The organism is Microbacterium paraoxydans, assembly GCF_018224615.1.
Classification (GTDB): domain Bacteria; phylum Actinomycetota; class Actinomycetes; order Actinomycetales; family Microbacteriaceae; genus Microbacterium; species Microbacterium paraoxydans_B.
The window spans coordinates 791,698-848,392 of sequence record NZ_JAGTUK010000003.1 but is presented as its reverse complement, the minus strand read 5'-3'; the positions used below and the strand labels follow the sequence as shown (position 1 = coordinate 848,392).

General features: G+C 72.0%; 50 protein-coding genes, 1 tRNA gene and 1 pseudogene (2 of these 52 running past the window's edge). 31 read left to right on the top strand and 21 right to left on the bottom strand.

Translation table 11 applies throughout. The features are described from left to right. The 4 genes in view from trmB to KE274_RS14260 are tightly spaced (at most 51 nt apart) and all read left to right on the top strand, a layout consistent with a single transcriptional unit that may run on beyond the window. Positions 1 to 412, top strand: partial view of a tRNA (guanosine(46)-N7)-methyltransferase TrmB gene (gene trmB, locus KE274_RS14275; protein ID WP_211544817.1) — the 3' portion only. Its footprint begins 314 nt before the window's first position; the window shows 412 of its 726 coding nt (coding positions 315–726); its start codon lies beyond the left edge, outside the window; it ends in the stop codon at positions 410 to 412. After that, a complete protein-coding gene (locus KE274_RS14270; RefSeq protein ID WP_211544816.1) occupies positions 409 to 1,296 on the top strand; it encodes a CPBP family intramembrane glutamic endopeptidase in 888 nt (295 codons plus the stop codon). Before trmB ends, KE274_RS14270 begins: the two co-directional genes overlap by 4 nt. Before the next feature lie 40 nt (positions 1,297 to 1,336). Further along, positions 1,337 to 1,729: a DUF1304 domain-containing protein gene (locus KE274_RS14265; RefSeq protein WP_211544815.1), complete on the top strand. Its 393-nt coding sequence runs from the start codon at positions 1,337 to 1,339 to the stop codon at positions 1,727 to 1,729. A gap of 51 nt (positions 1,730 to 1,780) precedes the next feature. Continuing rightward, complete coding sequence (locus KE274_RS14260) at positions 1,781 to 2,857, top strand: DNA polymerase IV (protein ID WP_211544814.1); 1,077 nt, start codon at positions 1,781 to 1,783, stop codon at positions 2,855 to 2,857. A gap of 1 nt (position 2,858) precedes the next feature. Here KE274_RS14260 and KE274_RS14255 read toward each other — a convergent pair whose 3' ends face one another. Both KE274_RS14255 and KE274_RS14250 read right to left on the bottom strand, forming a co-directional pair. Next, a complete protein-coding gene (locus KE274_RS14255; protein WP_211544813.1) occupies positions 2,859 to 3,260 on the bottom strand; it encodes a RidA family protein in 402 nt (133 codons plus the stop codon). Between the two features lie 55 nt (positions 3,261 to 3,315). After that, positions 3,316 to 4,149, bottom strand: a complete 834-nt coding sequence (locus tag KE274_RS14250) for a mechanosensitive ion channel family protein (protein ID WP_211544811.1) — start codon at positions 4,147 to 4,149, stop codon at positions 3,316 to 3,318. Positions 4,150 to 4,468: 319 nt separating this feature from the next. Here KE274_RS14250 and KE274_RS14245 point away from each other — a divergent pair, with 319 nt between their 5' ends. From KE274_RS14245 to KE274_RS14235, 3 genes are all read left to right on the top strand, one after another. Further along, positions 4,469 to 6,142, top strand: a complete 1,674-nt coding sequence (locus tag KE274_RS14245) for a SulP family inorganic anion transporter (protein ID WP_211544809.1) — start codon at positions 4,469 to 4,471, stop codon at positions 6,140 to 6,142. A gap of 117 nt (positions 6,143 to 6,259) precedes the next feature. After that, the gene (locus KE274_RS14240; RefSeq protein ID WP_211544806.1) at positions 6,260 to 7,234 is read left to right on the top strand and encodes an FUSC family protein; all 975 of its coding nucleotides are present in this window, start codon (positions 6,260 to 6,262) and stop codon (positions 7,232 to 7,234) included. 88 nt (positions 7,235 to 7,322) lie between these two features. Then, complete coding sequence (locus KE274_RS14235; protein WP_211544803.1) at positions 7,323 to 9,923, top strand: LuxR C-terminal-related transcriptional regulator; 2,601 nt, start codon at positions 7,323 to 7,325, stop codon at positions 9,921 to 9,923. Between the two features lie 14 nt (positions 9,924 to 9,937). Here the strand turns inward: KE274_RS14235 and KE274_RS14230 are convergent, their stop codons facing one another. From KE274_RS14230 to KE274_RS14215, 4 genes are all read right to left on the bottom strand, one after another. Then, positions 9,938 to 10,654 carry a GAP family protein gene (locus tag KE274_RS14230; RefSeq protein WP_211544802.1) on the bottom strand — a complete coding sequence of 239 codons (717 nt, stop codon included), beginning with the start codon at positions 10,652 to 10,654 and terminating at the stop codon, positions 9,938 to 9,940. Between the two features lie 32 nt (positions 10,655 to 10,686). Continuing rightward, positions 10,687 to 11,358, bottom strand: coding sequence for a GAP family protein (locus KE274_RS14225; RefSeq protein WP_211544801.1), 672 nt, complete (start codon positions 11,356 to 11,358; stop codon positions 10,687 to 10,689). 4 nt (positions 11,359 to 11,362) lie between these two features. Continuing rightward, entirely contained in the window at positions 11,363 to 13,033 is a 1,671-nt protein-coding gene (locus KE274_RS14220; RefSeq protein WP_211544800.1) for a SulP family inorganic anion transporter, read from the bottom strand. A gap of 72 nt (positions 13,034 to 13,105) precedes the next feature. Beyond that, positions 13,106 to 14,266, bottom strand: a complete 1,161-nt coding sequence (locus KE274_RS14215) for an AI-2E family transporter (RefSeq protein ID WP_307872218.1) — start codon at positions 14,264 to 14,266, stop codon at positions 13,106 to 13,108. Positions 14,267 to 14,376: 110 nt separating this feature from the next. Here KE274_RS14215 and KE274_RS14210 point away from each other — a divergent pair, with 110 nt between their 5' ends. Next, complete coding sequence (locus KE274_RS14210; RefSeq protein ID WP_249186329.1) at positions 14,377 to 16,899, top strand: LuxR C-terminal-related transcriptional regulator; 2,523 nt, start codon at positions 14,377 to 14,379, stop codon at positions 16,897 to 16,899. A gap of 39 nt (positions 16,900 to 16,938) precedes the next feature. Here KE274_RS14210 and KE274_RS14205 read toward each other — a convergent pair whose 3' ends face one another. Then, positions 16,939 to 17,325, bottom strand: coding sequence for an SHOCT domain-containing protein (locus KE274_RS14205; RefSeq protein ID WP_211544797.1), 387 nt, complete (start codon positions 17,323 to 17,325; stop codon positions 16,939 to 16,941). A gap of 194 nt (positions 17,326 to 17,519) precedes the next feature. Here KE274_RS14205 and KE274_RS14200 point away from each other — a divergent pair, with 194 nt between their 5' ends. The 5 genes from KE274_RS14200 (at position 17,520) to KE274_RS14180 (ending at position 23,060) form a co-directional block, all read left to right on the top strand. Then, positions 17,520 to 17,954, top strand: a complete 435-nt coding sequence (locus KE274_RS14200) for a DUF6325 family protein (RefSeq protein ID WP_211544793.1) — start codon at positions 17,520 to 17,522, stop codon at positions 17,952 to 17,954. Between the two features lies 1 nt (position 17,955). After that, on the top strand, positions 17,956 to 18,297 hold the full coding sequence (locus KE274_RS14195) for an SHOCT domain-containing protein (RefSeq protein WP_211544792.1): 342 nt from the start codon (positions 17,956 to 17,958) through the stop codon (positions 18,295 to 18,297). Between the two features lie 37 nt (positions 18,298 to 18,334). Further along, complete coding sequence (locus tag KE274_RS14190; RefSeq protein WP_211544790.1) at positions 18,335 to 19,699, top strand: hypothetical protein; 1,365 nt, start codon at positions 18,335 to 18,337, stop codon at positions 19,697 to 19,699. 74 nt (positions 19,700 to 19,773) lie between these two features. Continuing rightward, positions 19,774 to 22,107 carry a sulfatase-like hydrolase/transferase gene (locus KE274_RS14185; protein ID WP_211544787.1) on the top strand — a complete coding sequence of 778 codons (2,334 nt, stop codon included), beginning with the start codon at positions 19,774 to 19,776 and terminating at the stop codon, positions 22,105 to 22,107. A 68-nt stretch (positions 22,108 to 22,175) separates the two neighbouring features. Then, positions 22,176 to 23,060, top strand: a complete 885-nt coding sequence (locus KE274_RS14180; RefSeq protein ID WP_211544993.1) for a formylglycine-generating enzyme family protein — start codon at positions 22,176 to 22,178, stop codon at positions 23,058 to 23,060. 18 nt (positions 23,061 to 23,078) lie between these two features. Here the strand turns inward: KE274_RS14180 and KE274_RS14175 are convergent, their stop codons facing one another. Continuing rightward, on the bottom strand, positions 23,079 to 24,011 hold the full coding sequence (locus KE274_RS14175) for an HAD family hydrolase (protein ID WP_211544785.1): 933 nt from the start codon (positions 24,009 to 24,011) through the stop codon (positions 23,079 to 23,081). 170 nt (positions 24,012 to 24,181) lie between these two features. On the opposite strand from KE274_RS14175, the gene KE274_RS14170 reads away from it, so the two are divergent. The 5 genes from KE274_RS14170 (at position 24,182) to KE274_RS14150 (ending at position 30,544) form a co-directional block, all read left to right on the top strand. Then, positions 24,182 to 24,391, top strand: coding sequence for a heavy-metal-associated domain-containing protein (locus KE274_RS14170; protein ID WP_211544783.1), 210 nt, complete (start codon positions 24,182 to 24,184; stop codon positions 24,389 to 24,391). Beyond that, on the top strand, positions 24,391 to 26,640 hold the full coding sequence (locus KE274_RS14165; RefSeq protein ID WP_211544780.1) for a heavy metal translocating P-type ATPase: 2,250 nt from the start codon (positions 24,391 to 24,393) through the stop codon (positions 26,638 to 26,640). Before KE274_RS14170 ends, KE274_RS14165 begins: the two co-directional genes overlap by 1 nt. A gap of 23 nt (positions 26,641 to 26,663) precedes the next feature. Further along, entirely contained in the window at positions 26,664 to 26,924 is a 261-nt protein-coding gene (locus tag KE274_RS14160; protein ID WP_211544779.1) for a YHS domain-containing protein, read from the top strand. A 67-nt stretch (positions 26,925 to 26,991) separates the two neighbouring features. Beyond that, positions 26,992 to 29,202 carry a heavy metal translocating P-type ATPase gene (locus KE274_RS14155; protein ID WP_211544776.1) on the top strand — a complete coding sequence of 737 codons (2,211 nt, stop codon included), beginning with the start codon at positions 26,992 to 26,994 and terminating at the stop codon, positions 29,200 to 29,202. Positions 29,203 to 29,335: 133 nt separating this feature from the next. Next, positions 29,336 to 30,544 (top strand): hypothetical protein, encoded by a 1,209-nt coding sequence (locus tag KE274_RS14150; RefSeq protein WP_211544774.1) that lies wholly within the window; start codon positions 29,336 to 29,338, stop codon positions 30,542 to 30,544. Between the two features lie 158 nt (positions 30,545 to 30,702). Here KE274_RS14150 and KE274_RS14145 read toward each other — a convergent pair. From KE274_RS14145 to KE274_RS14135, 3 genes and pseudogenes are all read right to left on the bottom strand, one after another. Further along, positions 30,703 to 30,927 (bottom strand): annotated as a pseudogene (locus tag KE274_RS14145) (cytochrome ubiquinol oxidase subunit I); the annotation flags it as partial. A gap of 80 nt (positions 30,928 to 31,007) precedes the next feature. After that, positions 31,008 to 32,315 (bottom strand): Na+/H+ antiporter NhaA, encoded by a 1,308-nt coding sequence (gene nhaA / locus KE274_RS14140; protein WP_211544772.1) that lies wholly within the window; start codon positions 32,313 to 32,315, stop codon positions 31,008 to 31,010. A gap of 60 nt (positions 32,316 to 32,375) precedes the next feature. Next, positions 32,376 to 32,549, bottom strand: a complete 174-nt coding sequence (locus tag KE274_RS14135) for a hypothetical protein (RefSeq protein WP_211544770.1) — start codon at positions 32,547 to 32,549, stop codon at positions 32,376 to 32,378. A gap of 80 nt (positions 32,550 to 32,629) precedes the next feature. Here KE274_RS14135 and KE274_RS14130 point away from each other — a divergent pair, with 80 nt between their 5' ends. Beyond that, a complete protein-coding gene (locus KE274_RS14130) occupies positions 32,630 to 34,702 on the top strand; it encodes a vWA domain-containing protein (RefSeq protein WP_211544768.1) in 2,073 nt (690 codons plus the stop codon). Between the two features lie 74 nt (positions 34,703 to 34,776). Here KE274_RS14130 and KE274_RS14125 read toward each other — a convergent pair. Then, positions 34,777 to 34,852, bottom strand: a tRNA-Arg gene (locus KE274_RS14125). A gap of 16 nt (positions 34,853 to 34,868) precedes the next feature. Further along, positions 34,869 to 35,675, bottom strand: coding sequence for an SGNH/GDSL hydrolase family protein (locus tag KE274_RS14120; RefSeq protein WP_211544766.1), 807 nt, complete (start codon positions 35,673 to 35,675; stop codon positions 34,869 to 34,871). A gap of 93 nt (positions 35,676 to 35,768) precedes the next feature. On the opposite strand from KE274_RS14120, the gene argS reads away from it, so the two are divergent. Next, positions 35,769 to 37,433 carry an arginine--tRNA ligase gene (argS, locus tag KE274_RS14115; RefSeq protein ID WP_211544764.1) on the top strand — a complete coding sequence of 555 codons (1,665 nt, stop codon included), beginning with the start codon at positions 35,769 to 35,771 and terminating at the stop codon, positions 37,431 to 37,433. Positions 37,434 to 37,461: 28 nt separating this feature from the next. Beyond that, positions 37,462 to 38,316, top strand: a complete 855-nt coding sequence (locus KE274_RS14110; RefSeq protein ID WP_211544763.1) for an LmeA family phospholipid-binding protein — start codon at positions 37,462 to 37,464, stop codon at positions 38,314 to 38,316. Positions 38,317 to 38,328: 12 nt separating this feature from the next. Here the strand turns inward: KE274_RS14110 and KE274_RS14105 are convergent, their stop codons facing one another. Genes KE274_RS14105 through KE274_RS14090 form a run of 4 tightly spaced genes read right to left on the bottom strand, consistent with a single transcriptional unit; the run spans position 38,329 to position 41,678 of the window. Next, positions 38,329 to 39,075 carry an alpha/beta fold hydrolase gene (locus tag KE274_RS14105; protein WP_211544761.1) on the bottom strand — a complete coding sequence of 249 codons (747 nt, stop codon included), beginning with the start codon at positions 39,073 to 39,075 and terminating at the stop codon, positions 38,329 to 38,331. Between the two features lies 1 nt (position 39,076). Next, positions 39,077 to 39,658, bottom strand: coding sequence for a TetR/AcrR family transcriptional regulator (locus KE274_RS14100; protein WP_211544759.1), 582 nt, complete (start codon positions 39,656 to 39,658; stop codon positions 39,077 to 39,079). Continuing rightward, complete coding sequence (locus tag KE274_RS14095; RefSeq protein ID WP_211544757.1) at positions 39,651 to 40,538, bottom strand: alpha/beta fold hydrolase; 888 nt, start codon at positions 40,536 to 40,538, stop codon at positions 39,651 to 39,653. The genes KE274_RS14100 and KE274_RS14095 overlap by 8 nt, the downstream gene beginning before the upstream one ends. Before the next feature lie 57 nt (positions 40,539 to 40,595). After that, positions 40,596 to 41,678 carry a YihY/virulence factor BrkB family protein gene (locus KE274_RS14090; protein WP_211544755.1) on the bottom strand — a complete coding sequence of 361 codons (1,083 nt, stop codon included), beginning with the start codon at positions 41,676 to 41,678 and terminating at the stop codon, positions 40,596 to 40,598. Between the two features lie 148 nt (positions 41,679 to 41,826). Between KE274_RS14090 and lysA the strand changes: the two genes are divergently transcribed. The 5 genes from lysA to prfA all read left to right on the top strand — a co-directional run bounded on the left by lysA (position 41,827) and on the right by prfA (position 48,747). After that, a complete protein-coding gene (gene lysA, locus KE274_RS14085) occupies positions 41,827 to 43,245 on the top strand; it encodes a diaminopimelate decarboxylase (protein ID WP_211544753.1) in 1,419 nt (472 codons plus the stop codon). A gap of 22 nt (positions 43,246 to 43,267) precedes the next feature. Then, positions 43,268 to 44,572, top strand: coding sequence for a homoserine dehydrogenase (locus tag KE274_RS14080; RefSeq protein WP_211544750.1), 1,305 nt, complete (start codon positions 43,268 to 43,270; stop codon positions 44,570 to 44,572). Next, the gene (gene thrB, locus KE274_RS14075) at positions 44,569 to 45,537 is read left to right on the top strand and encodes a homoserine kinase (RefSeq protein ID WP_307872217.1); all 969 of its coding nucleotides are present in this window, start codon (positions 44,569 to 44,571) and stop codon (positions 45,535 to 45,537) included. The genes KE274_RS14080 and thrB overlap by 4 nt, the downstream gene beginning before the upstream one ends. 142 nt (positions 45,538 to 45,679) lie before the next feature. Beyond that, the gene (gene rho, locus KE274_RS14070; protein ID WP_249186327.1) at positions 45,680 to 47,659 is read left to right on the top strand and encodes a transcription termination factor Rho; all 1,980 of its coding nucleotides are present in this window, start codon (positions 45,680 to 45,682) and stop codon (positions 47,657 to 47,659) included. Between the two features lie 8 nt (positions 47,660 to 47,667). After that, on the top strand, positions 47,668 to 48,747 hold the full coding sequence (prfA, locus tag KE274_RS14065; RefSeq protein WP_211544748.1) for a peptide chain release factor 1: 1,080 nt from the start codon (positions 47,668 to 47,670) through the stop codon (positions 48,745 to 48,747). Positions 48,748 to 48,763: 16 nt separating this feature from the next. Here prfA and KE274_RS14060 read toward each other — a convergent pair whose 3' ends face one another. Further along, positions 48,764 to 49,417 (bottom strand): response regulator, encoded by a 654-nt coding sequence (locus tag KE274_RS14060; protein ID WP_211544746.1) that lies wholly within the window; start codon positions 49,415 to 49,417, stop codon positions 48,764 to 48,766. Continuing rightward, a complete protein-coding gene (locus KE274_RS14055) occupies positions 49,414 to 51,066 on the bottom strand; it encodes a sensor histidine kinase (protein WP_211544744.1) in 1,653 nt (550 codons plus the stop codon). Before KE274_RS14055 ends, KE274_RS14060 begins: the two co-directional genes overlap by 4 nt. 144 nt (positions 51,067 to 51,210) lie before the next feature. Between KE274_RS14055 and KE274_RS14050 the strand changes: the two genes are divergently transcribed. Next, positions 51,211 to 52,755 (top strand): CitMHS family transporter, encoded by a 1,545-nt coding sequence (locus tag KE274_RS14050; protein WP_211544742.1) that lies wholly within the window; start codon positions 51,211 to 51,213, stop codon positions 52,753 to 52,755. 38 nt (positions 52,756 to 52,793) lie between these two features. Beyond that, complete coding sequence (locus tag KE274_RS14045; RefSeq protein ID WP_211544739.1) at positions 52,794 to 53,228, top strand: phage holin family protein; 435 nt, start codon at positions 52,794 to 52,796, stop codon at positions 53,226 to 53,228. Here the strand turns inward: KE274_RS14045 and epsC are convergent. Beyond that, positions 53,216 to 53,785, bottom strand: a complete 570-nt coding sequence (gene epsC, locus KE274_RS14040) for a serine O-acetyltransferase EpsC (RefSeq protein ID WP_211544737.1) — start codon at positions 53,783 to 53,785, stop codon at positions 53,216 to 53,218. The genes KE274_RS14045 and epsC overlap by 13 nt on opposite strands. An 8-nt stretch (positions 53,786 to 53,793) precedes the next feature. After that, the gene (cysK, locus tag KE274_RS14035; RefSeq protein ID WP_211544735.1) at positions 53,794 to 54,732 is read right to left on the bottom strand and encodes a cysteine synthase A; all 939 of its coding nucleotides are present in this window, start codon (positions 54,730 to 54,732) and stop codon (positions 53,794 to 53,796) included. 100 nt (positions 54,733 to 54,832) lie between these two features. On the opposite strand from cysK, the gene prmC reads away from it, so the two are divergent. The 3 genes in view from prmC to KE274_RS14020 are tightly spaced (at most 52 nt apart) and all read left to right on the top strand, a layout consistent with a single transcriptional unit that may run on beyond the window. Next, a complete protein-coding gene (gene prmC / locus KE274_RS14030; protein WP_211544733.1) occupies positions 54,833 to 55,693 on the top strand; it encodes a peptide chain release factor N(5)-glutamine methyltransferase in 861 nt (286 codons plus the stop codon). Positions 55,694 to 55,745: 52 nt separating this feature from the next. Further along, positions 55,746 to 56,477 (top strand): L-threonylcarbamoyladenylate synthase, encoded by a 732-nt coding sequence (locus KE274_RS14025; protein WP_211544731.1) that lies wholly within the window; start codon positions 55,746 to 55,748, stop codon positions 56,475 to 56,477. Further along, positions 56,474 to 56,695 carry the 5' end (the start) of an MraY family glycosyltransferase gene (locus KE274_RS14020; protein ID WP_211544723.1) on the top strand. It continues 951 nt past the right edge of the window, so the window shows 222 of its 1,173 coding nt (coding positions 1–222); it begins with the start codon at positions 56,474 to 56,476; its stop codon lies beyond the right edge, outside the window. Before KE274_RS14025 ends, KE274_RS14020 begins: the two co-directional genes overlap by 4 nt.

Below are 56,695 nucleotides of genomic sequence, written 5' to 3'. Positions count from 1 at the left end.
GCTCGACGCCGATCGCGAGGGCGCGCGCAACCTCCGCGTGGTCGAGGCGAACGCGCCAGAAGTGCTGTCGTCGTACCTGCCCGAGGCGGCTGCGCGCGAAGTGTGGATCTTCTTCCCCGACCCGTGGCACAAGAAGCGGCACACCAAGCGGCGTCTGGTCCGCCCCGGTTTCGGGGCGACCGCGGCCAGGGCGCTCCGCGACGGCGGTCTGCTGCGGCTCGCGACCGACTGGGAGGACTACGCGCTCCAGATGCGCGAGGTGCTCGACGACGACCCGCACTTCGAGCGCGCGTTCGACGGCGAGTGGGCGGACCGCTTCGACGGGCGGGTGATGACGGCGTTCGAGCGCAAGGGCATCGCGAAGGGGCGCGACATCCGCGACCTCGTGTACCGGCGGCGGGCGCGCACGTGACCTCCGCTCCGGTCGCTCCCTCCGTCCGCGCGGGCAGCGTGGTGGCGGCCGTGCTCGTGTGCGCCGCAGCCCCCGCGTTCTTCGTGCTCGAGGTGCCGTGGCTCGGGTGGCTGCTGCTCGCGCTCGGTGTCGCGGCGGCGTGGCTCGTCGAGCGCACACGGGTGCCGAGCCGCGTGATGGCTGGTGCAGCGGGCGCGGAACACGAGAAGGAGGACGGCGCGCGGACGCCGTCCCTCACGCGTGACCTGTCGCTCATCGCGCTCGGCATGCTGATCGTGAGCGTGATCCCGCTCGCCGCGGAGCTCGACAACCTCGCGATGCTGCGGTTCACGCTGGCCCTGGGCGGCGCGGTCGCCGTGCCCTACCTGATCTCCCGCTTCGTCTATCGCGACCGCGCGATCTCGTTCCCGTGGCGCACCGGACGACGCTGGGGCCGGCTGCAGTGGGGGTGGCTGGTCGCCGTGCTCGTGCTGGGCTGGCTGATCCTGCCGTACTACTTCATCACCAGCGGCGTGTACCAGAACTGGCCCGTGGTCGACACGCCCGACCTGATCGCCCGCCTCTTCGTGGGCGTCGGTGCCGTCGGCATCTGGGACGAGCTGTTCTTCATCTGCACGGTCTTCGCGCTGCTGCGCCGGCACTTCCCCGACGCGCTCGCGAACGTGCTGCAGTCGATCGTGTTCGTGTCGTTCCTGTGGGAGCTCGGGTACCGCGAGTGGGGACCGCTGCTGACCATCCCGTTCGCGCTGCTGCAGGGCTTCATCTTCCTCCGCACGCACTCGCTCGCCTACGTGGTGACCGTCCACCTGCTGTTCGACGCCGTCGTGTTCGCGGTGCTGGTGCACGCGCACAACCCCGGGCTGCTGCCGGTCTTCCTCGTGTGAGCGGCTTGCCCCGCGATGGCGGGGGACGGGACAATCGGGTGTGCTCATCGTCGGACTCGTCCTCGCCGCCGCCGCCGCGGCCTTCCACGTCTTCATCTTCGCCCTCGAGTCGCTGCGGTGGACCGAGCCGGAGACCCGCAAGATCTTCGGGGTCGCCAGCGAGGCCGATGCGGTGACCATGAAGCAGCTCGCGTTCAATCAGGGCTTCTACAACCTGTTCCTGGCCCTCACGACCCTGCTGGGCGTCGGGCTCGTGATCGTCGGTGCGGCGACGGTCGGCGTGACGCTCGTGTTCGCGGGCACCGGGATGATGCTCGCTGCCGCCCTCGTGCTGGTGCTCTCCGACCGATCGAAGCTGCGCGCCGCCGCGATGCAGGGCACCCTGCCGCTGCTCGCCGTGCTGGCGACCGCGATCGGGCTCGCCCTGGCGTGAGGCGCCGCCCACAGGGGTGACTTTCGCGCGCGCAGCCGTCACACTCGGTGCATGGCGGAGTGGGTGCTGCACGTGGACATGGACCAGTTCATCGCCGCGGTCGAGGTGCGGCGTCGCCCCGAGCTGGCCGGTCGCCCGGTGATCGTGGGCGGGCGCGGCGATCCCACCGAGCGCGCCGTGGTCTCCACCGCGTCGTACGAGGCCCGCGCGTACGGGATCGGCTCCGGGATGCCGCTGAAGATCGCCGCGCGCAAGGCCCCGGAGGATGCCGTCTTCCTGCCCGTCGATCACGAGGAGTACGAGCGGGCGTCGAGCGCGGTGATGGCTGCGCTGCGTGCGCTTCCCGGCGTGGTGCTCGAGGTGATCGGCTGGGACGAGTGCTTTCTCGGCGTCTCCACCGACGACCCGGAAGAGGTGGCCCGCGCTGCGCAGGCGGCCGTGTGGGAAGCGACCGCGCTGCACTGCTCCGTCGGCATCGGCGACAACAAGATCCGCGCCAAGATCGCGACCGAGTTCGGCAAGCCCCGCGGCGTGTTCCGCCTCACGGCCGACAACTGGTTCGAGGTGATGGGAGACCGCCAGACGCGGGAGCTGTGGGGGATCGGCCCCAAGGTGCAGAAGCGTCTGGCCGGGCACGGCATCACGACCGTGCGCGAACTGGCCGATGCCGACGAGGGACTCCTGATCGCCGAGTTCGGCCCGCGGATGGGCGTGTGGTACCACGGGCTGGGCTCAGGACACGGACCCGCCCAGGTGGACGACACGCCGTGGATAGCCCGCAGCCACAGCCGCGAGACCACCTACCAGCAGAACCTCACCACACCCGCGGAGGTGGAGTCCGCGATCCGCGAGCTCGCGGGGCAGGCGTTCGACGACTGCGCGGCCGAGGGCCGAGCGGTCGTGCGGGTGCACCTGAAGGTGCGGTACGCCCCGTTCGACACCAAGACCTTCGGACACAAGCTCCCCGCCCCCACCACCCGGCGCGACGACGTGGTGGCGGAGGCGGTGCGGCTCGCGGCCACGCTCGACCCCGCACGGGAGGTGCGCCTCCTCGGGGTTCGGGCCGAGATGACGCCGCCGGACACCCCGGACGGGTTCGAGCGCACACCGGTGCGCGGACGCCTCTGACTCAGTCGCGGATGACCGCGGCGACCGCGCTCACCTCGATGAGCGCACCGGGGACGCCGAGCCCGGCCACGAGCGCGGCGGTGACCAGAGGCGGCGCGCCCTCGCGGGCCAGCGTGGGCGCCACGGCGCCGTAGGCGGCGCGAAGATCGGCGTCCTGGTGGATGAGGATCGTCCAGCTGATGACGTCGTCGAGCGAAGCGCCGGCCGACTCGAGAGCCACGCGAGCGTTCTGCACGGCGCGCACCGACTGCTCGCCCACCTCGGCCGAGACGACAGCGCCGGACTCGTCGACACCGTTCTGACCGCCGACGTAGATCGTGGTCGCCCCGGGCGGGACGACAGCGACATGACTGAAGGCCGGGCTGGCCACGAGGCCGGCCGGCTGCGTGAGTGTGATCTGCATGCGCGCATCCTCCTCCGGGCCACCGACATCGGCGCGTGACGGCTCGATCCGGTCGTCACACCGGGTCGGGCGGGACCGCCGGAGGGACGCCGGGGGTGCTGGACACCGTGCCCCGCCAGTCGGAGAGCACCAGCGCATCCGACACCGCGACGACCACGGCCGACACCGCCCGCAGACCGTGGATCGGATGGTGCCAGAACTGCAGCCGCACCGTGAGCCGGTCGGGTCCGACACTCAGGACGAAGCCGCGCACCGGCTCCCGGCGATGCACGCCCTCCGCGGCCGAGGCCGCCGCGATCAGTGCCGCCAGCACGTCGTCGATGTCGACATCGGGATCGCGGTGGACCCGCACCTGCACTTCGCTGCGGCGCGCGCCACGGATGGAATCGTTCACGAGCGGCTCCGACAGCAGGCGGGAGTTGGGAATGTGCACGGTGCGCCCGTCCGGGGTATGAAGGATCACCGAGCGGGAGGTGAGCTCGGTCACGGTACCCGCGACCACCGCGTCGAGCGCCTCGACGGCGATCTCATCGCCTACCCGTACGGTCTCCCGCGCCTGGAGCAGCACGCCGGCCGCGACGTTGTCGGCCACCCCGCGCAGCACCAGGACCGCGATCACCGCCGCGATCAGCACGACCGCGAGCAACGGTTGCACGTTCGCGCCGAGCAGGGCCAGGGCCAGCCCGAAGCCGAGCACCGCGACGCCGTAGCCGACGACCCGCGCCACGACCTCGGCCAGGGCCGGGCGCACCCCCGGCGTGCGCCCGGCGAGGGCGAGCGCGCCCCTCCGCGCGAACCGCGCCACGATGACCGTGGCGATCCCGACGAGCACGGCGAGCAGCAGGCGCCACCCGTCGATGGGGGAGGCCAGAAGGTTCTGGAGGTCCACGCCGCTGTCTCCTCCGGGCCCGCCCGCCCGCGTCGGCCGACCACGGAGCGTGCGGGGGATCCAGCGACCGCGGAGGCGCGTGGCGGGGTCCGCGCCCCCACGGCCGTGCCCTTCGAGAGGGCCCCAGACGATCGGGAGATCGAGCATGTCGGTGCCGTCGGGCTCGACGGCACGCTCGGACCATACCCGGGGCGCACGCGCAGCCGCACCCGGTGCGGGGCGAGTTCACCCGGGTGATCGGCGTCGATCGCGTGGTCGGGGGCGCGCGCCACCTCGAGCCGCCGCAGTACGCTTCCCTCACGGCGGGGAGGAGGACCGCATGGGCGCGGCGCGAAGACCCCCATGGCTGCTGAGCACTCTCGACGGCTACCGGCGTGAGTGGCTGCTCGGCGACACCGTGGCGGGGCTCGCCGCGGGCGCCGTGGTCGTGCCGCAGGCGATGGCGTACGCGACGATCGCCAACCTGCCGGTCCAGGTCGGGCTCTACACGTGCATCGTGCCGATGCTGGTCTACGCGCTCCTGGGAGGCAGCCGCGCCATGAGCGTGTCGACCACGTCCACCATCGCGACGCTGACCGCCACCACCCTGGTCTCGGCCGGAGTCGCTGCGGGATCCGACGACGCCCTCGGTTCGCTCATGATGCTCACGCTCCTCGTGGGGGTGATCCTGCTCCTGGCGCGGCTGTGCCGGTTGGGCGGCCTGGTGGAGAACATCAGCGGGGCGACGGTGCTGGGCCTCAAGATCGGCGTCGGGGCGACCGTGGCCGTCGGTCAGCTGCCGAAGCTGCTGGGGGAGACGGTCGACTTCTCAGGGCACGGGTTCCTGCGCTCGCTGGTCGCGGCCTGGCAGGCGACGGAGAGCGTGAACCTCGTGACGGTGGCGCTCTCGGCGGGCTCGATCGCGGTGCTGCTGCTGTGCCGCCGTTTCGCCCCACGCGTGCCCGGGACGCTCCTCGTCGTGGTCGGGGGCATCCTGCTGGTGGCCCTGGGGCACCTCGACCGTCTCGGCGTCGAGCTGATCGAACCGGTTCCCGGCGGGCTTCCCCTGCCCGGACTGCCCGACCTCGCCCAGGCCCCCGCCCTCGTGCCCGGCGCCCTCGCGATCGCCGTCATGGCCTTCCTGGAGTCCGCTGCCGTGGCGCGGAGCCTGCGCCAGTCGACGGAGCCCCCGGTCGACAGCGACCAGGAGCTGGTTGCCACGGGCATGGCCAACACGCTCGGCTCGTTCTTCGCCGCCATGCCGGCCGCCGGAGGCTTCTCGCAGAGCGCCGTGAATCGGGGTGCGGGCGCCCGAACCCAGGTCGCGACGATCGTCACCGTGGTGCTCGCGGTCCTCGTCGCACTGTTCTTGGGGCCGATCCTGAGCCTGCTGCCGGAGGCCACGCTCGCCGCGCTGGTGTTCATCGCCGTCGTCGGGCTGGTGGACGTGCCGCAGCTGGTGCGCTGGGCGCGGATCAGCCGCGTGGACTTCTGGATCGCGACCGCGGTGGCCCTGGTCGGGCTCACGGCGGGACTGCTCCCCGCCGTCGCCGTGGGGGTGGTGGCGACGTTGATCCTGGTGCTGCGCGAGCTGAACGTCCCTCGGGTGACCGCGGCCGGCCGTCGAGGGGGCGTCGTCGCACTGGACCTGGAGCGGGGGCTGTACACCGCGAACGCGCTGGCGAACGAACAGCTCGTGCTCGACACCGTCGCGGCACAGGAGCAGCCGGTGACCGCGGTGGTGCTCGGACTGCGGCAGCAGGCGATCATGACGATCACGGTGCTGGACGTGCTGGAGGACCTCGACCGCGAACTGGGGCGGCGGGGCGCGGTGCTCCACCTCGCCGCCCTTCCCGCCGCGGCGACAGCGGTCGCGCGCAGGACGCCATGGTTCGCCGGGCTCGAGCGCGACGGCAGGGTGCACGACACCGCGGACGCCGGGCTCGCTGCGGCGGCATCGGGAACAGGAGCCGCGGGCCGCGTTCACCCGGATGACCTCCCCGGCGAACGCTGACACGCGCGTTCCCGCTCCCTATGCTGGCCTCCACGGTGCTGCGCGGGGCGGTGCCGGGACCGAGATGGGGGCCGACATGGCCGACCGGAGACACGGTGCGGGGGCGAGGTGCCCGAGATGTCCGCGTCCGCAGCGCTGAGCTGGCAGTGGTCGCGTTTCGCGCTCGGTCTGCTCTACGCCGCGCCGGCGATCCTCGTGGCGCCCGCCGACCCGCGGGTCGCGCTCGCCCTGAGCATCGGGGTGCTCCCGGCGGCCGCCGTCGGTCTGCCCGCGCGTCGTCGATCGCGCGCGGTCATCCTGCTGGTGGGCGTGATGACCGCGCTCGGAATCCTGCTGGGCTCGGCGCTGGCGCTGGTGCCCGTGCTCGCCGTCGTGGGCATCGCCTCGCTGTCGGTGCTGCTGAGCGTGCTCGCCGGACGGTCCCTGTGGGGACAGGCCATGCTGCTGCTGGTGCTGCCGATGGTCGGCATCGGCTTGAGCTTCCCGCTGTCCGCGGCCAACGCGGTGCTCGCCGCGATCGTGGTCCTGGGCTCGGGGTACGCGTGGCTCGTGTCACTGCTGTGGCCGGAGAGCGAGCTGACGTCCCGACCCTTCGGCACCATGCCCCGCGGGCGGCCGATGCTCGTGTACGGCTGCCTCCTCGGTCTCGCGGCCGGCGGTGCCGCGGCGATCGGGTTCATCGCCGGACTCGAACACGTGGGGTGGGCGACCGCCGCCGTGCTGCTCGTGATGCGCCCCGTGCGCGGACAACTGGTGTCCCGCGGCGTGGGACGCGCCGTGTCGGTGCTGCTCGGCGCGCTCGCAGCCGCCGGTTTCGCCCTGCTGGCTCCCGGGGAGACGCTGACGGGCCTGGGGATCGGTGCCGCGGTCGCCTCGCTGTGCGCGATGCAGCGGAGCCGCTGGTACATCGCCCCGGCCTTCTCGACCTTCCTGGTGCTGACGCTTCTCCTGTCGGCGTCCTCGGGTTCGCCGTCGGAACGTTTCGTGGAACGGACGGTCGAGACGCTGCTCGGCGTGGGGCTGGCGCTGCTGTTCGGGGCGCTCGTTCCCGCGCTGCTGGGAATGCGACGACGCGTCCGCGTCACGGCCTAGCCGACTCTCCCGGGGACCTTGCGGGACCGCTCCCGCCCTGGAATATACTGCCGCCGAGGGGGAGAGCGGCTTCGAATCGGGGGGACCGATGAAGGAAGATGCTCACCGCGAGGAAGGGATCGCGAGTCCCATCCCCGCACCAGTGAAGGGCGAGGTACGGAGGGAGCGACTGCTCACGCGGCTGACCGCGGCGATGGACGAGCCGTGGACGCTGACGCTGGTCGGCGCGCCGGCCGGTGCCGGGAAGACGAGGCTGCTCGCGCAGTGGGCTCGCGAGCTGCAGGAGACCTCGGACATCGCGGTCGTCTGGGTGCCGCTGGAGCGCGGTGACGACATCGAGACCCTGGTGACGGCGCTGGAGGGCATCGACGACCCTCGTGTGCATCGAGCCCTCCGGCGAGTGCCGCGGGCGTCAGGCACCGCCTTCGCACGAGGACTCGCGAGGGCTCTCGACGCGGCACGCGGCCGCATCGTCATCATCGTCGACGACGTGCACCACCTTCAGGACGAGGAAACCGCGCGCCTGATGTCGGTGTTCGTGCAGACCGTCCCCGGCAACGTGCACGTGGTGCTGGCGGGTCGCGGGACGCGCACGATCCCGCTGGCGCGCCGGCGCCTGACCGGTATCGCGCTCGAGCTCGACGGCGCCTCGCTGGCGTTCCGCCCGCACGAGATCCAGGCCTTCTTCGCGATCCGCGGGGTGGAGATCACTCCGACCGAGATCATCGCGCTGCTCGAGCGCACGGAAGGGTGGGCCGCCGCACTGCAGCTGACGATGCTGAACTCCTCCGGCGGCGCGAGGATCGGCGCGCTGCCGCCGCGCGGAGACGACCCCGACGTGGTGGACTACTTCGTGGAGGAGATCTTCGGGGACCTGGGCGACGACGTGCAGAGCTTCCTCGAGGCCACGGCTATCCCCGACAGCTTCTCGACCGATCTCGCGACCGTCCTCAGCGGCAGCGCGCAGGCCGGTGCGGTGGTCGACCGGTTGCTGCGGCTCAACGTGCTCGCGGGGCCGGACGCGGCAGACCCTCCCCGCTACCACTATCACCCCCTGCTGCGCGAGTTCCTGCTCGGGAGGTTGCGCAGCCGGGGCGACGGCGAGGCAGCGCGACTCGAGGGCATCGCCTCGCAGTGGTTCGACGAGCGCGGCGAACCACTGCTCGCGCTGCGTCATGCCGTGCGCAGCGAGGAAGAGTTCTGCGTGTCCGCCATCCTGTGCCGCAGCGGGATGCAGCTCGTGCTCGACGGACACGCCGACGAGGTCGTGGCGGCCATCGGACAGCTGCCCGCGCACCGCCGTGCGGACCCGGCCGTCCGCATGCTCGTCGCGGCGGCCGAACTGACCCGCGGTGACGCGTCGGCCGCGGCCGTGGCGCTGACGCTGCGACCCGATCCGGGCGAGTCGGAGGCGCACCGACGGTGGCGACTGGGGCTCATGCTCCACACGGCTCTTCGCCGCGGAGGGATCGAGCACGCGCTCGCCGCGGTGGACGCCGAGCCCCTCACACCGACGGGCGAACAGCAGATCGACACGTACGCACTCGTGCAGCTGGCGATGGTGCAGCTCTTCGCGGGGCGCCTGGACCACGCCGAGGAGTCGGCCAGACGAGCCGCCGATCTGGCGCGGGACATCGACGCGGCGGCAGCGGAACTGCAGGCGGAGGCCGTGCTCGTCACCGCGACCCTGTTCCGCGGGCGGCTCCGCGATGTGCTCGACGGATGCGCCGCGGTGGTGGCGCGGTGGCGTGAGGTCGGCGAGCCCGACAACGCGTTCGTCGAGGTGATGCGGGTGTGGCAGGCCTGGGTGCCCTACGAGGCCATGAATCTGCTCGACGCAAGCCCCGCGCTGCTTCCCGTCGCGCGCATCCTCGACGCGGGGGGAGAGACCGCGATCACGCGGGGACTGCATGGACTGCAGGCCCTGCTCGCGGTGGATCTGAACGACGATGCCCACGCCGCCGCCGTGGCCCTGTTCGACTTCCTCGCCCCGCGCGCAGACCTTCCGCTGCCCGTGCACTGGTACGCGATGATGGCACCGTTCGTGGTGCACGCCTTCCACCGCCTGAACGAGCCCGCGTTGCGCGACCGCTTCATCGAGGAGGTCGAGGCCGCGCTCGGCGAGACCGGGGACGTGCTGGTCCTGCGCGCACTCGCGGCCATGCACGATCGACGGCCGGGCATCGCGCGTGGCGCTCTCGCCCCCGTGCTGGAGGGCGCGGCACCGTGCCTGCTGCCCGCCTCGATGATCGACGCGTGGCTCGTGGAAGCACAGCTCGACGTGGCAGACGGTGAGCCCGACCGCGCGCAGCTCGCCCTCGCGAGCGCGCTCGCGCTGGCCGAGCCCGAGGACCACGTGCGCCGGGTGGCCGAGGCGGGGTCGGTGGTGATCCAGTTGCTGGCGGCCCGCGCGACCGTCGGCTCGAGGACGCGATTCGCCGACCGGGTGCGCGAGAGGTTCACGGCCGCGGGGGTGCTGGCGGAGGAAGAGCTCACCCAGCGCGAGCGGATCGTGCTGGCCGCGCTGTGCCGCAACGCCACGCTGCGGGAGATCGCGACGCAGGAGTACATCTCCCCGAACACGGTCAAGACGCACGTCCGCAACATCTATCGCAAGCTCGGGGTGTCGGATCGTGAGGGGGTGACCGCGGCCGCGCGCGCCCTCGGCCTGCACGCGGACGCGCCATAGAGGGAGGTCGCCGGTCAGAGCAGCGCGCCGAGGGCCTTGTCGAGCTGAAGCACCCCGATCACGAGCAGCATCGCGGCATTGAGCACGTGCGTGTTGCCGGAGATCCAGGACCGCGCGCGGTTGAGCAGCGGCTCGGCTGCCCCGCCCCGGGCCACGACGAACACCACGGGCGCCGCGATGGGGAGGGCGCCGATCGCGACGAACACGACCGCGACCCAGAACGCGGTCGTGCCGCTGACGTCGGCGAGCGAGATGTCGAGCGCTGCGATGATCGCGCAGGACGCGTCGACCGGGTTGAGCACGAACAGCCCGAGGCCGAGCAGGAACGTGCGACCGGGACGGAACGACGCCACCGAGTGCAGCCAGCCGGGCAACTGCGGGGAGGCGGCGACCACCTCGCGCGGAGTGGAGGCGGCGGCCATCTGGGCGATGCGGGCCCGGCCTTTGCGATACACCCACACCGCAGCGAGCACCAGGAACAGCCCGAGGAGCAGCCGCAGCAGCGGCACCCACAGCGGCGGCTCACGGTGGGTGTGCACCTCGACCCGCTGGAACACCCACAGGAACAGCGCCACCAGGCCCCCGAGCCCGGTGAGCCAGCCGAGCAGGTAGGCGACGCCGTTGACGCGCGCCCGCCCCGACAACAGCACCGCGACCAGCGCCATGATCGCGAGCGGGCTCAGCACGACGCCGAGCGCGACGGGGGCCAGCGACACGATCAGCGGCCCCATGCGATCACCTCCTCCCGCGACGGGGCAACGGCTCAGAACGCGGCGATGCCCTTGCCGATCATCGACACGCCGATCACGAGGAGCAGCACGGCCATGATGACCGCGTTCTCCCTCGCCAGCCATCCGCGCAGGGCATCGAGTGGTTCGTGCAGGCGCTGAGCGGCCACGAGGTAGCCCACCACCGGGACGAGCACGGTCGACGCGGCGATCACGGTGAACACCGCAATCACGACCACGACGGCGCCGCCGTCCAGCCCCGCCGCTCCGATGTCCACGCCTGCGCCCGCTGCCATGAGCAGGTTCTTCGGGTTCACGGCGGAGAGCAGGAACCCGAGTCCGAGGGCCATCGGGAACCGCATCGTGTCGATCGCCTGCATCCAGGCGGGCATGCGGGCAGCGCGGCCCGGTCCGGGACGGCCACGCCACTGCATCACCGCGAGCAGGAGCAGTCCGGCGCCCAGCAGCAGCTGCACCGTGCCGCGGACGGGTCGCGAGGCGTCCGGGTCCTCCTCGGGAAGGACGGTGGAGAGCAGCGTGAACGCGCTCACGGCGACGACGATGCCGAGGACCCAGCCGAGCAGGAAGCCGACGCTGGTCACCCGGGCTCGCGGCGACAGCAGCATCAGGATGGCCGCGATGATCGGGATCGGGCTGATCGCGATGCCCAGGGCGAGGGGGAGGGTGTCCCCGATGGCTGCACCCATGCGTCTACCTCTCGTCGGGCGTCGGCAGCGAGTCCGGCGCGGTCAGCGCGGCGATCGCCGCACGGTTGGTCGCGTGCAGCGGCTCGCCATCGAGCAGGTCGAGCTCCGCCATCCGCCGCCACGTGTTCGCGCGGCCGCGGCTGAACGACAGCGAGATCGAGCGGTCGGCGAGCCAGCGCTTGAGGGCGGCGAACGACTCCGCGCCCGTCACGTCGACATCCGTCACCGCTTCCATGTCGACCACGAGGTGCTGCACCGCGCCGTCGCCCGCCGCGCGGATCGCCTCCTTCACCGCCGAGGTGAACACCGAGCCGTTGGCGAAGAACAGCGGCGCGGCCAGGCGCACCACGATGATCCCCGGAGCGGTCGTCGACCCGGACGGCGCGTCGTCCAGCAGCGACTCACCCGGGTCGCCCGAGGCCTCCAGCACATCGATCGCGGGGGAGGCCGCCCGCTTGGCGAGGTTCACCAGGGCCAGCACGAACGCGACGAGGATGCCGGGGATCGAGCCGATGAGCAGGGTCACGAGGAAGCACACCGCGGCGATGAGGAACTCGAACCGGTCCTTGCGCCACAGGTCGAGGAACGAGCGGACGCCCAGCAGCGGAATGATCGCGACGCCCACGATCGCGCCGATCGCCGGCGAGGGGATGTCCTCCAGCAGTGCCGTCCCGAACAGCAGCAGCAGCAGCGTGCCGACGGCGAGCACGAGCGAGGGCAACTGCGTGCGCGACCCCGCCTGGTCCATCGCGGCGGTCCGCGAGGTGGACGAGCCCACCGCGAAGCTGCCCTGGGCACCGGCCGCGACGTTGGCGACGCCGAACGCGAGCAGGTCGCGGTTGGCGCGGAACGGGTACCCGTGCGCCTCGGCATAGGAGCGCGACACCAGCAGGCCCTCCGCCGTGGTGACCAGGGTGAGCGCGATCGCGGACGGCACCAGCGCCAGCCACGTGGTCCAGTCGAGCACGGGCCAGGTCAGCGCGGGCGGACCCGCGGGCACGCTTCCCAGCACGGCGACCCCGCGGTCGTCGAGTCCGGCGACCAGCACGATCGCGGTGGTCAGGATCAGGACGATGAGTGCCCACGGCACGGCGCGCAGGAAGGCCCGCCCGAGCAGCAGCACCGCGACCGAACCCGCGGCGATCAGCAGCGACCAGCCGTTGAGCGTGGGCAGTCCGCCGATCAGGCCGACCACCTTCTCCGGGAACTCGCCGCCGGAGTCGATCTTCACGCCTAGCATCTTGGCGATCTGGCTCACCATGATGTCGAGTGCCAGGCCGCCGACGAAGCCGACCAGGATCGGCTTCGACAGGAAGTCGGCGAGGAACCCGAGCCGGAACACCGCCAGCAACCCGAACAGCAGACCGGACAGCACGGCCTGGGCGAGCGCGAGCGTGGCGTAGTCGGCGCTGCCGGCCACGGCGAGTCCGCCGACCGACGAGGCGACGAGCGCGGCCGCCGCAGCGTCGGGCGAGGCCACGAGCTGTCGCGACGAGACGACCAGCGCGTACAGGACGGTCGGGACGATGAGGGCGTACAGGCCCGCGGTCGCGGGGAGCCCGGCGATCTGGGCATACCCGATGTTCAGGGGGATCGCGATCGCGAGCAGGGTGACACCCGCCGTGACCTCGGTGAGGGCGTTGCGGGCGGTCAGCCCGGCGAGCGGTCGCTGCATGCCCACCTCCTCGTCCGCGACGCGGAGCGCGGCGCGACCACTCTTCCACTGTGCCCGGCGCCGCCGCCAGGGTCAGCGGGCAACATCCCCCGGGTGATCTCGCGGGGGATCGAGTGCGTCGGCGGCGTCCTGCTCCGCTCGCATCGGAGCGGCCGCGGTCGGCACGGCGGTGCGGTCGCCGGACAGCCAGCGCAGCCAGGTGCTGCCGGGGTCGCCCTCCAGCACCAGAGTGCGCACGAAGAGCGTGAGGGGCACGGCCAGGATCGCCCCGAGCGGGCCGATCACGAACGTCCAGAAGATGACCGAGAAGAAGCTCAGCGTGAGACTCAGGTCGACGGCGTCGCTGACGAACTTGGGTTGCACGAGCACCTGCAGCACGACGTTGACCACGCAGTACACCGCGACGACGGCGAGCAGCAACGGCCACCCGCCGACCACGAGCGCGAGCACGGCAGGCGGGATGAGACCGAGCACGAACCCGATGTTGGGGATGAAGTTCGTGACGAACGCGAGGATCGCCCACACCAGCGGCGCCGGGACACCCATCCACCACAGCGCGAGCCCGTCGATCACGGCGACGATCGCGCCGAAGATCGCGTTGACGACGAAGTAGCGCCGCACGCCGCGGTTCAGGCGTGTGATGCGCTCGATCGTCGTGCGGCGGGTGGCGCCGAAGACCTCGCCCGCGCGCTGGTACCGGGCCGCGTCGACGGCGAGGAACACGATGTACGCGCACACGAAGAACAGGGCGGTCGCCACGCTCACTACGGTGCCGCCCACCCGGCTCGCGGCGGTGAGCAGCGTCTCGGGGTCGAGCGCGGTGGCTGCGGCGTCCGTCGCGGTGTCGGCGATGCCCAGCGACTGCAGCAGGGCCGCCAGGCCGTCGGCCGTCCGCCGCAGGCTGCCGTCGTCGGCAAGGTCGCCGATCAGCCCGGCGAACTGCGTGCCGGCGAGGGCCAGCAGCGCGCCCATCGCCACCAGGATCGCGATCGCCACGACGATCACGGCGGTCGAGCCGGTCCACGCCGGCCAGCCCTTCCGCGCGAGGGGCCTGCGCACGGGATCGCACACGACGACGATCACGACCGCGAGAGCGAGCGGACTGAACACGTCACGGGCCACATACAGGCCCGCGAGGGCCACGGCGCCCGCGGCGAGAGCCAGCAGCACGTGCAGCGCGGGAGACAGCGCGCGGTCGGTGGCGCGATCGGGGGAGTCGGGGGAGCGGGTCACGCGGCCAGCGTAGCCCGCCCCCTTCCGTGCACCGCGCGTGCGTGTTCTCATCCGGGTGAGAATCGGGGACGCCAGCGTGCCATCGCGCGGCCGTCACTAGGGTGACTGCCATGTCGTCCCCCGCACGTCTGGCGAGTCCAGGGCCGGCCATGCGGTTCCGGCCACCGGCCCCGCAGCCCGGTGTGCTGCGACGTGACCGGGTCACCCAGGCTCTGCGCGCGGCGGTGTCAGCCTCGGCCGTGACCGTGGTGAGCGCGCCCTGCGGTTTCGGCAAGACCACCGCCGTGGCGCAGTGGGCCGCGACCACCGACCGGGTGGCGTGGCTGGCGCTGAGCCCGTTCGACGTCGATCCCGGCCGGCTGACGCGCGGCGTGGTGGAGGCGCTGCGGACGAGCTCCGGCGACGCGGGTGAGCTGTCAGCGGGGCTCGGAGACCCGGAGCGCGCGTATGAGGAGATCTGTCGCGTGTTCGGCGACCGCGCCGCACGAGTGCACCTGGTGGTCGACGACGCACACCGTGCGGGCGAGCGGTGGCGTGACGGGCTGCTGGGCATGCTCACCGAGCAGCCGCCGGACGGACTGCGGGTGGTGCTGGTGGGGACCACGCTGCTCGAGCTGACCCTGAGCCGCCAGCGCGTGACCGCACCGGAGAGTTTTCTCGGCGCTGACCTGCTGAGCTTCACGCACGACGAGGTGGCGCAGCTGGCGCCGACCGCGCGGGACGGTCTCGGGGCGGACGCGATCGTCGAGGAGACCGGTGGCTGGCCCATCGCCGTGCGGCTCATGATGATCGGCGGCGCCCGTCCCGAGCGGGGCGCGCCGAGTGCGTCGAGTTTCCTGGGGGAGTACGTGCGCGAACACGTGCTGGGCGCACTGCCGCCCGAGGTCGCACGGTTCGTGCTGGACACGACGGCGTGCGCCGAGCTCACGCCCGAGGTCGCGGTGGCGGTGACGCTGCGCGACGACGCCGCCGACCTGCTGGAGACCTGCGTGCGGCTCGGGTTGTTCCTCGACCGGTTCGACGGACCGCACGGACCGGTCTACCGCTGGCACCGCACGTTCGCGCGCCGTTGCGGAGAGATCGCGGCGGCCGACAGGGAGCGGCTGGCCGAGGTCCACCGTCGGGCCGCCGTGACGCTGGCCGACCCCGACCCGGTCGCCGCGATCGGGCACGCGCTGCGAGCGGGCGACACCGGCGTCGCGCGCGAGATCCTCGCCCGGCGCTGGCTCGGACTGGTCGTCGCCGGGGATGCGGTCGAGGTCGAGCGCGCCGCCACCGAGCTGCTGCGGCAGGACCCCGACGATGCGCACCTCCTGCTGGTTCGCGCGTGCGCGTGCGATGCCCTCGGCGAGCCTCATGTGGCCCGCGAGCTGTTTCAACGGGCGCAGGCGCTGCTGGCCGGCGACAGTGCGGAGGAGTCGGCCGTCGTGCCCGTCGCCCGGCTGCTGCTCGCGGACGAGAGCGCCGACGTGGTCGAGGCCAGTGCGCGGGTGCACGCGCTGCTGCACGAGGCGTCGGCGGTCGAGCTGGCGGACCGGACCGCACTGGACTACCTGCTGGGCTGGAGCGAGATCCGTCACCGCGGCGACCCGGGCCTGCCTGCGGAGTACTTCGCCGATGCGGCGCGCGAGGCCGAGCGCTCGGGTGACCTGGAGCGGGTGCGCTGGTCGCTGGCGCAGCTCGCGTTCGGGCAGGTCTGGGCCGGCCGGTTCGTGGACGCGCGGCACACGCTCTCCCGCGTCGGCGCGACCGCGGCCGACGCCCCGCCGACGGGAGGGACCGCGGCGGCGGCATCCGGGTTCGTGGCCTACTGGTCGGGCGACAGCGCGGAGGCGATCGCGGCGTTCTCGGCGGTGCGGGGCGACGGCGAGAACGATCGTGTGGTCGCGGGGCTGGCCAGGATGATGATCGCGTACGCGGCCGCGGAGACCGGTGACGTGGCGGCCTGCCGTCGTGCGGCGATCGCGGTGCAGGAGATCCCGCTGGAGGTGATCCGCGGGTTCAGCTGGGCGGCGCTGCGCGAGTCGGCCGTGGCACTGCTCGACGAGGCGGTGGGCAGCGGGGACCGCGCGCGCCGGATCGCGGGACGCGCGGTGCAGCGTCCCGACCTCCCCCTGGTGAATGTGGCGCTGGCCGGTGTGCTGCGCCGCGCCGAGGAGTACCCGGCGGCGCTGGAGACGCTGCGCTCGCTGCGCGGCTACGGCGAGGTGTCATACGTGAAGGCCTCCACGCTCATCACGGCGGCGGTGATGCGTCGCCATGCGGGGCGTCACGAGGAAGCGCACGAACTGTGCGAGGCGGCCGTCGCCGTCGCGTCCGGCGAGGGGATCCGCGTGCTGTTCGGACCGCGGGAGGTCGCGGTGCGACGGCTCCTGCACGAGCACGTGCACTTCGGCACGCAATTCGAGGACTTCATCGGCCGCTGCCTCGCGATGGATGCGGGCGGCTCGCTCGCCGACCGACTGTCGGAGCGGGAGCGCGAGGTGTTCCAGCAGCTGCAGACCGCGCGGACGCTACCCGAGATCGCGCGTGAGCTGTCGGTGTCGATCAACACGGTCAAAACCCATCAGCGCGCGATCTACCGCAAGCTGGGGGTGTCGTCGCGCCGGGAGGCCGTGCGCTCGACGGTGTGAGCGGGCGCCGCCGGACCGGGCGGCACCCGCTCCTCGGAGTCAGGCGAGGGCGCGCGCCTTGATCGACGCGAACTCCTCGTCGGTGATCGTCCCGGCCGCGCGCAACTTCGCCGCCTTCTCGATCTCGTCGGTCGGGCTCGAGCCCGCCACGCTGCGGATGTACGAGTCGGCCGCATCCTGCTGCTGCCGGTACGCCGCCGCGCTGCGCTCCGCCATGCCGGGGCCGCGCGCGATCAGGTAGATGAGCGCCGTGAGGAATGGGACGAAGATCAGGAAGACGATCCACACGGCCTTCCACCAGCCGTTCAGTGCGTGGTCGCGGAACAGGTCGGCGACGATGTTGAACAGCACCATGAGGTAGGAGACGAAGACGAACACCCAGAAGAACCACCAGATGATGTCCCAGAAGCTTTCCCAGAAGGACACGTCGGACCCCTTTCGTTGATGAGCAGGTGAGGCGATCGTGGCAGGGCCCGTCGCGTCCGACGTCACGGTGGTCACCCCATCCGGGCGAGTCCCCGGCGGTGACGCTCACCCCGACCGGGTGACCCGGGGGAGAGCACCGCCCGGCGGGGGTGCGAGCATGACGGGCGTTGATCCGCGCGAGGAGAGGGCACCCCATGAACGATTTCCGGTTCGGCCCCGTCGAGCTCTACCTGGTGGGGTTCGAGGGTGAGCGGCCAGGCCCCGGCACGTTCCGTGCGCTCGCGGACGTGGCCGAGAGCGGCGTCATCCGCATCCTCGACATCGTGTTCGTCAGCAAGAGCCCGGCGGGTGAGATCGAGATCCTCGAGCTGGAGGACGATGCGGAGCAGCTCGGGCTCGCCGGGTTCGCCCCGATCGCTTCCGGTCTCGCGGGGGAGGAAGACGTGGAGCTGTTGGCCGGCGAGCTCGATCCGGGTCGTTCGGCCGCGGTGGTGGTGCTGGAGCTCGTGTTCGCCCGGGTGCTGGCGCGGGACCTCGCCGCGGCGGGCGGCCGCGTGCTGCGCACCGAGCGCGTGCCGGCACCCGTGGTGAATGCGCTCATGGACATCCTCGACCAGGAAGGGGACTGACATGCCTCTGCGGAGATTCGGACGCCCCGGGCTGCTGGGGCTCGCCGCGCGCACGGCGGTGGTCGCGGGCACGGCCTCGGCCGTCACGGGAGCGGCGCAACGACACCAGGCGCGCCGTGCGCAGGAGGAGTACGAGCAGCAGCAGTACGAGGCCGCTCAGCAGCAGGCGCAGGTCGAGGCGACGGTGCAGAACATGGCCGCGCCACCGGCCGCGCCGACGCCGGCGCCGGCCGCGGGAGACGACCTGATCGCGAAGCTGCAGCAGCTCGCATCCATGCAGCAGGCCGGAGTGCTGTCGGCGGAGGAGTTCGCGGCGGCGAAGCAGAAGCTGCTCGGCACGTAGCCGCGGAGCGCCACGGCGACAGCGCGGAGGAGGACCGATGGGCGAACTCGATGAGTTGAAGGCGCGGGTCGAGCTGCTCGAACGCGAGAACGAGGCGCTCCGCGCTCCGCGACGTCGCCCATCGGCGCGCGGCATCCTCGCCGGGATCGTGCTGGCGGTGGCGGTGCTGCTCGCCCCGGTCGCGGTGCTCGGCACGTGGGGGCGCCTGCAGCTCGTGGACGCCGACCGGTTCGTCGCGACCTTCGGTCCCCTGGCGCAGGACCCGGATGTGCAGGACTTCGTGGCCGATCAGGTGAGCGCAGCGATCGACGAGCAGGTCGACCTCGACGCCGTGGTGGGGGAGCTGTTCGACGGGCTGCGCACGCTCGACCTGCCGCCGCGCGCCGAGAGCGCCCTCACGCTGCTCGAGGCTCCCGCCGCGTCCGGGCTGTCGTCGCTGATCGACGGCGTGGTGCATGACGTGGTGTCGTCCGCGCAGTTCGCCGACATCTGGTCGCAGTCGCTGCGGGTGGCCCATGAGCGCGCCGTCGCGGTGCTGCAGGATCAACCGGGTACCGCGCTGCAGCTCGCCGACGACGGGGTGCTGTCGCTCGACCTCGGCGTGGTGATCGAGCGCGTCAAAGAGGCCCTCGCGGAGCGCGGTGTCGGAGTGGCCGACCTGATCCCCGTGATCGACCGCTCCATCCCGATCGCCCAGGCCGATGCGCTCGTGTTGGTACGAGCGCTGTACCAGGTGGCGGTCGCGGCGGGGTTCTGGTTGCCGTGGGTGCTCGTGGGGCTGGTCGTGGTGGGGATCCTGCTGGCGCGAGACCGGTCGAGGGCGCTGTTCTGGACGAGTGCCGCGCTCGCCGCGGCCTTCCTGCTCCTGGCTGCCGGCATGGGCATCGGCCGCTCGTTCTTCCTCGGCGCGGTGAGCCCGTCGATCATGACCTCCGCTGCCGCGGCCTCGCTGTTCGACGCGGTCACCACGCTGCTGTCCTCCACGGTCGCGGCGCTCGCGCTGCTGGCGGTGCTGGTGGCGGTGTGGGCGTGGGTCGCCGGGTCCTCGCGTGCGGCCGTGCGCACGAGGACCGCCGCAGAGAGCGGTTTCGCCGCCATCCGGGGTGCGGCGGAGCGCCACGGCGTGACCACGGGACGGTTCGGTGTCGCGGTGGACCGGTATCGCGGGCCGATCCTGGTCGCGGGGCTCGTGGTCGCGCTGCTGGTGCTGATCCTGTCGCGACCGGTGACGTTCGGTGCGGTGCTCGGCGTGACCGTGGGCGTGCTCGTGCTCGTGGTGCTGGTCGAGCTGCTGCGCCGCCCTCCCGAGAGCCCGGCGGAAGACGCCGCCGAGGGCACGGTCGACGAACCGGCAGGCGATGCCCGCGGCGATGCGGCGGCGGTACTCACCCGGGAGGGATGAGCGCCACCCCCGTCGGCCGCGGCAGCCGGGGATACTCGGGGCACGCGAGGACACCGGCCACAGGAGGAGCAGCCATGTCGGACTTCAACCAGGACTTCGCCGGAGAGATCCGGCTCGATGTGCGGGACTCGACGCCGGACTGGTCGCCGTACGAGTTGCGACGCGCCCCCGAGGGCGCACCGAACGTGCTCGTGATCCTGTACGACGACACCGGGCTCGCATCGTGGTCGCCGTATGGCGGGCGCATCAGCATGCCGACCATGGAGCGGCTCGCGGCGGGCGGGCTCACCTACACGCAGTGGCACACGACGGCGCTGTGCTCACCCACCCGGTCGACGATGCTCACCGGGCGCAACCACCACGTGAACCGGGCAGGCGTGATCATGGAGGGCACCAACGGGTTCCCCGGCTTCGCGGGGCGGCTGCCCGCAGAGTGCGCCACGATCGGGCAGGTGCTGCAGGACAACGGCTACTCCACGTTCTGGGTCGGCAAGGACCACAACGTGCCGGAGGAGGACAACGCTCCGGGCGGCAACCGGTCGATGTGGCCGCTGCAGCTCGGGTTCGACCGGTTCTACGGCTTTCTCGGCGGGGAGACCAACAACTGGTATCCGGATCTCGTGGAGGACAACCACTTCATCGAGGCGCCCTACACGCCGGAGGAGGGCTACCACCTCTCGAAGGACCTGGCGGATCAGGCCCTGAGCATGATCCGCAACCAGCAGGCGTCGAACCCGTCGAAGCCCTGGTACCTGTGGTTCTGTCCCGGTGCGAACCACGCCCCGCACCACGCGCCCCAGGAGTACATCGACAAGTACAAGGGCGTGTTCGACGACGGCTACGACGCGTACCGCGAGTGGGTGCTCGCGCGTATGGTCGAGAAGGGCGTGCTCCCGGAGGGCACCGCGCTCACGCCGTTCAACCCGCTGCCGGACGACGTCGCGAATCCCGCGGACGTCGTGCGGCCCTGGGCCGAGCTGAATGACGACGAGCGGCGCCTGTTCGCCCGCATGGCCGAGGTGTTCGCCGGGTTCAGCGAGTACACCGACGCGCAGGTCGGCCGCATCATCGACTACCTCGAGGAGACGGGGCAGCTCGACAACACGCTCGTGTTCTATTGCGCCGACAACGGGGCATCGGGGGAGGGCTCGCCGGACGGCTCCGTCAATGAGAACAAGTTCTTCAACGGCTTCCCGGACGACCTCGCCGAGAACCTCGCGATGATCGATCGGCTGGGCTCCGCCGACACCTACAACCACTATCCGACGGGGTGGGCAGCGGCGTTCTCGACCCCGTTCCAGATGTTCAAGCGCTACTCCCAGTACTCGGGCGGCACGTGCGACCCGATGGTGATCCACTGGCCGAAGGGCTTCGAGGCTCGCGGCGAGCTGCGCCACCAGTACCACCACTCCGTCGACGTGGTGGCGACCGTGCTCGACGCGATCGGGATCGAGATGCCCGAGACCTACCGCGGGGTGGCCCAGCGCCCGCTCGACGGCGTGTCGATGCGGTACAGCTTCGACGCGGCGCCCGACGGCCCGAGCGAGAAGCACGTGCAGTACTACTCGATGCTCGGCACTCGCGGCATCTGGAAGGACGGGTGGAAGGCGGCCGCAGTGCACGCGCCCCTGAGCGGCAAGGGTCACTTCGACGACGACGCGTGGGAGCTGTACCACGTGGCGGAGGACCGCGCCGAGGCGCACGACCTCGCGGCCGAGCATCCGGAGAAGTTGCAGGAGCTGATCGACGCCTGGTTCGCGGAAGCGGAGGCGAACTTCGCCCTGCCGCTCGACGACCGTTCGGCCAGGGAGCTGCTGACCGTGCAGCGTCCGCAGGCGGAGCCGCCGCGCGAGCGCTACGTGTACTTCCCCGGCACGGCCGCGGTGCCGGAGAGCGTCGCGGTCAACGTGCGGGGGCGGTCGTTCTCGATCATCGCAGACGTGGTGCTGGAGGAGGGGGCGCAGGGCGTGCTGTTCGCGCACGGCTCGCGGTTCGGCGGGCACTCGCTGTTCCTCAAGGACGGTCGTCTGACCTATGTGTACAACTTCCTCGGCATCCCGCCGGAGCAGACGTTCACCTCCGAGCCGCTCGCGCCGGGGCCGCACACGCTCGGCGTGCAGTTCGTGCGAGAGCGCGCGGGGGAGCACGGCGAGTCGGTCGGCACCGCCACGCTGTACGTCGACGATCAGGCGGTCGCGTCGGGGCCGATGCGGGCGCAGGTCGGCAAGTTCACGCTGTGCGGCGACGGACTGTGCGTGGGATGGGACAGCGCCGACCCGGTGAGCCGTCAGTACGGCAGCTCCTTCCCGTTCACGGGTGGCACGCTGCTCGGCGTGGCGGTCGACGTGAGCGCGGAGCAGTACCTGGATCTGGAGCGGGAGGCGGCCGCGATGCTGTCTCGCGAGTAGGTGCCGTGAGTGCCTCTCCGACGCGGCCCGCACGCGCGGGCGAGCCCTACCATGAAGGCATGGCGGCGATGATCGAGGTTCCCGGGGGCACGCTGCAGATGGGGTCCGATGAGTTCTACCCCGAAGAGGGACCGGTCCACGAGCGCGAGGTCACGTCGTTCCGCCTCGACGAGCACCCGGTGACCAACCGCGAGTACGCGCGCTTCGTCGACGAGACCGGCTACGTCACGGTCGCCGAGCGGCCCATGGACCCCGCCGACTACCCGGGCGTGCACCCCGACGACCTGGTTCCCGGCGCCATGGTGTTCACACCGACGCCGGGACCGGTCGACCTGCGCGACTGGCGGCAGTGGTGGCGGTGGGAGCCCGGCGCGTTCTGGCGTCGGCCGTCCGGCCCCGGCTCGTCGATCGACGATCGGCTCGACCATCCCGTGGTGCACGTCGCCTTCGCCGACGCCGCCGCGTACGCCGCGTGGGCGGGCAAGCGCCTGCCGACCGAGGCCGAGTGGGAGTGGGCGGCACGCGGCGGTCTGGTCGGCGCGCGGTTCGCGTGGGGCGACGAGACCCGGCCGGACGGCGTGCTGATGGCCGACACGTGGCAGGGCGCGTTCCCCTACCGCAACGACGGCGCGTCGGGCTGGGTGGGCACGGCGCCCGTGCGCAGCTTCCCCGCCAACGGGTACGGGCTGTTCGACATGATCGGCAACGTGTGGGAGTGGACCGCCGACTACTGGACCCACCGGCACGTGCCGCCCGGCACGGTCGCGGTGGATCAGGGCCGCCGGGCGAGCCTGCTGTCGGCGGAGCCGGGATCGCCCATCCCGCGCCGAGTGCTCAAGGGCGGCTCCCACCTGTGCGCGCCCGAGTACTGCCTGCGGTATCGGCCGGCCGCGCGGTCGGCGCAGGCGGAAGACACGGCGATGACGCACATCGGGTTCCGCTGTGCCGTGTGAGCACGCCGCCCCGGGGTGTCACGACGGCGCGGGGAACACGGCCGACCAGTCGTCGCGCACGCTGACGACGGTGTAGCCCTGCGCGTCGGCGGCGGCCAGGACTCGCTCCGCCCCGCTGTCGTACGGCGCGTCGTCGCGGTCGTGGTCGTCGTGGTGGATCAGCAGCGCCAGGCCCTCCCTCGGGCCGCCTCGGGCGTAGTCCAGCATCGGACCGTCGCCGTTGGAGTTGCCCGCCGCGAGCAGGGGGCGGCGGCCGACGCGGCTCCAGATGCGCACGGGCTTCTCGGGACCGTCGTCGAAGAACGCCAGAGCCGGGGAGTAGCGCACGCGTGCCCCGCTCTCGTCGTAGGTGAGTCCGAACGCCGAGCCCACGACGCGTTCGGGCGGGATGCCGTAGGCGTCCTGGGTCATCGGGCGGAGGAAGTCGCGCTCGCCGCCCGAGACGATGTAGCACGTGAAGCCGTGCCGTTCGAGGTACCGCAGCAGCTCGACCATCGGCTGGTACACGAGCTCGAGGTAGGGGCGGTGCAGCACGGGGTGGCGGGCGGTGCGGAAGAAGTCGGATACGGCGGCGGCGTATTCCTCCACGTCCACGCCGTCGGTGAGTCCGACCAGAGCCGTGATGATGGTGCCGAGATCGGAGTCGTCACCCGCGTAGTGCTTGTCGATCGCGGTGCCGAGCCACGCCAGGTCGCCCGTGACGGCCGCGCGATACGGCTGCGTCTCGGCGAGCGAGGGGTTCGCCAGGGCGGCGTCCCGCCAGCGGTCCACGACGTAGTGCAGCTGTGTGGGCATGGGCTTCTCCGTCCACAGGGTGCCGTCGTTGTCGAACACGGCGATGCGCTCGGCTTCGGGCACCGCGTCCGGCCCGTTCGTGACGGCGGTCACGAACGCCTCGATCGCCCGGCGGGTGGGGGTGTCTCTCCAGGAGGGGAGGGTCGCGTCGTCCATGGGCTCAGCGTGACAGCGCATGCGCCGGGGTGGCGCGGCCGGGTCACCCTGCGAGGGCGAGGACGGCGGGCGACGTGGCTTCCGGCTGTTTCGGGAATACCCGTGAGAGGTATAAGGTTGTGGCGAGGGAGTACCCCAGGGGGGTATCCCAGAGATCGAGAGGAACGACGATGAACACGAGCGAGTACCAGGTCACCGGGATGACGTGCGGCCACTGCGAGCTGGCCGTCCGCGGCGAGGTCTCCCAGATCCCCGGCGTCGACGGCGTCGACGTGAGCGCGCAGACCGGGCGACTCGTCGTACGCAGCACGACCGTTCTCGACGACGACGCCGTCCTCGCCGCGGTCGACGAGGCCGGATACCAGGCGGTGCGAGCCTGATGGACACCGGCACCAGCGTCGAGCTCGACATCGGCGGCATGACCTGCGCCTCGTGCGCCATGCGGATCGAGAAGAAGCTCAACCGCATCGACGGCGTCACCGCGACCGTCAACTACGCGACGGAGAAGGCCAAGGTCACCGCACCGGCCGGCTTCGACCCGGCCCTGCTGATCGCCGAGGTGGAGAAGACCGGCTACACCGCGGCGGTCCCGGCACCCCCGGCCCCGCCCACCGAGAACACCGCGCCCGACGCCGCGGATGACGAGCTCGTCTCGCTGCGCCACCGGCTGATCGCGTCGATCGTGCTCACGGTGCCCGTCGTCGCGATGGCGATGATCCCCGCCCTCCAGTTCACGTACTGGCAGTGGCTATCGCTCGCCCTCGCCGGGCCCGTGATCGTGTGGGCGGCGTGGCCGTTCCACCGGGCCGCATGGATCAACCTGCGTCACGGCGCGGCGACCATGGACACGCTCATCTCGATGGGCACGCTCGCGGCGCTGCTGTGGTCGCTGTACGCCCTGTTCTTCGGCACGGCTGGAATGCCGGGCATGACCCACCCGTTCGAGCTGACCGTGGCCCCGAGCGACGGGGCGGGGAACATCTACCTCGAGGTGGGTGCCGGGGTCACCACGTTCATCCTCGCCGGGCGCTACTTCGAGAAGCGCTCCAAGCGACAGGCAGGGGCGGCGCTGCGGGCACTGCTCGAGCTCGGCGCGAAAGAGGTCGCGGTACTGCGCGACGGTGTGGAGACGTGCATCCCGACGGGCGAGCTGGCGGTCGGCGACGAGTTCGTGGTGCGACCGGGCGAGAAGATCGCCACCGACGGCATCGTGGTGTCCGGCACCTCGGCCGTGGACGCCTCGATGCTCACGGGCGAGTCGGTGCCGGTGGAGGTGGGCGAGGGCGACGCCGTGACCGGGGCCACCGTGAACGCGGGCGGACGTCTCGTCGTGCGCGCGACCCGCGTCGGCTCCGACACGCAGCTGGCGCAGATGGCGCGGCTCGTGGAGGAGGCGCAGACCGGGAAGGCGCAGGTGCAGCGCCTCGCCGACCGCGTCTCCGGCATCTTCGTCCCGATCGTGATCGCGGTGGCGCTCGGCACGCTGGGCGTCTGGCTCGGCGCGGGCTTCCCCGCCGCGGCGGCCTTCACCGCGGCCGTCGCCGTGCTCATCATCGCGTGCCCCTGCGCCCTGGGCCTCGCCACCCCCACGGCGCTCCTCGTCGGCACGGGTCGTGGTGCGCAGCTGGGCATCCTGATCAAGGGTCCGGAGGTCCTCGAGTCCACCCGCCGCGTCGACACGGTCGTGCTCGACAAGACCGGCACCGTCACCACCGGCCGCATGACCCTCACAGCCGTGCACGTCGCCGACGGCGTCGAGCGCGCCGAGCTGCTGCGCCTCGCCGGGGCGCTGGAGGACGCGTCGGAGCACCCGATCGCCCAGGCCGTGGCCGCCGCGGCGACCAGGGAGCTGGGGCCGTTGCCCGCGCCCGAGGGGTTCACGAGCATCGAGGGCCGCGGCGTGCAGGGCGTGGTCGACGGTCACGCCGTGGTCGTCGGTCGAGTGTCGCTGCTCGAGGAGTGGTCGCTGCACCTGCCGGATGCGCTCGCCGCGGTGAAGACCGAGGCCGAGCGCCAGGGAAAGACCGCGATCGCGGTGGGATGGGACGGCGCGGCTCGCGGTGTGCTCGTGGTGGCCGATACGGTCAAGGCCACGAGTGCGCAGGCGGTGGCGCAGCTCACGGCGCTCGGGCTCACACCCGTGCTGCTCACGGGCGACAACCGCGCCGTCGCGGAGCAGATCGCCGCGGAGGTGGGCATCGAGGAGGTGATCGCCGAGGTGCTCCCGGCCGACAAGGTCGCGGTGGTGCGGCGGTTGCAGGACGAGGGCCGCGTGGTGGCGATGGTGGGCGACGGCGTGAACGACGCCGCGGCTCTCGCTCAGGCCGATCTCGGCCTCGCGATGGGCACCGGCACCGACGCGGCGATCGAGGCGAGCGACATCACTCTCGTGCGCGGCGACCTGCGCAGCGCGGCCGATGCGATCCGCCTGTCGCGCCGCACGCTCGGCACCATCAAAGGGAACCTGTTCTGGGCGTTCGCGTACAACGTCGCGGCGATCCCGCTCGCGGCACTCGGCCTGCTCAACCCCATGCTCGCCGGCGCGGCGATGGCGCTCTCCAGCGTCTTCGTGGTCGGCAACAGCCTCCGCCTGCGGTCGTTCCGCAGCACGGCGGTGGACGCACAGTGACACAGAGAAGAAGGAGCTCCGACATGTCCGATTCCCCCGCAGGGTCCTGCTGCAGCGTTCCGGCCACCGGTGGTATCGCCGCCGAGGGGCGCCGCGACCTGCTGGCGTCGAACGCCGAGGGCATGACCACATGCCCGGTGATGGCGGGCACCCCGGTGTCGATCGCCGCCGCGGAGGCCGCAGGGCTGTACCGCGACCACGAGGGCACGCGGTACCACTTCTGCTGCGCGGGCTGCGGTCCGGCGTTCGACGCCGACCCCGCGAAGTACCTCGCGGCCGCCTGAGCGACCGCACCGTGCGGGGCGCGTCACCGCGGCCCCGCACGGCATCATCGACCTTGGAGGGAAGATCATGAGCACCCCGCACCACGACCACGGTCCGCGCACGGATCACACCGCTGTCGACTCCCACGCGGGTCACGAGCCCCACGCGGGCCACGACCCCCACGCGGACCACACGGCCCACGCGGATCACGACCCCCACGCGGGCCACGCTGACCACGCGGCCCACGCGGCCCACGCGGCCCACGCGGATCACGCGGGTCACGGCGGTCACGCGGGCCATGGCGGTCACGGCGGTCACGGCGACCACGTCGGGCAGTTCCGGCGCCTGTTCTGGATCATGCTGGTGCTCGCGGTGCCGACGGTCGTGCTGTCCGGGATGTTCGCGATGATCCTGGGGTACACGCTGCCCGACGTGCCGGGTCTGACTTGGGTGTCGCCCGTGCTCGGCACGGTCATGTACGTGTGGGGCGGCCGGCCGTTCCTCGCGGGCGCGGTCGGCGAGCTCCGGGCGCGCAAGCCCGGCATGATGCTGCTGATCGCGCTGGCGATCACGGTCGCCTTCGTGGCGTCGTGGGGCGCCAGCCTCGGGCTGCTGCACCATGAGCTCGACTTCTGGTGGGAGCTGGCGCTGCTGATCGTGATCATGCTGCTCGGGCACTGGATCGAGATGCGGTCGCTCGCCCAGACCACGTCCGCCCTCGATTCCCTCGCGGCGCTGCTGCCCGACGAGGCCGAGCGCGTGGAGGGCGACCAGGTGGTGCGCGTCACCCCGGCAGATCTGCGAGTGGGCGACGTGGTGGTGGTGCGGCCGGGCGGCAGCATTCCCGCCGACGGGCGCATCGTCGACGGTCGCGCGTCGATGGACGAGTCGATGGTGACGGGGGAGTCGCGCACGGTGTCGCGTGCCGTGGGCGACCCGGTCACGGCGGGCACGGTCGCGACCGACTCCGGGCTGCGCGTGGAGATCACGGCGACGGGCGACGACACGACCCTCGCCGGGATCCAGCGGCTCGTGACGGAGGCGCAGAACTCGTCGTCGCGGGCGCAGCGCCTCGCCGACACGGCCGCGGGCTGGCTGTTCTGGTTCGCGCTCGGTGCAGCCGCGATCACGGCGGTCGTGTGGACACTGGTGGGCCTGCCCGACGACGCGGTGATCCGCACCATCACGGTGCTGGTGATCGCGTGCCCGCACGCGCTGGGACTCGCGATCCCGCTGGTGGTGTCGATCGCCACCGAGCGCGCCGCCCGCGGCGGGGTGCTGGTGAAGGACCGTCTCGCGCTGGAGAGCATGCGCACGGTCGACACGGTGCTGTTCGACAAGACCGGTACGCTCACGAAGGGCGAGCCGGTGGTGTCCGAGGTGTCGGTCGCGGGCGAGGGCGACGCCGATGCGGTGCTGGCTCTGGCGGCGGCGGCCGAGGCCGACAGCGAGCACCCGCTGGCGAAGGCGATCGTGCGTGCCGCGCAGCAGCGCGGGCTGACGGTCCCGGCGAGCCGTGACTTCTCGTCGTCCCCCGCGGTGGGCGTGACGGCCACGGTCGACGGAGCCAGGGTGCGCGTGGGCGGTCCGCATCTGCTGAGCGAGGAGGGCGCAGAGGAGCTGCCCGTGGCCGAGGGTTGGCGCACGGACGGCGCGATCATCCTGCACGTGGTGCGTGACGGTCGGGTGATCGGTGCGCTCAAGCTCGCCGACGAGGTGCGCCCGGAGTCGCGGGAGGCGGTGGACGCGCTGCACGCCCGCGGGGTGCAGGTCGTGATGATCACGGGTGACGCGGAGGCCGTGGCGCACACGGTCGCGGCCGACCTCGGCATCGACCGCGTGTTCGCCGGAGTGCGCCCGGAGGACAAGGCCGCGAAGGTGCAGGAGCTCCAGCGCGAGGGCCGTCGGGTGGCGATGGTGGGCGACGGCGTGAACGACGCACCCGCCCTCGCGCAGGCCGACGTGGGCCTGGCGATCGGCGCGGGCACGGATGTCGCGATCGCCTCGGCCGGCGTGATCCTTGCGGGGGACGATCCGCGCTCGGTGCTGTCGGTGATCGCGCTGTCCCGGGCGTCGTACCGCAAGATGAAGCAGAACCTGTGGTGGGCCGCGGGCTACAACCTGCTGTCGGTGCCGCTCGCCGCCGGTATGCTCGCCCCGATCGGGTTCGTGCTGCCGATGTCGGTCGGCGCGGTGCTCATGTCGCTGTCGACGATCGTGGTCGCGCTCAACGCGCAGCTGCTGCGTCGCCTCGATCTGCGTCCCGAGGTCACGACCCGCGAGATCCTCGGGCGCTAGCGTTCACGCGGTCCTGGCCAGCGGCCGGGAACATCGCTCGGTGGGCGCGTTCGGGGGTCGTCAACCCCGTAGGGTTGCCCTTGTGCCTCTGGAGCCCCCCACGCTGAAGCCCGTCGTCGGCGACCCGCGCCGCATGCGTGTCGAACGCTTCCCCGTCACGATCCTGCTCGGCATCCAGTTGGCGGCGATGGTGGTCATCCCCGCAGCGCTGAAGGGGACGGAACCGTTCGGGCTGATCGTCTCGATCTGTGCGGTGACGGTCGCCGTCGCCCTCTTCATCGAGTTGATGGTGCAGCCGCTGAAGATGCCGGAAGCGACCGCGAAGCCGATCACCGCCCGCGCGGCGTTCACCGTGCTCGGCGTCGGCGTGGTCGCCACCGTCGTGTCGACGCTTGGCGGGCGCGGCACCTACGCCGTGCAGATCGGTGTCGCCTCGGAGTCGCCCATCGTCTCGATCGCCGCGCCGTTCACGCTCTGGGTACTGTTCGGCGTCTCGCTCGTTCTGTGGCTGTTCCGACACGGCCAGGTCACTCGGGCGACGGCGCTGTGGGTGTGTGCGATCGCCGCCGTGGTGTTCCTGTGGGAGGGGCTGATGCGGGCCATCCTCGGGCAGTCGGCGGCGCTGATCCTGACGGTGCTGATCCTGGCCATGTTCGCGAAGCTGATCCGCCTGCGGACGCTCGTGATCGTGCTCGCGGCGATTCCGATTCTGTGGCCTCCGATCTACGAGTTCCGTGACTCGCTGCGGCGCGCGTCCGTCTCGGGACCCGGAGCGGTGAGCGCGGACGCACCGTTGGAGCGACTGCAACTGGACACGCAGATGGCTCTCATCTCGCGTTTCGTCCCGCGCCCGGCCGGTTTGGAGGTGCTGGACCTCCCGACGCTGTTCCGCATCGGTCTGATCCCGGGCTTCCTCGATCCCGACCGCCCTCCGCTCAACACCGGTTCACAGATGAGCGTTGCGCTCGGGGGCGCTCCCACCAGCTCGCAGTCGGCCACGATGCTCGGCAACGTCTACATCTTCGAGGGCTGGGTCGGCATCGTCGTTTTCGCCGTGGTGCTGACCGTCATCATGGGCTTCCTCACCCGCCGGGACAATCCCTGGGCGCTGGCGGGGATCGGGCTGGTCTATTCGTACGGCATCTCCTTCAATGCGTCCTATCCGGACGTCATTCCGCGCATGCTCCAAGCCTTGATCTCCTTGGCGGTCGCATACCTGCTGGTCAGGATCCTGTCAGGGCCGAAGGCGCGCGCCGCATCCGATGCGCGGGTGCGTCGGCGCGCAGAGGAGCGCCGGCCGCGCCAGTCGAAGCGCGCCGGTCGGCCCGCAGTCCGCCGCTAGGGGCTCGATAAACAAAATCGGGTCGCGGCTCACCCGGCCGGTGTGTCGCGGTCGCGTGGGGCGGGCGGCGCGACGGGGGCCTCGGCGACGCCCTCGTGGTTCAGGTCGAAGGCCGGGCGCTCGCTGCGGATGCGCGGGATCGAGGTGAAGTTGTGCCGCGGCACGATCTGCATACCCGGCGCGAACAGCTCGGCCCGGATGACCAGCGCCATCACCCCGCCGAGCAGGAAGAACAGCACCGAAGTGATCAGGTACATGTACCCGATCGTCTTGTGGTCGGTGGAGGTGATCCACTTCACCACGATGTTGCCCTTCTGCTCCACGCGGGAGGAGCTCATCAGAGCCGCCTGACGGGCGTCGGCGCGCCGGGAGTCGGTCGTCATCGGGGCCTCTTCTCTGCGGTGCCGTCGTGACGTCCGCGACGGGATGATGCGCCGACGTTAGGCAGCGCATCACCCAGCGCTCAGGGCATTGACAGATCCCGCCGGTCGCGGGATGAACCCGAGGCCGTCCGCCGCGCACGGCGACTGCGCAGGCCGAGCACGGTCCCGCCGAGCACGGCCGCGAGCAGGGAGCCGAGCAGCACGCCGATCTTCACGTGGTCGTCCGCGACGCTGCTGCTGCCGTAGGCCAGCTCGCCCACCAGCAGTGACACCGTGAACCCGATTCCGGCGAGCAGCGACATGCCGATCACGTCGGGCCAGCGCAACGTCTCGTCGAGGCGCAGCGCCGGAACCCGGCTGAGGGCGAAGGTCGTGAGCAGGATCCCGGCCGGTTTGCCGATCACGAGTCCCGCGACGATCCCGACCGTGATCGGATCGGTCAGCGCGGAGACGAGCCCGTCCACCCCGCCGATGTCCACGCCCGCGGCGAAGAACGCGAACACAGGCACCGCCAGGAGCGTGGCCACCACGCCCCACCGGTCGGCGAAGTGCGCGGCGAGGCCGTCGTAGACCGGGGCGCCGTCAGCGTCGGTTCCGGTGCGCACGCGGGCGCGCGGCGTGGCGTGCACGGGCACCAGGAAGCCGAGAAGCACACCGGCGACCGTGGCGTGCACCCCGGAGGCGTGCACGCACACCCACACCGCGACCGCGAGCGGGAGCAGCAGCCACCAGGAACGCACGCCGTTCTGCACGGCGAGCGCGAAGCCGGCAAGGGGGAGCAGCGCGAGGATCAGCCACGGCACCTGGATCGTCTCGGTGTAGAACGTGGCGATGATCGTGATGGCGATGAGGTCGTCGATGATCGCGAGGGTCAGCAGGAACACCCGCAGGGCCGGCGGCAGGAAGCGCCCCACGACGGCGAGCACCGCGACCGCGAAGGCGATATCGGTCGCCGTGGGGATCGCCCAGCCGCGCAGCACGTCGGGCCCCGCGGTGGCGTTGATCGCGAGGAACACCAGCGCGGGGATCACCACGCCGCCGACCGCCGCGGCGATGGGCACGGCCGCGCGCCGGGGGTCGCGGAGGCGCCCGGCGACGAACTCCTCCTTCAGTTCCAGCCCGACCACGAAGAAGAACACGGCGAGGAGCCCGTCGGCGGCCCAGGCTCCGACGCTCAGGTCGAGATGGAGCTCGGGGATGCCGAAGCGGACGTCGCGCACGCTCTCGTACCAGGGCGCGGCGGGGGAGTTGGCGAGGATCAGGGCCGCGACGGTGGCGGCGAGCAGCAGGGCGCCGCCGAGCACTTCGCTGCGGGCGGTGGTGCGGATACCGCGCCACAGCTCGTGCGGCGCGAGACGGAAACGGGCAGGGGACGACGAAGAAGACACAGGGGTACCTCACGGAAGAGATGGGCGGTCGATGCGAGGGCGCCGCGCCATCCGGCGCGGCTAGCCCCGTGGCGGCGGGCAGCCCGCGATCTCACCGTGCGAGATGGTGCCCCACACGCTCGTCCACCCGTTCGTCCCCGGGTGCAGCACGACGCGCATCCACTCCGTCATCGGCGTCGCCGACGACAGGCGCTGCGGGGCGCGCGTCGAACCGGCGGAGACGAGGGAGGGCACCCGTCCAGGCTACCCGTCGCGGGCGGATCGTTCCCGGGTGGGGGTGGACCGTGAGAAACCCCTTCGCGTACGGTCGTGGCATGGCTTCGAAGAGGGTGTTCGCTGCGGTCGTGGTTTCCGGTCTCCTCGCTGCGGTCTCGATTCCGACCGCGGCCGTCGGGGCCGTGCCCGTCCCCGACGCGCAGTCGGCCGTCGTGACGGTGCGCACGGGCGGCGACCGGGTGAGCGACGACGTGGTGGGGTCGCTGGCCGGCGTGCAGCTGGGCCTGTTCGCGACCGAGACCGCGACCACGCCCGAGGCGGTGTGCACGTCCGACGCCGACGGCGACTGCAGCTTCGTGCTCGACGGCGCGCTGCTGGGCTCCTCGTTCTGGGTGGGCTCGGTGGCGGTCCCCGCGGGGTGGTACGACAACCCGGTGCTGCGGACGGGGCCCGCCAGTGGCTCGAGCTCCACTGCCTCCGCGTACCGCTTCCCGACTCCCGCCGTGCAGGCCGGACAGACGTACCGGTCGACGCGAGAGTTCATGTACTCCTCGTCGAACTCGCTGCCGACCCGCTCGAACGGCGTGTGGCAGCAGTCGCGCGTCAACCCGACTCTCGACGCGCAGTGCGGCTCGGACGTCGCGATCGTGATGGACCTGTCGGCCTCGGTCGGCTCCTCGCTGCCGCAGCTCAAGCAGGCCGCCGACGCCTTCGCCAACGCGCTCGTCGGCACGCCGTCGCGCGCGGCCGTGTTCAGCTTCTCGCGGCAGTCGCCCAGTGTCGAGACCGCGACCGGGCAGCCCAGCGAGAACCGTCCCGAGCTGGTGTCGCTGTCCACGCAGGCGGGCGCCGACGCGTTCACGGCGCAGTACGCCGGGTGGTCACTCGGCTCCGGAACCAACTGGGACCGCGCCTTGCAGGAGGTCGCCGCGGCCGCGCCGAGCTACGACGTGGTGATCGTGCTCACCGACGGCAACCCCGACCGGTGGGGTGCGACCCACGGCGACGGCTCGAACACGCACTTCACCGACGTCGAGGCCGCGGTGTTCTCCGCGAACACGCTCAAGGCGGAGGGCTCGCGCATCATCTCGTTCGGCGTCGGGTCCGGCGTGGAGGGCATCAGCGCGCTGAACCTCGCCGCGATCTCCGGCCCGGTGGCGTTCGACGGCACCAACCTCGCCGATGCGGACTACTTCCAGACGGCCGACTACGCCGCGGCGGCCGACCAGCTGGGGCAGTTGGCTCTCGCCGGTTGCGCGGGCTCGCTGTCGGTCGTGAAGCAGCTCGTGCCCGGTGACACGACCGGCGAGGACGTCACGGGGGCCGTGCCGGCGGGGGAGGGCTGGACGTTCGACGCGCAGCCCGCGACCCCCGGCACCGTGATCGCTCCCGCGACCGCCGCCACGGTCGCCGACGGCACCGGCACGGTGTCGTTCGAGCTGACGCCGCCGGCCGGGTCGAGCACCTCCGGCGTCACGGTCGCGGAGCGTCAGCAGGACGGCTACACCCTCGTCACGCAGGGCGGCGAGAACGCCACCTGCACCGATCTCACGACCGGGACCGCGGTGCCCGTCACGTCGGTGGGCGCGACCGGGTTCACGGTCGACGTGGCCGCTGCGGCCGCCGTCAGCTGCACCGTGTACAACCGCGCGCCCGCACCGGCGGCGATCGTGGTGAACAAGCTGTGGGTCGTCGACGGAGAAGACTTCGCCGACGGTGCGCAGCCGGCTGGGCTGACCGCGGCGCTCGCGCTGACCGGGCCCGGCACCGCGGGGGCGACCCCGCAGCCGTTCGGTGCGAGTCGCGGCGGCTACGTGGAGGACGACGCCGTGACGATCTCAGAGACCACGACCATCGAGCGCGAGGGCTGCACGCTGAACTCCAGCTCGGTCGAGGCGGCGGGAGGTGCCACGGTGTCGGCCACGGTGCCCGCGACCGTCACGCTCGCCCCGGGCGACAACGCCTACCTGATCCGCAACGTGGTCACGTGCGCCGTCACGCCCTCGCCGGAGCCGACCGACCCGGGCACGGGAACGGAGCCGCCCACCGGGTCGGGATCGCTGCCCGCGACGGGTCTCGACCAGGCCGCGCTGGCTCCTCTGATCGCGGGGGCCGTCGCCGCCGTGCTGGCCGGGCTCCTGCTCCAGCTCGCCCGTCGCCGCCGCTCCTGACCGGACGCGGGGCGGTCCGTCCCACGAAAGAAGGTGGCCATCTCGAGAACGAGATGGCCACCTTCTGTGATCCGTGGTGCCCCCGACAGGAGTCGAACCTGCGACCTACGGTACCGGAAACCGGCGCTCTATCCACTGAGCTACGGAGGCGTACCGATCGACCTTATCACTCGTCGGGGGTGGTCTCCGACCCGCCCGCTTCCGTGACGGGGGCGGCGCGCAGCTCGTCCAGCGCGGCGGCCAGCTTCTCGGCGAGGTAGCGGTGCCCGGAGGTCGACGGGTGCTTGCGTCCGACCTCCACATCGATCACGGAGAGGTAGTTCTGCTCGGTGATCCAGTGCTGCTGCACGGGGGAGATGTACCACCACCCGCGGGCGGCGGCGAGCGCGGAGAGGTCGTGGTCGATGCGGGCGGTCTGCGCGCCGACGGGGAGCTCGTGCGGGGCCGGGCCGAGCACCACGATCGCGGCGTCGGGGTAGAGGGCGGTGAGCGCATCCCAGGCCGCGGTGACGGCCTCCCGGTACCCGACTTCGCCCTGGGCGCGGTCGTTGATGGAGCCCTGGATGATCACGAGGTCGGGGTCGAGCGTGGGGTCGAGTGCGGCGATGCGCTCCCCGAACGTGGGGCCGTCGAGTCCGGGCTTGAGGTAGCCGCTGCCGCGCACGCCGTTCACGATCGTGTGCCCGTGGATCAGATCGGCGAGCACGTACGCGTAGCCGAGCGTGGGGTCGGTGGCCGCGGAACCGTAGGTCCAGGAGTCGCCGAACACCAGCACGGTGGGGTCTTCGGGCAGCGCGAGGGGAGCCGGGGCGATGACCGCGGCGGTGGTGTCGTCACCGGCGGCGACGGGGGCCGCGGAGGGTGCGGGAGTCCACGGTCGCCACACGCCCAGAACGCCCGCCGTGACGGCGAGCAGCAGCGCGGTGGCGACACCGGCGGCACGCAGTCGGCGGCGGGTGGCGGGGGCCTTCATGGCATGAGAGTAAGTCACGGTGGGCCGAACGCCAATTCGGCGCGACGCACGGGGGCGGAGAGGGCCGCTCCGCCCCCGTAAACTGGGGAGTCTATGAACCCCGAAACCCTCGCCTCCGCCATCCTCGCCGTCCTCGCTCCGATCGCCGAGGTTCGACGTCCCGGCGAGCCGCTGGGGGTGACCGCCGCCGACATCGTGCTGGAGCGTCCGCGCAACCGTGACCACGGCGACTGGGCCTCCAACATCGCGATGCGCCTGGCGAAGCCGTTCGGCACGAACCCGCGCGAGCTGGCGCAGGAGATCGCCGACGGGCTCGCCCGGGTCGACGGGGTCGCGAGCGCCGAGGTCGCTGGACCGGGGTTCCTCAACATCCGCCTCGATGCGGCGGCGGCCGGCGCGCTCGCGAAGGTCATCGTCGACGCGGGGGAGGCGTACGGCACCAACTCCTCGCAGGAGGGCGTGAGCGTCAACGTCGAGTTCGTCTCGGCCAACCCCACGGGGCCCCTGCACATCGCGCACACGCGCTGGGCGGCGCTGGGCGATGCGATCGTGCGCCTGCTGCTGGCGAGCGGCGCGCACGCGGTCCGCGAGTACTACATCAACGACGCCGGCGTGCAGATGGACCGCTTCGCTGCCTCCGTGCTCGCGGCGGCGAAGGGCGAGCCGACCCCGGAGGGCGGCTATCCCGGCGAATACATCGCGACGCTCGCTGGTCGTGTCCTGGAGGCGCGTCCCGACCTGCTGGAGCTGCCGGAGGACGAGCAGCTGCACGTCGCGCGCGAGCTCGGCTACGAGTACCAGCTCGCCGAGATCACGCACTCGCTCGACCGCTTCAACGTGCCGTTCGACGTGTGGTTCTCCGAGCGCACGCTGCATGCGAAGGACGCGTCGGGCCTGAGCCTGATCGACCGCGCCGTCGACCGTCTCCGCGAGCAGGGGCACGTGTTCGACGAGGACGGCGCGGTGTGGGTACGCACGACCGACTTCGGCGACGACAAGGACCGCGTGATCCGCCGCTCGAACGGCGAGTACACGTACTTCGCCGCCGACGCCGCCTACTACCTCGACAAGGGCGACCGCGGTTTCCGCGACAAGATCTACCTGCTCGGGGCCGACCACCACGGCTACGTGCACCGTCTTAAGGCGGTCGCCGGTGCCGCCGGCGAAGACCCGGAGAAGAACGTCGAGGTGCTGATCGGCCAGATGGTGTCGATCAACGGCGCGCGTCTCAGCAAGCGCGCGGGCAACATCATCGAGATGGACGACCTGCTCGACTGGCTGGGCACCGATGCGCTGCGCTACTCGCTGGAGCGCTCGCCCGCCGACTCGCCCCTCGACCTCGACCCCGAGCTGCTGCAGAAGCGCACGAACGACAACCCGGTGTTCTACGTGCAGTACGCCCACGCGCGCACGCACAACGTGGCCCGCAACGCCGCCGACTCCGGGGTCGACCGCTCCGAGTTCGCGCCGGAGACGCTGACCCACGAGACCGAGGCTGCGCTGCTGGGCGCGCTGCAGGAGTTCCCGCGCATCGTGGCGTTCGCCGCCCAGGTGCGTGAGCCGCACCGCGTGGCCCGCTACCTGGAGGAGCTCGCGGGCCTGTACCACCGCTGGTACGACAATTGCCGCGTGATCCCGCTGAGCGACGACCCGGTGGAGAGCGTGCACCGCACCCGCCTGTGGCTGAACGACGCCGCCGGTCAGGTGTTCCGCAACGGTCTCGGGCTGCTGGGCGTCTCCGCGCCCGAGCGCATGTGACCACCCGGCCGTACGGCAGGATGACACCATGAGCGACGACAACCACACGCTGCCGTACCCGGAGCCGTCGAAGGAGCACCCGACGCTGGTGATCCCCGGCGGGGGTGCGCCGCAGCCGGAGGCGTCCGCGAGCCGAGCCCCGCGGCGGCCGCGGTGGCCGTGGGTCGTGCTGATCGTGGTCGTGGTGCTCGCAGCGCTCGTGGTGGCGGCTGAGTTCATCGCCCGCGCGGTGCTCCCGGGCGTGGTGCGGTCGATCGTGATCGAGCAGCTCGACCTGCCGGCGGATCAGCAGCTCGACGTGGAGACGACGGGTCTGCTCTTGCCGCAGCTCATCGGCGGGCGGCTCGACACGCTACACCTGTCCACCGACTCGGTGACCCTGGAGGGCATCACCGGGGCGGCCGACGTGACCGCGACGGGGGTGCCCCTGCGCGGTGGCGACCTCGGCGGCGCGGACGGCACGATCCGCATCGACCAGGACCAGTTCACGTCCCTACTCGCCACGAGCGATCTTCCCGTCGACTCGGTCGAGCTGAACGAGCCGAACGCCACGCTGGGCGGCTCGTTCGACGTGCTCGGGACCGCCGTGCCCGTGTCGGTCACGCTCACGCCCGGCGCGGTGGACGGCGACCTGGAACTCACCCCCGTGGCGGCGAGCGTCGGCGGCATCGACATCGACCTGTCGCGCGTCGGCTCGTCCTTCGGGGGAGTGGGCGAGAGCCTCACGGAGCCGCGCCGCGTGTGCATCGCGGACCAGCTGCCGGCCGGGCTCACCCTGACCGGACTGCAGATCGTGGGCGACGCCGTCGTGATCGACGTGGACGTGAACGGCGCGATCGTCACGGACGAGTCACTGCAGGAGAAGGGCACCTGCCCGCGCTGAGCCGCGGCCTGCTCAGTTGCGCGGAGCGTTGATCCGGGCGCGCAGGAGGTCGGCGAGCCACTCCGGCCGCTGCAGCGGGATGCCGTGCCCGCAACCGTCGACCACGGCCGTGGTGCTGTGGGGGAGGGCACGGTGCAGCGCCGCGGCCGAGCGGTGCATGAGCGGCTTCTCCTTCTCTCCGACGAGGATGTGCGCCGTGCCGGGGAACCGTGACCACGCGGGCGGCGGGGTGAACCGCAGGTTCTCCGCGACCGCGGTCACCAGGGTCTCGCGCGAGATCCCGGCCGAGGTGCGCAGGTAGGCGGGCAGCAGGTCCTCCGGCACGAACAGCTCGCGCGCCTGCAGCCGGGCGAAGCGCTCGTTCTTCGCCAGACCGGCGGTGGCCCGCAGCAGCGCGAGCGTGGGACCGGTCGCGCGCGCGGGTTCCGCCTGGGCGCTGATCACCACCGCGTCGTCCACGAGGTCGGGGCGCTGGGCGGCGAGCAGCACGGTGAGCTGCGCGCCGAGCGAGAACCCCGCGACGGTCGCGGGGCCCGCGGCCTCGTCCCCCAGCAGCCGGGCGAGGGCGTCTGCGGTCGCGGGGTGCGACACGTACGGTGCGGTCGCGCTGGCCCCGTGGCCGGGCAGATCCGGCACGATCACCCGGAGGTCGTCGCCGAGCCGCGCGCGCACGGGGTCCCACATCCACCCCGCGACACCGCCGCCGTGGAGCAGCAGCAGGGGGCGTCCTCCGGTCGGCCCGAAACTCTCGTGATGCACGTCACTCCCTCTCGAACGTGGCCGCCATGCGGCCGATGGTGTCGATCGTGCTCTCCAGCCGATCCCGGTCCAGCGGGCCGAGCAGCCGCGCGGCGGACAACAGGCCGATGGTCGCGCTCGACAGGGCGAGCGCGAGGGGTTCTGGCGCGACGTCGGTCGAAACCAGCCCGCGCCGTTGCAGCTCCCGCACCCACGCGATCACGCGCTCGTGCCGCTCCCGGTAGCGCCCGCCCTGCTCGTCCGCGACGTGTGCGCCGAGCACTCCCGTGTCGTCCAGGAAGGCCGCGGTCATCAGCTCGTCGTCGAGCAGGGCGCGCGCGGTCGCCCGATACGCGGCGGACAGGGAAGGGTGCACGCCCAGCTCCTGTTCCACGCGCGCGGCGATCCGGGCGTTGCCGCGTTGTAGCACGGCGTCGAGCACGTCGCGCTTGGACGCGAACTCGCGGTACACGGCGCCCTTCGCGATCCCGGCGTCCTCCGCGACCGCGGCGACGCTCATGGCGTCGAACCCGCGCGCGAGCACGAGTCGCTCGGCCGCGTCGAGGATGCGGTCGCGGCGGTAGGGGACGAGCGGTCTAGGCATGCGCGTTCCGGTCGAGGTGTTCGAGCAGGGCCGAGGTCACGACGTCGGGGCGATCCCGCTGCACCCAGTGGCCGGCGCCGGGAACCACGACCAGGCGGGAGTCGGGCAGCAGGCCCGCGGCCGTGCGGATGCGGGCGAGCGGCACGCCGGAGTCGCGGTCGCCGTGCACCAGCAGTGTGGGGGTGTGCACCGAGGGCAGGCGCTCGGTGTAGACCGTGCGCAGACGGTTCCATCGCACCTGGTCGCGCTGCCACTCTCCGAACGTGGCGAGCCCGGTGCCCGACGCCGCCTCGGTGAGCACGGCCTCGACGAGCTCGGGAGTGCGCGCGTCGGGGGTGCGGACCAGCTCGGTCAGGCCCTTCTCCATCGCGGAGGCGTTGCGGGCGTAGGAGCGCGTCATCGCGGAGAGCAGTCCCGCGCGCAGCAGCAGGAAGGTGGAGAAGTGGGTGAGGGCGCCGGTCGGTCCGTCGGCGAGGCGCGGCATCACGCCGTAGCAGCCGAGCAGAGCGGCCGCACGAGCCCGGTCCGGTCGGTCGATGAGGTGGCCGAGGGTGAGGCCGCCGCCGAGGGACAGCCCGGCGATCGCGTAGTCGTCGAGTCCCAGCGCGTCCTCGAGCTCGCCCACGTACTGCACGAGCCGTTCCTGCGTGATCCTCCACGTCGGACGGGGGCTGCGACCGAAGCCGGGGTGGTCGGGCGCGATCACCCGGTGCCCCGCGGCCGCGAGCTGCGGGCCGATGCCGCCCCAGGAGAGCTCGGCGCTGTCGGCCCCTCCGCCGTGCAGCAGCAGCACGGGGATGCCGGACTCGTGCGCCGGCGTCCATTCACAGACCGACACCTCGGCGCCGGGGAGGGGGATGCGGGTCCGCGTGGGGGTCATGCGCGTCCTCTCGTTGTGACCAAACTACCAGTTCTGGTCACAACAAGGCCCGCGACGTCAGTCGTCGTCGCGCGCGGTGCCCGTCCCGCTCTCCTCCGCCGCGGCCCGCTGCGCCTCGCGCAGCTCCGCGGTCGCGACCTGCAGGTCCACCTCGGCGCGCTGCAGCCGACGCTGCACGAACGTCCGTGCGCCGAACCGCTCGTGCAGCCGGTCCTTGCGCTCCTCCTCGGCCGTGACGATGTAGGCGCAGGCCACCAGGATCACCTGGGTCGACAGGTTCAGCCAGATCAGCAGCGCCAGCAGCGAGGCGAACGACGCCAGGAGCGGGTTGCTGGTCGCGCCGCCCACGAACAGGCCGGACAGCTCCTGCAGCACGATCAGCCCGAAGGCGCCGAGCAGTGCACCCGCCCACAGCGACTGGGCGGCAGGGCGCACCCCGGACAGCAGCAGGAACGCCCCGACGATGAGTGCGGCATCGAGCGCGAACACGATGAGGAGCGACAGCACGCGCACCGCCACGGCGACCACGGGGGAATCGGAGGGCAGGCCCAGGAGCTCGGCGACCCACGTGGCCCCGAGCTGCCCGACGAAGGTCAGCCCGGCGGCGAGCACGAACGCCACGCCGATGCCGAGTCCGAGGAGCAGGTTGCGCACGATCACCCAGATCCAGAGGATGTCGGACTGCACCGTGCCGGCGATCACGCGGATGGCGGTGCGCAGCGAGCCGATCGCCCCGAGCGCCGCACCGATCAGTGCGACCAGGGAGACCAGTCCCGCGATGGACAGCGACGCCGGTGCACGCAGATCCTTCGGGTCGATGGCGCCGTCCTTGCCGATGAGCCCCGGGACCGCTGCCTGCACCGCCTCGATGATCGCGCGCCAGGCATCCGGGTTGCCCGCGAGCCACAGGGCCGCGATCGAGAAGCCGAGGAGCACGCCGGCGAACACGCTGAACAGCGCACGGTAGGTCACGCTGTCGGCGAGCATCGGGCCGCGGCGCTCGGAGTAGAGCAGCGCGGCGCGCACGGGCCGGCGCGCGAGCGCCCAGGCGATGATCGGCCCGGTGAGGCGCGCGACGAGTCCCGGCTTCGCCTGGCTGCCGGATCGGGTCTGGTCTGCTGATGCGTCCGTGTCTGCCACAGACCCACCATAGGAGGGGCTCACGAGCGGCCGGAGGGGGGTTGACGCGGGCCGTCACCGTGCGCAGGGCGGCGCGGGCGTTGCCCTAGAATCGGGGCAACTCGATGTGCGCCCTCCCGCCCGAGACCCGACCCACGATTGGTGCTCCGTGCTTGCTCCTGCCGACTCGCTCGCCCCGGAATGGCTCCTCGTCCCCGATGACCCGAACGATCTCGCGAGCGGTGTCTGGCCGGCCTCGGCCACGCGAGACGACGACGGAGCGCTCGTGGTCGCCGGCGCCCGGGCCACCGAGCTCGCCCGCACCTACGGCACTCCGCTGCTGGTGCTCGACGAGGATGAGGTCCGCACCAGGGCCCGCGCCTTCCGGACGGCGTTCGACAGGGCGGCGGCCGAGCACGGCACGACGGCCCAGGTGTACTACGCGGGCAAGGCGTTCTTGAGCACCACGGTGGCCCGCTGGGTCGTCGACGAGGGGCTGCGGGTCGACGTCTGCACGGGCGGCGAACTCGCGGTGGCTCTGGCCGCCGGTGTCGCGCCCGCTTCGCTCGGCTTCCACGGCAACAACAAGTCGGTCGCCGAGCTCGAGCGCGCCGTGGAGGTGGGCGTCGGCACGATCGTGGTCGACAGCGCCATCGAGATCGAGCGCCTCGCGGCGATCACGGCCCGCACCGACGCGGTGCAGCGCGTGATGGTGCGGGTCATCAGCGGCGTGCACGCCGAGACCCACGACTTCCTCGCCACCGCGCACGAGGACCAGAAGTTCGGCTTCCCGCTCGCGGAGGCCGAGGTCGCGGTGGCGCGCATCCGCGAGATCCCGGGGCTCGAGTTCGCGGGCCTGCACTGCCACATCGGCTCGCAGATCTTCGGTGTCGCGGGGTTCCGGGAGTCCGCGTCGCGGGTGCTCGAGCTGCACGCGGCCCTCCTGGAGCACGGACCCGTGCCACAGCTCAACCTCGGCGGCGGCTTCGGCATCGCATACACCCGCGTCGACGACCCCACGCCGATCGACGAGCTCGCGGGCGCCATCGTCGCCGCGGTCGCCGAGGGGTGTGCCGCCCGGGGCATCCCCGTGCCGGCGCTGTCCTTCGAGCCCGGTCGCGCCATCATCGGCACGGCCGGGGTGACGCTGTACGAGGTCGGCACCACGAAGGACGTGACGATCGCCTCGGGAGCCACCCGCCGCTACGTGAGCGTGGACGGCGGCATGAGCGACAACGCCCGCACCGCGCTGTACGGCGCCAGCTACTCGGCCCGGCTCGCATCGCGCACGGGTGAGGGCGAGCCGCAGCTCAGCCGGGTGGTCGGCAAGCACTGCGAGTCGGGCGACATCGTCGTCGACCACGAGTACCTGCCCGCCGACCTCGCGCCGGGCGACCTGCTGGCCGTACCGGCGACGGGCGCCTACTGCGCGTCGCTGTCGAGCAACTACAACCACGTCCCGCGACCGCCGATCGTCGCGGTGCGCGACGGCCGCTCGCGGGTCATCGTCCGCGGCGAGACCGTCGACGACCTGCTGGCCCGCGACGCGGGCATCGACGGGGCGAACGCCCCCGAGGGAGACCGATGACCCACCCCCTGAAGGAGCACGCATGACTGACTACCGACGACTTCGTGTGGCGCTGCTGGGCGCCGGAGCGGTCGGCTCCCAGGTGGCGGCCCTGCTGCTGCGCCACGGCGACGAGCTCGCCGACCGCGCGGGAGCCGCGCTCGAGCTCGCGGGCATCGCGGTGCGCGACGTGGACGCGCCGCGCGACGTCGAGCTGCCGAAGGAGCTGTTCACCACCGACGCGGAGTCGCTCATCCTGGGCGCCGACATCGTGATCGAGCTGATCGGCGGCATCGAGCCGGCGCGCACGAACATCCTGCAGGCCATCGGCTCCGGTGCCGACGTCGTCACGGCCAACAAGGCGCTGCTCGCGACCCACGGCCCCGAGCTGTTCGAGGCGGCCGACCGGGTCGGCGCGTCGGTCTACTACGAGGCGGCGGCTGCCGGGGCGATCCCGATCATCCGCCCGCTGCGCGATTCGCTCGCCGGCGACCGCGTGGTGCGCATCATGGGCATCGTGAACGGTACGACGAACTACATCCTCGACCGGATGGACACCGAGGGCGCGGACTTCGCCGACGTGCTCGCCGACGCGCAGCGGCTCGGCTACGCGGAGGCCGACCCGACGGCCGACGTCGAGGGATACGACGCGGCGCAGAAGGCGGCGATCCTCGCGAGCCTCGCGTTCCACACCGCCGTTCCGCTCGACGCCGTGCACCTCGAGGGCATCACCTCCATCACCGCGTCGATGATCGAGGAGGCGCGCGCGGCGGGCTTCGTGATCAAGCTGCTCGCGGTGTGCGAGCGCATCGAGGCCAACGGTGCCGAGTCGATCTCGGTGCGCGTGTACCCGGCGCTGGTGCCGGCCAGCCACCCGCTCGCCTCCGTGCACGGGGCGAACAACGCCGTGTTCGTGGAGGCGGAGGCCGCCGGTTCGCTCATGTTCTACGGTGCGGGTGCGGGCGGCGTGCAGACGGCGTCCGCCGTGCTGGGCGACGTGGTCTCGGCCGCGCGTCGTCACATCGCGGGCGGTGTGGGCGTCGGTGAGTCGACCAGGGCCAACCTGCCCGTCGTGCCGATCGGCCACGTCACCACCCGCTACCAGATCACGCTCGAAGTCTCGGACGCGCCGGGCGTGCTTGCGACGGTCGCCGGGATCCTCAGCGACGGCGGTGTCTCGGTCGCCACGGTCGTGCAGACCGTGGAGGGCGAGGACGAGCCCACCGCGCGCCTCATCATCGGCACGCACCGCGCGACGGAGCAGGCGCTGAGCGACACGGTCGAGGTGCTCGCGGGCAGCGACGTGGTGGCCCGCGTGGTGTCCGTCCTGCGGGTGGAAGGCGAGTGAGCACGGTGGCGGCTCCGGCACCCCAGGAGCAGCGGTCGGTCGTGGGTCGCACGGTCGAGGTGACGGTGCCGGCGACGAGCGCCAACCTGGGCCCCGGCTTCGACACGCTCGGCCTGGCGCTCAGCGTGTACGACCGCCTCGAGGTCACGGCCCTGCCCGCCGGGGAGCTGGAGATCGAGGTCACCGGGTCGGGCGCCGAGGACATCCCGCGCGACGCGTCGAACCTCATCGTGCGCACGATCGGCTACGTGTTCGAGGACGCGGGGCGGCCGGTCCCCGGGCTGCGCATCGTGGCGGAGAACGGCGTGCCGCACGGCCGTGGTCTCGGCTCCTCCGGTGCCGCGGTCGCCGCGGGCGTGCTGGCGGCGAAGGGGCTGCTGGAGGGTGACGTCGACCTGAGCGACACCGACCTGCTCCGGCTCGCGACGGAGATCGAGGGTCACCCCGACAACGTCGCCCCGGCGTTGTTCGGCGGTCTCACGATCGCGTGGATGGGGGAGCACGGGCCGCAGCACAAGAAGCTGCTGGTGCACCGCGGCGTCTCTCCGCTCGTGCTCGTGCCGGCGTACACGATGTCGACGTCGCAGGCGCGGTCGCTGCAGCCGCCGCACGTGTCCACAGCCGATGCGGTGTTCAACCTGTCGCGCTCCGCGCTGCTGGTCGCGGCGCTCATGCAGAGCCCGGAGCTGCTGCTCGACGCGACGGCCGACCGGCTGCATCAGGACTACCGCGCCGAGGCGATGCCCGAGACGCAGCGGCTCGTGCAGGCGCTGCGGGCGGCGGGCTTCGCCGCTGTCGTGTCCGGCGCGGGGCCCAGCGTGCTGGTGCTCGCGGACGGCCCGGGCAGCCGTCAGGACGCGGTGGAGGTGGCCAATCGGGTGACCGACACCCCGTGGGACGCGCTGCTGCTCGCCGTCGACGTCCGTGGTGGTACAGTGGGGGATCGAGCGGAGGGCTCCACGTAACGTCGTGAATCTGGCCCCATTGCATCTCTTGCAAGACCCGCACGCAAACCCCTGAGGCACAAGTGCCGAGGCTGGCTGGCGCCGAGCGTCAGCCCGTGCGATCGTGCGCAGCACCCGTTGTGCGCGTTCACGCTCATATCCCATGACCTATAAGGGAGTACTCGTGGAGAACCTCTCCGAGACCCAGAACGATCAGGCTGCTCCGGTGGCCGAAGCCGTCCAGACCACCGAGGCGGCACCGGCGCGCAAGCGCGCTCCGCGCCGCGCGACCACGGCGACCGCCGCCGCCAAGGCCGAGAAGCCCGCGGAGGAGTCCGCCGCGGCTCCCGCGGAGGCCGACTCCGCCGACGCGGCCCCCAAGGCGAAGGCGCCGCGGCGCTCGCGGGCGAAGAAGGCCGACGCCGACGCCCCGGCCGCGGAGGCCACGGAGGCTCCGGCAGCGAGCGAGGCACCGGCTGCGGCCGAGGCCCCCGCGGAGGCGCCCAAGACGGGCCGCGGTCGTCGCGGCAGCAAGAAGACCGAGTCCGAGGCACCCGCCGCCGAGCAGGGCGAGGGGTCTGCCGCATCGACGCCCGCCGACGCGGCGAGCGGCGCGGCGGAGAACGCCCCGCAGGGCGACGACGCCAAGGGCGAGGAGGCGCGCGCCGAGCGTCCCAAGAACAACGGTCGCGGCAACCGCCGGACCGAGGCGGCCGAGAGCGGCGACGACGCCGGTCAGGACGCGCCGTCCAAGGATTCCTCCTCCGACGCCGAGGGCGGCGAGGAGCAGGGCGGCCGTGGCCGCAGCCGGAGCCGCAACCGCAACCGCGGGCGCGGTCAGGGTGGAGGCCAGGAGCAGCAGCAGGCCGCATCCGACGACGAGCAGGCGAACGGCAACGGCCGCAACCGTCAGCGCAACAAGCGTCGTGGCGGCGCCCCGGTCGACGAGTTCGAGACCGAGATCGGCGAGGACGACGTCCTGATCCCGATCGCGGGCATCCTCGACGTGCTCGACAACTACGCGTTCGTGCGCACCACCGGGTACCTCGCCGGTCCGAGCGACGTGTACGTCTCGCTCGGCCAGGTCAAGAAGTACAACCTGCGCAAGGGCGACGCGGTCGTCGGCTCCATCAAGCAGCCCCGTGAGGGCGAGCAGCAGGGGCGCCAGAAGTACAACGCGCTCGTGAAGGTCGACTCGATCAACGGCCTCTCGGTCGACGACGCGGCGACCCGCGTGGAGTTCGGCAAGCTCACGCCGCTGTACCCGCAGGAGCGCCTCCGCCTGGAGACCGCGCCGGAGAAGCTGACGCAGCGCATCATCGACCTGGTCGCCCCGATCGGCAAGGGCCAGCGCGGCCTGATCGTCGCGCCGCCCAAGGCCGGCAAGACCATCGTCCTGCAGCAGATCGCCAACGCGATCGCGCAGAACAACCCCGAGGTGCACCTCATGGTCGTGCTCGTCGACGAGCGCCCCGAAGAGGTCACCGACATGCAGCGTTCGGTGAAGGGCGAGGTCATCGCCTCCACCTTCGACCGTCCCGCCGAGGACCACACCACGGTCGCCGAGCTGGCGATCGAGCGCGCCAAGCGCCTGGTGGAGCTGGGCCGCGACGTGGTCGTCCTGCTCGACTCGATCACGCGCCTCGGCCGTGCCTACAACCTCGCCGCGCCCGCGTCCGGCCGCGTGCTCACGGGCGGCGTCGACGCGTCGGCGCTGTACCCGCCGAAGCGCTTCTTTGGCGCGGCTCGCAACATCGAGAACGGCGGCTCGCTGACGATCCTCGCCACGGCGCTGGTCGAGACCGGCTCCAAGATGGACGAGGTGATCTTCGAGGAGTTCAAGGGCACGGGCAACAGCGAGCTGCGCCTGTCGCGCGCCCTCGCCGACAAGCGCATCTTCCCGGCGGTCGACGTGAACGCGTCGAGCACCCGCCGCGAGGAGATGCTGCTCTCGGCCGACGAGGTCAAGATCACCTGGAAGCTGCGTCGCGCCCTCGCGGGCCTCGACCAGCAGCAGGCTCTCGAGGTCGTGCTCGGCAAGCTCAAGGAGACGCACTCCAACGTGGAGTTCCTCGTCCAGATGCAGAAGTCGATCCCGACGCTGCCCTCGGGCGCTCACGGGCACGACAACAACATCCGCTGAGACGCGACGTGTTCGAGTCCGTCCAGACTCTGATCGACGAGCATCGCCGGGTGCAGGAGGAGCTCTCCGACCCGGCGGTGCACGCCGATGCAGCGCGCGCCAAGCGCGTCAACCGGCGCTACGCCGAGCTGTCGCGCATCGTCGCCGCGCACGAGGCATGGACGGCGGCGGTCGACGATCTGGAGGCGGCCAGGGAGCTGGCGCGCGAGGACGAGGCGTTCGCCGCCGAGGTCCCGGCGCTGGAGGAGGGCGTGCAGGCCGCGCAGGAGCGGCTGCGTCGGCTGCTCATCCCGCGCGACCCGGACGATGCCCGCGACGTGATCATGGAGATCAAGGCGGGGGAGGGCGGTGCCGAGTCTGCGCTGTTCGCCGCCGACCTGCTGCGCATGTACATCCAGTACGCGGCGTCGAAGGGCTGGAAGACGGAGCTGCTGGAGCGCAACGAGTCCGACCTGGGCGGCTACAAAGACGTGCAGGTCGCGATCAAGGGCTCGTCGTCCGACCCGGCGCAGGGGGTGTGGGCGCACCTCAAGTACGAGGGCGGCGTGCACCGCGTGCAGCGCGTGCCCGCCACGGAGTCGCAGGGTCGCATCCACACGTCCACCACGGGCGTGCTGGTGTTCCCGGAGGTCGATGAGCCGGAGGAGATCCACATCGACCAGAACGACTTGAAGGTCGACGTCTTCCGCTCCTCGGGCCCCGGCGGTCAGTCGGTCAACACGACCGATTCGGCGGTGCGCATCACGCACGTGCCCACGGGCATCGTCGTCTCGATGCAGAACGAGAAGTCGCAGCTGCAGAACCGTGAGGCCGCGATGCGCGTGCTCAGGGCGCGACTGCTGGCGAAGCAGCAGGAGGAGCTGGACGCGGCGGCCTCGGATGCGCGCAAGTCGCAGATCCGCGGCATGGACCGCTCCGAGCGCATCCGCACCTACAACTTCCCGGAGAACCGGATCGCCGATCACCGCACCGGTTTCAAGGCGTACAACCTCGATCAGGTGATGGACGGGGCGCTCGACCCGATCATCGAGAGCGCGATCGCGGCCGACGAGGAGGCGCGGCTCGCCGCGGTGGGTTCCGACTCCTGACCCGGCCGAGGCGCACTCACGCGCGCACGGCGTACCGGTGTTCAGGACGTCCGGTCGAGCCGTAGCGCAGGCGCACCTCGACCACGGTGCGCGCGGCGAGGGCCGCGAGGTGGCGCTGCGCCGTGGCACGGGAGATGCCGACGCGTTCGCCGATCTCGGCGGCCGACGCCTCGCCGTCCCCGAGTGCCGCGAGCACGAGCTGCTCGGTCGCGGAGCGGGACAGTGACACGGGCTCGCCCGCCCCGTGCAGGATGGCGAGCGCCCGGTCCACGTCGTCCTGGTGCAGCGCGCGATCCCCGCCGAGGAGGTTGCGGTAGCGGAGGTAGCGGTCGAGCAGCCCGGTGAGCGCGCGCCGGTCGAACGGCTTCACCAGGTAGCCGATCGCGCCGGATCGCAGTGCCCGCCGGATGGTGTGCGCGTCGTCGGCGGCGGAGATGAGGATCGTGTCCGCGGCGGTCTCGCGCGCGACGGCGATGCCGTCGCCGTCGGGCAGGAACACGTCGGCGAGCAGGAGGTCGGGGGCGGACCGGCGCAACTGCTCGCGCGCCTCGGCGCAGGAGCGGGCGGTCGCGACGACCGTGAAGCCGGGGTGCTCGTCGACGATGCCCTGGTGCAGCTGGGCGACGCGGAAGTCGTCGTCGAGGATGAGCACGCGCAGTGGTTCGGTCATGGGTTGTTCTCCTGTGCGGGGGAGGCGGGGTCGATGGCGCTACCGAGACGGGCGGCGAACACGGCGCCGTGGTCGGCGCCACCGGGGTCGATGACCCACAGATCCCCGCCGCTCCGGCGGGCGATGTCGGTCGAGAGGGGAAGCCCGATGCCGTGGCCGTGCACGCGGTCGCTCTGCTCGTCGCCGGGCGGCCCGGCTGGCGGTTCGGCGGCGCTCAGCCCCGGACCGGAGTCGGCGACGGTGACCACGAGGTCGGGGCCGTCGCTCAGCAGCGAGACTTCGACCCACCGCGGGGCGCGCGACCCGGAGACGGCGGCGGTGACGGCGTTGTCGACGAGGTTGCCCAGCACGGTCGCGACGTCCTCCGCACGGACGACGGTGCCGATCACGTGGGTGTCGTCCGCGATGCGCAGCTCCACGCCACGCTCGGCCGCCGTCATGCCCTTCGCGCCGAGGAACGAGAGCAGGAACGGGTCGCCGACGAGGTCGAGGCCGGCGACGGGGAAGGACACGGGACCGCGACCGACGAGCTCATCGAGGAAGGCGCGCGCGTCTGGCACCCGGCCCGCGTCGATGAGCCCGGCGGCCACGTGCAGGCGGTTGGCGAACTCGTGGCGCTGCACGCGCAGTGCCGAGGTCATGGTCCGCACGGTCTCGAGCCGCTCGGTCAGCGCGATCAGGTCGGTGCGGTCACGCACGATCAGCACGTCGCCGAGGGCGCGTCCGTCGCGCACGACGGGACGAGCGTCCAGGTACAGCACACGGTCGCCGACCACGGCCCGCGCGGTGGCGACGGCACCGCGCGCGGCCTCGTGCACGGCGCGCGGGAGGCCGAGGTCGTCGAGGTGGCGGCCGATGGGGCGATCGAGGCCGAGCAGACGATCCGCGGCGGCGTTGCTCACCTGCACGGTGCCGCGCGAGTCCACGGCCAGCACGCCGTCACCCACCCCGTCCAGCACGGCCGTCTGATTCTGCACCAGGGCGACGAGTTCTTCGGGTTGCACACCCAGGGTCAGTCGTTCCCACCGGCGACGCAGCAGGAGGAACGACACGGTCGCGAACCCGACGGCGGCCGCCGCGGTGAGGCCGATCGCGGCGAGGAGCGGGGGCAGGTCGTCGAAAACGCCCGCGGGTTCGAAGCCCACGCTGATCTCGCCCACCGGGGTGCCGTCGTCATCGAGAACCGGGACCTTTGCGCGCGCCGACTCGCCGAGCGTGCCGGTCTGCCAGTCGACGACCTCGTTCCCCGCCAGCACCTCCGCGAAGGGGGTGCTGACCTGTTCGCCGAGGCGCGAGGGGTCCGGATGCGCGAGTCGGATGCCGTGGTCGTCGGTGATCACGACGAACAGGGCACCGGTGCGGGCCATGACGGCGCTGGAGATCTGCTGCAGCTCCCCGCGCCGCAGGGCCGCCGGGTCGAGCGCCTTGTCGGCCGCGGAGACGGCGGTCACGGTGTCGCGCACCTGAGCGTCCTCCGCGAGGGTCCTGGCGATGCCCAGCGCGGTCGACTCGGCTTCGGCGCGAAGCTGCTGCACGCCGAGCGCGAGGTAGACGCCGGTGCACAGGGCCACGACGAGCACCACGGCGGCGAGATGCAGCAGCAGGGCGCGGGTCGCGAATCGGACCCTGGTTCCCGCTGACCGCGACATCGCACTCCCTTCGCGCAATATGCGCAGAACCCACGCTACGCGCACAACGCGGGGGAATGCGGGATACCTCACGCGGGCGGCGCGGATTTCCTAGCCTCGGGGAGATCCGTCGCAGCCGACGGAGCGATGACGAAGGAGTCCCGCATGCCTCACGTGCTGAGCGGTCTGGCCGCTGCCACCGACGAGTCCCCCGCGTACGACGTGGCGTTCGCGCCCCCGGAATGGGTGCTCGTGCTCCTGGGCTTCACGATGGTGCTGGTGTTCATGACGCTGATCATGACCAAGCGCCTCACCCCGATGGTGGCGCTGATCCTGGTGCCGACGGTGTTCGGGCTGTTCGCGGGTGCGGGTCTCGGCCTGGGCGACATGATCCTCGACTCGATCGGCGCGATGGCTCCCACGGCGGCGCTGCTGATGTTCGCGATCATGTTCTTCGGCATCATGATCGACGTCGGGCTGTTCGACCCGCTGATCCGGCTGATCACGCGGCTGCTGGGGGATGACCCGGCGAAGGTCGTGCTCGGGACGGCGATCCTGGCGGGCGCGGTCTCGCTCGACGGCGATGGCTCGACCACGTTCATCATCACCACCTCGGCACTGCTGCCCATCTACCTGCGTCTCGGCATGAGCCCGGTGGTGCTCACGTGTGTTGCTGGTCTCATGAACGGCACGCTGAACATCGTCCCGTGGGGCGGTCCGACGGTGCGGGCGGCGACGGCGCTGGGCGTGCAGCCGACGGAGATCTTCGTTCCGATGCTCCCGGCCCTGGGCGCGGGGCTCGTGGTGACGCTCGGTTTCGCGTGGCTCCTCGGGCTGGGGGAGCGGCGTCGCCTGGGTCGGATCGACGCGGAGGCGCGGCTGTCCGGGCCCGACGGCGGTGTGCTCGCCGCGGTGCCGCGTCTCTTCCGGGGCGCGGAGCTGAAGCCCGGCGCTCGAGCGTCGCTCCGCACGGGAAACCTCGTGGTCGTCGCGGGCGGGCGTGGACCGGTCGCTGCGGCGAGCGTCGATCCGGCGGACACGGCGATGGCCGACACGATGCTGGACCCTGACCGTCCGACCCTGCGGCCGCGGCTGATCTGGTTCAACTTCGCGCTGACGGTCGCGGTGATGGTGCTCCTGGTGCTCGACATCCTGCCGCTGCCCTACGTGTTCATGGTGGGTGCCGCGGTCGCGCTCCTGGTGAACTTCCGCGGCATCAAGGACCAGGCGGCGGAGATCGTGGCGCACGCGCCGAGCATCGTGGGCGTGGTGTCGATGGTCATCGCCGCCGGGGTGCTCGTGGGCGTGCTCACGGGCACGGGCATGGTCGACGCGATGGCGACCTGGATCACGAACGTCCTGCCTCCCGCACTCGGCCCGTTCCTCGCCCCGATCACGGGAGTGCTGTCGATTCCGTTCACGTTCTTCATGTCGAACGACGCGTTCTACTTCGGCATCCTTCCTGTGCTGGCGCAGAGCGCGGCGAACTTCGGGATCGACCCGGTCGAGATGGCGCGCGCGTCGATCACGGGACAGCCGGTGCATCTGCAGAGTCCGCTGGTGCCGGCGATCCTGCTGCTCGTCTCACTCGCGGGCGTGAACCTCGGCGACCATCACCGCAAGGTGCTGTGGCGTGCGGTGGTCGTCTCGCTGGTGATGCTCGGGATCGGCCTCGTGAGCGGTGCGGTTCCCTTCTTCGTGACGCAATGAGCCGGGCACGGGGCCGCTATGCCGATATGCTCGGCCCCGTGATCACGCTCCTGTACCGCGCTCTGCTGTACCTCGTGTCGGCCGGCCTCGGCCTCATCGCGGCGGACCTGCTCCTCGACGGGTTCCAGATCCAGTGGGACCGCTGGTGGGGCTTCGTGGTGTGCATCGTCGTGTTCGCGGTGCTGCAGACCGTGCTGTCTCCGTGGGTCAGCAAGCTGGCCGATCGCTACGTCCCCGTGCTGATGGGTGGCATCGGCATCGTCTCGACACTGATCGCACTCATGGTCGTGGTGCTGCTGCCGATCGGCGGACTGCGCATCACCGACGTCACCGGCTGGGTGCTCGGCTCCGTGATCGTCTGGCTCGTCACGGCCCTGGGCAGCGTGCTGCTCCCGCTGCTCTTCCTGCGACGCCGCGTCCAGGCGCGCCGCGGCGAGGGGCGCGGGCGGCGCGGCGACCGTCAGATGGAGTAGTCCGGGGCGGTCAGCAGGGCTCTGGTGTCTTCGCCCGCGGTGCGCTGACGCGGTTTCGCGGGCACGCCGACCAGCACGCTGTCCGCCGGGGCGTCCTTCGTGACCACGGCGTTCGCGCCGACCACGCACCGGTTGCCCACCGTGACGGGGCCGAGGATCTTCGCCCCCGCACCGACTGCGACGCCGTGGCCGAGTGTGGGGTGCCGTTTGCCGACGTCGCGCGTGCGTCCGCCCAGGGTGACGCCGTGGTACATGAGCACGTCGTCGCCGATCTCGGCGGTCTCACCGATCACGACGCCCATGCCGTGGTCGATGAAGAAGCGGCGGCCGATGCGCGCACCGGGGTGGATCTCGATGCCGGTGAGCCAGCGTGACAGCTGCGACCCGGCGCGGGCCAGCAGCCGGAGGCGTCGTCGCCACAGGGCGTGTGAGATCCGGTGCGCCCAGATGGCGTGCAGACCCGGGTACAGCAGAGCCACCTCGAGCGAGGTGCGGGCGGCGGGGTCGCGGAGGCGTGCGGCGGCGATGTCCTCGCGCATTCGCCCGATCATTCCCATCGGCCGGCTCAGTCTTCGCGCAGGTCCTCGAACAGCGCGGTGGAGAGGTAGCGCTCACCGGTGTCGGGGATCACGACGACGATCGTCTTGCCGGCGTTCTCCGGGCGGGCAGCGACCGTCAGCGCGGCCGATACCGCGGCGCCCGACGACATGCCCACGAGGAGCCCCTCCTTCGCGGCGAGCTCGCGCGCCACCCGCAGCGAGTCCTCGAACTCGGCGGTGATGATCTCGTCGAGCACCTCGCGGTCGAGCACGTCGGGAACGAAGTTCGGGCCGATGCCCTGGATCTTGTGCGGTCCGGGGTGGCCCTCGGTGAGCACGGGGGAGTCCTTGGGCTCCACGGCGATCACCTGCACACCGGGCTTCGCGGCCTTGAGGGCCTGGCCCGTCCCGGTCACGGTGCCGCCCGTGCCGACACCGGCGATGAAGATGTCGACCGCGCCGTCGGTGTCGCGGAGGATCTCCTGCGCTGTGGTCTCGCGGTGGATCTGCGGGTTGGCCGGGTTCTCGAACTGCCGGATCCAGATCGCCCCGGGGGTCTCGTCGACGATGCGCTTGACCTCCTCGATCGCCCCCTTCATGCCCTTCGTGGGGTCGGTGAGCACGATCTCGGCGCCGAACGCCTTGAGCAGTACGCGGCGCTCCTTCGACATCGACGCGGGCATGGTGAGGATCACGCGGTAGCCGCGCGCCGCGCCGACCATGGCCAGGGCGATGCCGGTGTTGCCGCTGGTGGACTCCACGATCGTGCCGCCCGGCTGCAGCTCGCCGGAGGCCTCGGCCGCGTTGATCATCGCGATGCCGATGCGGTCCTTCACGCTGGAGGCCGGGTTGTAGAACTCGAGCTTGGCGAGCACGGTGGCCCCGAGCCCCTCGGTCACCCGGTTCAGGCGGACGAGCGGGGTGTTGCCGAAAGCGGTGGTGATGTCGGAGTGGATGCCGGGCATGGGGTGAGGCCTTCCTTCACGGGTCGCTGCGGTCCAGCCTAGGGGAGGGGTCTGTGGGGCAGGGCAATGTGACGGGGTGCGGGCGCTCTACGCTGGATCCATGCCCGACTCCTCTCTCGCCGCCGTCGTGCGCGCCGCCGCGCAGCGCCTCGCGGACGCCGGCGTGCCCGACCCGCTCGTGGATGCGGAGCTCCTGGCCGCGCACGTGCTCGACCGGCGCCGCGGGGAGGTGCAGGCGGCGATCGTGCGGGGCGACCGTATCGATGAGGAGCAGCAGGCCGCGCTGACCCGGCTGGTGTCGCGTCGCGCCGAGCGGGAGCCGTTGCAGCACCTCACGGGCGTCGCGCCGTTCCGTCACCTGGAGCTCGCGGTCGGCCCCGGGGTGTTCGTCCCGCGGCCCGAGACCGAGACCGTGGCTCAGTTCGCGATCGATGCGCTGCTGAACTCCGGTGAGGCCGCACCGATCGCCGTCGACCTCGGCACCGGCAGTGGGGCGATCGCGCTGGCGATGGCGACCGAGGTGCCGCACGCGCGGGTGTTCGCGGCCGAGCTGTCCGAGGAGGCCCATGCGTGGGCGGCGCGCAACGTCGCCGGAGTGGAGAACCTCACGCTCGTGCTGTCCGATCTGGCCGACGCGTTCCCCGAGCTCGACGGCACCGCGAGCGTCGTGATCTCGAATCCGCCGTACGTGCCGGATGCGGCGGTGCCGCGCGATCCGGAGGTGCGCCTGTTCGATCCGGCGCTCGCGCTGTACGGCGGCGCCGACGGACTCGATGTCGTCCGGGTGCTGAGCGGGCGGGCCCTGCGACTGCTCCGCCCCGGCGGGCTGCTGGTGATCGAGCACGGGGAGCTGCAGGGCGCCGCGATCCGCGACCTGCTCGCCGCGGACGGCTGGCGGGCGACGGCGACGCACCGCGACTTGACGTTGCGTGACCGTGCGACCACCGCGATCCGTCCCTGATCAGGGGTCTCCGAGCATCTCCGACGTTCGTCCCGGATAGAATCGAGCCGTCATGTCCCCCATCTTCGACTGCCGCGACGAGGCGCAGCTGCTCGCCGGAATGCGCAATGCGCGCCAGGCGATCGGCCGCGGCGACCTCATCGTCATCCCCACCGACACCGTCTACGGCGTCGCCGCCGACGCGTTCTCGCCGACCGCGGTGCAGCGTCTGCTCGATGCGAAGGGCCGCGGGCGCAACCAGCCGCCCCCCGTGCTGATCGGCAGCAAGGAGACGCTGACGGCCCTGGCCGAGTCGGTGCCGGAGCCCGTCCAGCGCCTCGTCGACGCGTTCTGGCCCGGCGGGCTCACGATCGTTCTTCCCGCGCAGCCCTCCCTCGTGTGGGACCTGGGCGAGACGCAGGGGACCGTCGCGGTGCGCATGCCCGAGGGCCGCGTGGTGCTCGAGCTGCTGGCCGAGACCGGCCCGCTCGCGGTGTCCAGCGCGAACCTCACGGGCCGCGATGCGGCGATCTCGGCGCTCGATGCGGAGAAGATGCTCGGCGACAGCGTGGCGGTCTACCTCGCCGACGGCATGAGCAAGAACGGCATCGCCTCCACGATCGTCGACGCGACCTCGCTCGTGCGTCGCGGTGCGGACGACGGCGAGGGCGTGGTGCGGATCCTGCGGCACGGCGTGGTGACGCGCGAGCAGCTGCACGAGGTCCTCGGCGACCTGCTGGAGCCCGAGGAGCAGCCGGAGTCCGAGCAGCCGGCGTCGGAGCCGCAGCAGGACGGGGATTCGTGAAGCAGTATCTCTTCACGATCATCGTCACCGCCGCGATCACCTTCGTGCTGACGTGGGCGGTGTGGCGGCTGAGCCTCCGCTTCAAGCTGTACCCCGGCATCCGTGAGCGCGACGTGCACACCACGCCTACGCCGCGGCTGGGCGGTGTCGCGATCTTCCTCGGCATCGTCGCCGCGTTCGCGGTGTCGGCGGCAAATCCGTTCTTCCAGAGCATCTGG

What these genes read in the sequence shown, in the direction of transcription:
- KE274_RS14260 (WP_211544814.1), top strand. Translation starts at nt 1,781, where the DNA reads ATGGCGGAGTGGGTGCTGCACGTGGACATGGACCAGTTCATCGCCGCG.
- KE274_RS14255 (WP_211544813.1), bottom strand. Translation starts at nt 3,260, where the DNA reads ATGCAGATCACACTCACGCAGCCGGCCGGCCTCGTGGCCAGCCCGGCC.
- KE274_RS14245 (WP_211544809.1), top strand. Translation starts at nt 4,469, where the DNA reads ATGGGCGCGGCGCGAAGACCCCCATGGCTGCTGAGCACTCTCGACGGC.
- KE274_RS14240 (WP_211544806.1), top strand. Translation starts at nt 6,260, where the DNA reads ATGTCCGCGTCCGCAGCGCTGAGCTGGCAGTGGTCGCGTTTCGCGCTC.
- KE274_RS14235 (WP_211544803.1), top strand. Translation starts at nt 7,323, where the DNA reads ATGAAGGAAGATGCTCACCGCGAGGAAGGGATCGCGAGTCCCATCCCC.
- KE274_RS14230 (WP_211544802.1), bottom strand. Translation starts at nt 10,654, where the DNA reads ATGGGGCCGCTGATCGTGTCGCTGGCCCCCGTCGCGCTCGGCGTCGTG.
- KE274_RS14225 (WP_211544801.1), bottom strand. Translation starts at nt 11,358, where the DNA reads ATGGGTGCAGCCATCGGGGACACCCTCCCCCTCGCCCTGGGCATCGCG.
- KE274_RS14220 (WP_211544800.1), bottom strand. Translation starts at nt 13,033, where the DNA reads ATGCAGCGACCGCTCGCCGGGCTGACCGCCCGCAACGCCCTCACCGAG.
- KE274_RS14210 (WP_249186329.1), top strand. Translation starts at nt 14,377, where the DNA reads ATGTCGTCCCCCGCACGTCTGGCGAGTCCAGGGCCGGCCATGCGGTTC.
- KE274_RS14200 (WP_211544793.1), top strand. Translation starts at nt 17,520, where the DNA reads ATGAACGATTTCCGGTTCGGCCCCGTCGAGCTCTACCTGGTGGGGTTC.
- KE274_RS14195 (WP_211544792.1), top strand. Translation starts at nt 17,956, where the DNA reads ATGCCTCTGCGGAGATTCGGACGCCCCGGGCTGCTGGGGCTCGCCGCG.
- KE274_RS14190 (WP_211544790.1), top strand. Translation starts at nt 18,335, where the DNA reads ATGGGCGAACTCGATGAGTTGAAGGCGCGGGTCGAGCTGCTCGAACGC.
- KE274_RS14185 (WP_211544787.1), top strand. Translation starts at nt 19,774, where the DNA reads ATGTCGGACTTCAACCAGGACTTCGCCGGAGAGATCCGGCTCGATGTG.
- KE274_RS14180 (WP_211544993.1), top strand. Translation starts at nt 22,176, where the DNA reads ATGATCGAGGTTCCCGGGGGCACGCTGCAGATGGGGTCCGATGAGTTC.
- KE274_RS14175 (WP_211544785.1), bottom strand. Translation starts at nt 24,011, where the DNA reads ATGGACGACGCGACCCTCCCCTCCTGGAGAGACACCCCCACCCGCCGG.
- KE274_RS14170 (WP_211544783.1), top strand. Translation starts at nt 24,182, where the DNA reads ATGAACACGAGCGAGTACCAGGTCACCGGGATGACGTGCGGCCACTGC.
- KE274_RS14165 (WP_211544780.1), top strand. Translation starts at nt 24,391, where the DNA reads ATGGACACCGGCACCAGCGTCGAGCTCGACATCGGCGGCATGACCTGC.
- KE274_RS14160 (WP_211544779.1), top strand. Translation starts at nt 26,664, where the DNA reads ATGTCCGATTCCCCCGCAGGGTCCTGCTGCAGCGTTCCGGCCACCGGT.
- KE274_RS14155 (WP_211544776.1), top strand. Translation starts at nt 26,992, where the DNA reads ATGAGCACCCCGCACCACGACCACGGTCCGCGCACGGATCACACCGCT.
- KE274_RS14150 (WP_211544774.1), top strand. Translation starts at nt 29,336, where the DNA reads ATGCGTGTCGAACGCTTCCCCGTCACGATCCTGCTCGGCATCCAGTTG.
- KE274_RS14130 (WP_211544768.1), top strand. Translation starts at nt 32,630, where the DNA reads ATGGCTTCGAAGAGGGTGTTCGCTGCGGTCGTGGTTTCCGGTCTCCTC.
- KE274_RS14120 (WP_211544766.1), bottom strand. Translation starts at nt 35,675, where the DNA reads ATGAAGGCCCCCGCCACCCGCCGCCGACTGCGTGCCGCCGGTGTCGCC.
- argS (WP_211544764.1), top strand. Translation starts at nt 35,769, where the DNA reads ATGAACCCCGAAACCCTCGCCTCCGCCATCCTCGCCGTCCTCGCTCCG.
- KE274_RS14110 (WP_211544763.1), top strand. Translation starts at nt 37,462, where the DNA reads ATGAGCGACGACAACCACACGCTGCCGTACCCGGAGCCGTCGAAGGAG.
- KE274_RS14100 (WP_211544759.1), bottom strand. Translation starts at nt 39,658, where the DNA reads ATGCCTAGACCGCTCGTCCCCTACCGCCGCGACCGCATCCTCGACGCG.
- KE274_RS14095 (WP_211544757.1), bottom strand. Translation starts at nt 40,538, where the DNA reads ATGACCCCCACGCGGACCCGCATCCCCCTCCCCGGCGCCGAGGTGTCG.
- KE274_RS14080 (WP_211544750.1), top strand. Translation starts at nt 43,268, where the DNA reads ATGACTGACTACCGACGACTTCGTGTGGCGCTGCTGGGCGCCGGAGCG.
- rho (WP_249186327.1), top strand. Translation starts at nt 45,680, where the DNA reads ATGACCTATAAGGGAGTACTCGTGGAGAACCTCTCCGAGACCCAGAAC.
- KE274_RS14060 (WP_211544746.1), bottom strand. Translation starts at nt 49,417, where the DNA reads ATGACCGAACCACTGCGCGTGCTCATCCTCGACGACGACTTCCGCGTC.
- KE274_RS14055 (WP_211544744.1), bottom strand. Translation starts at nt 51,066, where the DNA reads ATGTCGCGGTCAGCGGGAACCAGGGTCCGATTCGCGACCCGCGCCCTG.
- KE274_RS14050 (WP_211544742.1), top strand. Translation starts at nt 51,211, where the DNA reads ATGCCTCACGTGCTGAGCGGTCTGGCCGCTGCCACCGACGAGTCCCCC.
- epsC (WP_211544737.1), bottom strand. Translation starts at nt 53,785, where the DNA reads ATGGGAATGATCGGGCGAATGCGCGAGGACATCGCCGCCGCACGCCTC.
- cysK (WP_211544735.1), bottom strand. Translation starts at nt 54,732, where the DNA reads ATGCCCGGCATCCACTCCGACATCACCACCGCTTTCGGCAACACCCCG.
- prmC (WP_211544733.1), top strand. Translation starts at nt 54,833, where the DNA reads ATGCCCGACTCCTCTCTCGCCGCCGTCGTGCGCGCCGCCGCGCAGCGC.
- KE274_RS14025 (WP_211544731.1), top strand. Translation starts at nt 55,746, where the DNA reads ATGTCCCCCATCTTCGACTGCCGCGACGAGGCGCAGCTGCTCGCCGGA.